Here is a 55,987-nt window from a genome sequence, read left to right on the forward strand (position 1 = left end):
CCCGGACCCCTCCCTGGGGGCTCCGCCCCCAGACCCCCGCGCCTCAGACGCCGGCGGGGCTGGATTTCGCGCAGCGAAATTCCAGCCCGCGCTGGGGGCCCCTCCCAGCGGTAGCTGGGGGAGTTTGAGCGCACCGGTCACGGAGCGTCCGGTATCGGGGTCAGGGGCGGAGCCCCTGGGAACGGTGGAAGTGGGGGTCCCCCCGGACGGAGTCTGGGGGAGGGTAGGGGACCCTCGCCCGCGCAGCGGCCCACCCACCCGCAGACGAGCCACCGGCACCAGCCACGCAAACCGGCTCCGCCCGCACCCGACGGACGGAGTCCGGCGCAGCGGCGCGAAGCCGGTAAGGCGCCCCAGGCGCCGCACCGCGCGAGCGGTGCGTTCAGAGAAGGTCAGTCCTCCGGGAGTTCGACCGGGGCGATCTCGTCGAAGACGTCGCCCGGGCCCGGGTTGGCGGTGTCCGTGGAGCCGCCGAGGTGGTGCATGACGCCCCAGACGGCGTTCAGCGCGGTCTGGACCGCGCCCTCGGCCCAGCCGGCCGTCCAGGAGATGTCGTCGCCCGCGAGGAAGATGCCGCGCTTGTCCTCGGGGAGGCGGTCCTGCATGAAGTGGGTGTACAGGCGCCGCTGGTAGCGGTAGTGGCCCGGCAGGTTGGCCTTGAACGCGCCCATGAAGTAGGGCTCGTTCTCCCAGGACACGGTCACCGGGTTGCCGATGATGTGGCGGCGGATGTCGACCTTGGGGTAGATCTCGCCGAGGGACTTCAGCATGACCTCCATCCGCTCGTTCGCGGACAGCGGCAGCCACTTCAGGCTGTCGTCGCACCAGGTGTACGACAGGCAGATCACGGCCGGCTGGTCCGGGCCGTTGTCCAGGAGGTACGTGCCGCGGGTCATGCGGTCCGTGAGGGTCATCGACATGACGTCGCGGCCCGTCTCCTCGTCCTTGTCGAGCCAGAAGGGGCGGTCGACGGGGATGAAGAGCTTGCTGGACTCCATGTAGTGGGTGCGCTCGATCGCCGTCCAGTGGTCGATCGGGAAGAGCGTGTCGTCGCACGCGATCTTCGACAGCAGCATCCACGACTGGGCCGTGAAGATCGCGGCGCGGTAGGTGCGGATGTCGCCCGACGCGTCGGTGACGGTGATGCGGTTGCCGGCCGTGCGGTGCAGGCGGGTGACCGCCGGGCGCGGGGTGCCGTCGTGCAGGGAGGACAGGGACGTGCCCTGGGCCCAGTGCAGGATCTTCTCGGGCTCGCGCTCCCACAGGCGCATCGGCAGCTGCTGCGAGCCGCCGACGATGCCGCGGTGGTGGTCGTCCGCCTCGGTGTAGACGACGCGCAGGATCTCCAGGATGGAGTTCGGGAAGTCGGTGTCCCAGCCGCCGGTGCCGAAGCCGACCTGGCCGAAGATCTCGCGCTTGCGGAAGGACTTGAAGGCCTCGGACTTGCAGAGGAAGCCGTAGAAGGTCTCGTCGTCGAGCTTCTCGACGAGCTTCGCCCAGATCTCGCGGATGCGCGGGACGTCCCGCTCGCGCATCGCGGTGTTCATGTCGGAGAAGTCGGCGCCCTCGTCGAGGCAGGCGTTCCACGCGGCGGCGACGTCGCGGTAGACCTGCGGGAGGTCGGCGATGGTCTCGGCGTAGTGGGTCTCGCCCTTGAGGTCCACGACCGTGGAGGGGGTGGCCTCGGACAGCGGGTTCGGGAAGGGCTGGGTCTGCAGGCCCACGAGGTCGATGTAGTGCTGCAGCGCGGTGGAGGACGGCGGGAAGCGCATCGCGCCCATCTCCGCGGTCAGGCCCTCGGTACCGGCGCCCTCGAAGCCGACGGTGCGCAGGCGGCCGCCGATCTGGTCGGCCTCGTACACGACGGGCTTGAGGCCCATCTTCATCAGCTCGTAGGCGGAGATGATGCCGGACAGGCCGCCGCCGATGACGGCGACCTCGGTGCCGTGCTCGGTCGCCGGTATCTGGCCCAGGCCCGCCGGGTGGGCGAGGAAGTCGTCGTAGGCGTACGGGAAGTCCGGCCCGAACATGGTGATCGGGGGCTGGCCGTCGCTGTGCGGAACGGCGGTGGTGGGCACCGTGGACGTCATGGGGGCACGTCTCCTTGCGGCAGAACAGGCGGGGCGGGGAGGCTGGGGGCGGAGCGGGTGGCTCAGACGAGCGAGGCGTAGAGCCCGGGGCGGCGGTCGCGCAGGTACGGGTTGGTCTCGCGGGAGGCTTCCAGGAGCTCCGGGTCGACCTGGCCGAAGACCATCTCCTCGCCGCGGCCGGCCCGGGTGCGGGTGACCCCGTCGGGGCTGGCGAGGCAGCTGAGGCCGACGAACTCGAACTCGCCCTCGGGGCCGGTCCGGTTGACGTACGCGATGTACATCTGGTTCTCGAAGGCCCGTACGGGGACCAGCTGTTCGGCGACGAACTGGAAGGGGTGCATCTGCGCGGTCGGGACCAGGAGGAGGTCGGTCCCGGCGAGCGCGTGGGCCCGTACGTTCTCGGGGAACTCCACGTCGTAGCAGATCATGATGCCGACGCGGAGGCCGTTCAGGTCCGCCTGGACGACGGGGGTGTCGCCGGGGGTGAAGGCGTCCTGTTCGAAGCAGCCGAAGAGGTGGGTCTTGCGGTAGTTCGCCAGCCGGGCGCCGTCGGGGCCGATCAGCTGCGCCGAGTTGTAGACGGTGTCGCCGTCCCGCTCCGGGTAGCCGTACAGGACGGCGATGCCGTGGCGGCGGGCGATGCCCGCGATGGCGTGGGCGGACTCGCCGTCGGCCGGTTCGGCGTACCCCGGCACCTCCTGGAGGTCCAGCGCGTAGCCGGTCAGGAACATCTCCGAGGTCACGAGGAGCCCGGCCCCGCCCTGTGCGGCGCGCGACGCGGCCTCGTCGAGCCGCTTCAGGTTCTCGGCGGTGTCGCCGAGCCGTCCGGAGCTCTGGAGGAGTGCGGTGCGCAGCGGGGGCATGGGCGTACCTCTGTGACAGGTGGGGTGGGGGTCGTAAAACGGTACGTTCGCGCGTTCGACCCGGACAAGCCGTGACCGTTGCGCTGGGCGCATCGATTCGTTGCGCGTTCCGGCGGATGTGCGGCGATTCGTTGCGCGACCCGTTTCCGGTGGTCCCGAGGGCCGGGGCGGGACCTGACGGTCGGGGGAAAAGCGGCTGCTCAGCCGGGCCCCGGGGGCTTACCCTGCGGCCGACCGAGAAGGCCCTCAGGAAGGATCCCGCCCCGACATGTCCGCCGAGAACGCCGCCGACGCCGAGAACGCCGTCTCCCCGCTCGACAACCCGGTGTGGGGCTCCCTGAACGGCGCGCACCGCGCCTTCGCCGAGTACTCGGGGAGCGGCGCCGCCCGCTACCGCCTGGACACCAACGTGTTCGCGGCCCTCGCCGACCCGCGGGACCCGGCTGCCTGGGCGGATCTGGCGGCGCTGACCGGCCCCGGCGAGGAGGTGTGGCTGACGGGCCTGCCGACCCCGCCGGAGGGCTGGGAGACGGTCCTGTCCATCCCCGGGGTCCAGCTGGACGGCCGGGCGGTACGGGTCGAGCACGCGCCGGACGCGGTCCGGCTCGGCCCGGCCGACGTGGAGGAGATGACGGCCCTGGTGAAGCTGACCGAGCCGGGCCCCTTCCTGCCCCGCACGGTCGAGCTGGGCACCTATCTGGGGATCCGGCACGAGGGCCGGCTCGTGGCGATGGCCGGGGAGCGGATGCGGCCGCCGGGCTGGACCGAGATCAGCGCGGTGTGCACCCACCCGGACTTCCGCGGCCGGGGGCTGGCGGCCCGGCTCGTCCGGGCGGTGGCGGCGGGGATCCGGGACCGCGGCGAGCTGCCCTTCCTGCACGCGGCGGCGGCCAATACGGGCGCGATCCGGCTGTACGAGTCGATGGGCTTCGTCCTGCGCAGGGAGCCGGTGTTCATCGGCGTGCGCTCCCCGAAGGAGTAGACGATCTTCCGTAACACGCTTTAACACGGGGTTCATTGAGTGCCGCCGGAGTTGCCCGTAGCGTCGGCGGTACGGGAGCGCGGGCGGCGGGAAGCCGGCCGTGGCGATGAACACGCGGGCAGATCAGCGGTCGTCCGGACCGCCGCCGCGCTCCCGGTTTCCCGGCGGGCGGTTTCAGTGGGCTCCCAGCGGTCAGACGCGGGGCGAGGCCACTGGAAGGAGCCGACATGACCGACCTCTCACGCCTGCCCGGCGCCGCCCTCCACCACTGGCAGTGGCAGTCCCGGGCCGCCTGCCGCGCGCTCGGACCCGGCCGGTTCTTCCACCCCGCGGGTGAGCGGGGGGAGGAACGCGAGGACCGGGACCGGGCCGCGAAGGAGGTCTGCGCCCGCTGCCCGGTCCGCGCGGCCTGTCTGGAGCACGCCCTGCGCACCCGTGAGCCCTTCGGCGTCTGGGGCGGGCTGACGGAGGAGGAGCGCCGCGCGCTCACCGGCCGTACGGCCCGCCCGCTGTCCGTGTGACCACCCCTGCCGTGACTACCCCTGCCGCCGGGCCCAGGCGCGGGCGAAGAGCTCGTGCGGGGGCAGCGGTGCGAGCAGGCGCAGCAGCGGCGGGTGGAGGGTGGTGCCCGAGGCCGCTGCCAGGTGCGGGGCCAGTTTGGCGTGTTCCACCGGGAGGTGCGGGGCCTTGAGCTCCGTCCACCGGCCCGGGACGAACAGGCTGCGTCCCGCGCGGGCCCGCTTGCCGCTCTCCACGGCCCCGGTGGCCGCCAGCTCGGCCTGGGCGGCCTTGTGCCGGGCGGCCGTCCAGCCGTTCCAGCGGCGGACGGCGCGGTCCGTCGGGCGGACCAGGGCCAGCAGCTGGAGGTACAGGGCGGCGGCGTCCGCGCCGACCCCCAGCGCGTCGGCGGCCTCCGCGACCAGCTCGGGGGCGCTCAGCGCCGGGTCGGCCTCGTAGCCGCCCTGGGGCACGGGGGTGTCGGCCGCGCGGGCGGCCAGCCGGGCGAGGCCGTCGACGAGGTCCCGGTGCCGGCGCAGGACGGTCAGCAGGTAGCCCTCCCGGACGCCGGCGGCGATCCGCTCGGCCCGCGCCAGCCGCTCCGGGTCTGCGAGGGCGGCCACCCGCAGGAAGGCGTCCCCGCTGGGCACGGCCACCACGAAGACCCCGTCGTCGAGGGCCGTGGAGGTGCCGGCGGCGCCCTCCCGGAGCGGCTCCGGGCAGGGCAGTACGGGCCCCTCGTACGGGGTGAACGCCGGGTCGCCCTCCGCGATGCCGACCAGCTCCCCGAAGAAGCCGCCCAGGGGGACGAGCGCGCCCGGGCCGTCGAGCTGGTCCCGCAGCCGCCCGTACAGGGCCAGGGCGCCCCGGGCTCCGGCGTCGCCGACGGGCCGTTCCGTCAGGGCCCAGGCGATCACGGAGGCGGCGGTGTGGTGGGCGGGTTCGCCGTGGATCCAGCTCCCGGCGGTGCCGTCGGGGCCGGCGTGGTGGAGGTGGATGCCGCCCGTGCGGTTCCCGACGAGTACGAGGCCCTCCGCGCCGGAGGGCGTCCCGTCGGGGGTCCGGCCGGCGGGCAGGGCCCTGGCCCACGGCAGGGGCAGGCCCAGGTCGGCCTCCAGGGCGGCGGCCAGCTCCTCGTCCACGCGCTCCTCGGCGCCCAGCAGGCCGGTCCACACGGCGGCCATCCGCTCGGCGGCCCGGACGGTCCCGCCCGGCTCCCACAGCTCGGCCACGTCCTGCGGCAGGCCGGCGGCGAGGACCGCACAGCGGCCCGCGTCGCCGAGCTCGCGGGAGAGCTCCCCGTACTCCCCGGCGAGGGACTTGCCGGCCTTGAAGGGCGCGGCGGCCAGCAGCTTGAGGTGCTCGCGGTGGTCCTCGCGGGCCGGGAAGCCGGCGAGGACCAGGGCCGCCACGGTGTCCCGGGCCCCGGTCAGCCGGGTGAAGGCCTCGCGGGCGGCGGGTTCGGCGGGCAGCGGGCCCCGCTCGGCGAGCAGCTCCAGCAGCCGGGGCAGGCGTACGGAGTCCGCGTCCTCGACGGTCGTGGTCCGGCAGTCCTCGGCGCCCTCGGGTGCGGGGTCGGCGGCCCGCTGGAGGAACCAGGCCCGGTCCCTGCGGACGGCCCCGGAGGCCAGGGTGTGCCCGGCGGCACGGAGCGCGGCGAGGGCCTCCTCCCCGGCCCGGCCGGTGCGCCAGGTGCCGCCCGCTTCGGCGAAGGGCTGCGCGCTCCAGGTGTCGAGCAGTGCGGCCAGGGCCGTCCGCTCCTCGTCGGGGGTGGTGGCTGCGGCGGCCCGCCAGGCGACGGCGCCGATCCGGCCGAGCAGCGGCTCCCAGGGCTCGGGGTCGGCGGGCCGGGCCAGCACGCGGGCCTCGTCGTCGATCTCGCCGCGCAGGTGGCTGCCGTCGGCGGCGACGGCGGTGAGCATGGCGGGCTGCCGGGCGGGCTCGGGGTCGTCGTGGTAGCGGTGGCGCAGCGACAGCAGCGGGTGGAGGGCGGGGGCGAGCACGGCGTCGGGCACCTCGGTGGGCAGGGTGACGACCGGTGCGGCCCGCATCAGGGCGACGCGGCGGGCGAGCTCGCGCAGCCGGCGCAGGACGTCGGCGGCGAGCCGGGCGGCCCGGTCGACGCCGGCGGCGATGCGCGGTTCGAGTCCCCCGGGCAGGGCGGGGGCCGGGTCTCCGGCGAGGGCGGCGTCGAGCAGGGCGCGTACGTCGGTGTCGCCGATGTCGCGCAGGGTCTGGGAGGAGGTCGCGCAGCGCGGGGTGAGGAAGTGCCAGAAGGCGGGCGGCGGGACCGGGCCGGCGCCTTCGCCGAAGCCGGGGGTGCGGCGCTCGCCGGCGCCGGGGAAGCCGTGCACCTGCCACAGGAGGGAGTTGTCCTCGGCGGCGTGGCAGCGGACGGCCTCCTCACCGACGAGCACCCCGTCCTCGCCGCCCTGGGGCATGCGCACGACGGCCCAGGGCCGGCGGCCCCAGCGGCGGCTGCGGTAGGAGGCGCGGCGGCCGTCGACGCCCTCCAGCAGGAACTCGCGGGGCGAGGGGCCCGCGTAGGGGGTGTGGTGGAAGACCCGGAAGCCGGTGAGCCGGCCGTCCTGGCCGAGGGGGGAGGCGGGGGCGCCTTCGGGGAGGGCGGCGAGGGTCTGGCAGGAGTCGGCGAAGCGCCGCGTGCCGGGCTGGGGCTCGCCGGGGGCGTGGAACTCCGGGGGCGTGGTGTCGGGGAGCACCGCGCCGGTCTCCGGGTGGACGCGGGTGAGGACCTGCCCGTAGCGCCGGCCGACGCCGCCGGAGCTCCAGTAGCGCCGGCCGTCGCTCATCAGGGAATCGTACGAGGCGATGCCCGCGCGGCCGCCGGGGCGCAGGACGGAGCCGCCCTCGTGGCGGCCGCCGCCGTCCGGGGTCTGGAAGTGGTAGCCGAGGCCCCCGCTGCCGCCGTAGGGGCGCAGGCCGAGCTGCTCCTCGGGCTCGAAGACGTCCTCGGGGCGGTCGGCCCAGAAGGCCCGGGTGCCGAAGGAGGCCTCGGGGGTGGTGCCGAAGCCGACCAGGAAGGAGCCGCCGACGTAGTGCACGCTGTGCGCGGTCGCCTCGTCGGGGAGCCGGAAGGTGCAGGAGGCGCGGGGGCCCGCGTGGTCGACGGTGACGGCCCGGTCGGGGCCGTAGACGGTCAGCAGGGGCCAGGTGCTGGTGACCCCGGTGACGGCGTCGGGGCCGCCGAGGCCGGCGACGGCCTCTTCGAGGGCGGGCCAGCCGTGCTCCTCGGGGAGTCCGGCGCGCAGGGCTCGGGCGAGCGGGCCGGTGAGGTCCGGTGCGGCGAGGGCCCCGTCGATGCCGTCGAGGGCGCGGGCGGTGGGCCGGTCGAGGAGGCCGGCGAGCTCGTCGACGGCCTCGTCGGCCGCGGCGAGGCCGCCGCCGCGCAGGGCGGCGAGCAGGGCCTCGACCCGGCCGTGCACCTCGGCGGTGATGCCCGCGTTGTGCGGGAGGCGGCTGACGGCGGTGCCGGCGCCGCGCAGGCCGGCGTGGACGGTGCCCTCCAGGCGGGGGCCGAAGACCGGGTCGGCGGCCAGGGCCTTGAGGTCGCGGCGGGAGCGGGCGTCCCAGAACACCAGCTCCACGGCGACGCCGGGGTCCTGGACGGCGATGCCCTCGGCGAGGCAGGCGTCGAGGAGGTCGGCGTCCAGCCCCCGGTGGGTGTAGCGGTCCTCGTGCAGCCGCAGCGGGTCGGCGGCGGCGCGCAGCCGGGGGGCGAAGAGGGCGAGGAGTCCGAAGAGTTCGGCGGGCATGGGCTGGCGCATGACTCCGCTGCCGCTGCGGCCGTGGGCGTAGCGGCCGGCGTAGCGGGAGAACCATTCGGTGAGGCCGCCCTCGGGGGCGATCCGTCCGGCCGCGGCGGCCTCGGCGGCGCCGCAGCCGAGGAGCAGGCGCAGCCAGGAGGAGGCGTCGCCGCGGCTCTCGGGGAAGAGGTCGAGGAGCAGGGCCGCGGTCTCCTCGGCCGGGGGGTGGGCGGTCAGCAGCCCGGTGGCGGCGTCGAGCAGCCGGTCGGGGATCTCCTTGCCCTTGGCGGCGCCGAGCACGAGGCCGAGGACGCGTGCCTCCTCGGCGGTGTCGAGGCCGGCGGCGCGCGCGGAGAGGCGGATGCGGCGGGCCAGGTCGGCGGGGAGGTCGCCGGGCGAGGCGGCCCAGGCGCGCAGGACGCGTACGTACTCCTCGTGGGCGGCGGCGGGCTCCAGCGCCTCGGCGAGCCAGGCCTGGTGGCCGCTGAGCTCGGTGGCGGGGAGGGCTCCGGCGCGGGCGAAGAGCAGGACGTTGGCCCGGTGCCAGTCGGGGTCGACGGGCAGGCGGTGGCCGCGTTCGGCCTTGCGGGCGAGGGTGTAGGCGCGGGCGGCGGAGCGCAGGTGCCAGGCGATGAGCTTGTGGCCGATGGTGTCCCAGAACCAGGGCAGGTGGGCGGGGTCCAGTTCCCGGACGCGCCGCTCCAGGCCGTCCACGTAGCGGCCGGGCTTCTCGTAGGCCCGGTGGATCGTGCCGAGGGCCTCGTCGAGCAGCGCGGCGGCGGCCGGCGCCGAGCCGGGGTCGTGGGCGCGGGCCCAGTCGGCGTAGGCGGTCGAGAGGTGCGGGTCGGCCGGCGGCTGGATCTGGATCTTCATGCGCCCGATGGTGGCACGCCCCTGCGACAGGCCGTCTCCCGTACGGGCGTACGCCGACGCCCCCGCCGGAGGATCCGGCGGGGGCGTCGGCGGAGCGTCGGCGGGCGTCCTACGCGGGGGCTCCCGAGGTGAAGCGGCGCAGGAGCGGGCTGAGGACGAGGACGGACTTGGTCCGTTCGACGAAGGGTTCGCCCGCGATGCGCTCCAGGACGCGCTCGAAGTGCCTCATGTCGGAGGCGAAGACCTGGACGAGGGCGTCCGCGTCGCCGGTGACGGTCGACGCGGACACCACCTCGGGGTACCGCTCCAGCCCTCGCCGGATGTCGTCCGGCGAGGTGTTGTGGCGGCAGTAGATCTCGATGAAGCCCTCGGTCTCCCAGCCCATGGCGGCGGGGTCCACGCGGACGGTGAAGCCGGTGATGGCGCCTTCGGCCCGCAGCCGGTCCACGCGCCGTTTGACGGCGGGGGCGGAGAGCCCCACCTCGGAGCCGATGTCCGCGTAGGAGCGGCGGGCATCCTCGGCGAGGGCGTGCACGATGCGTTCGTCGAGATCGTTCAGTCGCACTGCGGGTGGATCACTTCTCTGCTGTGGCCACCTCGGCCTCAGCCTCGGCTTCGGTGGCCAGTCGGGAGCGGCGGACGCCGTACAGGAAGTAGAACACGAGGCCCACGATCATCCAGCCACCGAAGACCATCCACGTGGCACTGTCGAGCTCGAACATCATGTAGCCGCAGGCGAGGGCACCCAGGATCGGGGTGACGGGGAAGAGCGCCACCTTGAAGGTGCGCGGCATGTCCGGGCGGCTCCGGCGCAGGATGATGACGGCGACGTTGACCAGGCCGAAGGCGAAGAGGGTGCCGATGCTGGTGGCGTCGGCGAGCTTGCCCAGCGGGATGAAGGCGGCGAGGACGCCGCAGAACAGGGAGACGATCACCACGTTGGCGCGGGGGGCGCCGGTCTTCTCGTCGACCTTGGCGAAGACCTTGGGGACGAGGCCGTCGCGGGACATCGCGAAGAGGATGCGGGTCTGGCCGTAGAGGACGGCGAAGACGACGGAGAAGATCGCGACGATGGCGCCGGCGGCGAGGACGACGCCCCAGACGCTGGTGCCGGTGACGTCGGTCATGATCTGGGCGAGCGCGGCCTCGGTGCCCTCGAAGTCCTGCCACGGCATGGCGCCGACGGCGACGAAGGCGACGAGGACGTAGAGGACGGTGACGATGGCCAGCGACAGCATGATCGCGCGCGGCAGGTCCTTCTTCGGGTCCTTGGCCTCCTCACCGGCGGTGGAGGCGGCGTCGAAGCCGATGTAGGAGAAGAAGAGGGTGGAGGCGCCGGCGGCGATGCCGCTCATGCCGAGGGGGGCGAGCGGGGTGTAGTTGCCGGCCTTGATGCCCATGACGCCGATGCCGATGAAGAGCAGCAGGGTGACGATCTTCACCGCGACCATGATCGAGTTGACGGTGGCGCTCTCCTTGGCGCCGCGCATCAGGAAGACCATCGAGAGCAGGACCACGATCAGGGCCGGGAGGTTGATGAACCCGCCCTCGCCCAGCGGCGCGGAGACCGCTTCGGGGACGGTGACCCCGATGGTCCCGTCGAGGAACTCGTTGAGGTACTGGCCCCAGCCGACGGCGACCGCCGCGACGGAGACGGCGTACTCCAGGACCAGGCACCAGCCGCAGATCCAGGCTATGAGCTCGCCCATGGTGGCGTACGCGTAGGAGTACGAGGAGCCGGAGACCGGGACGGAGCCTGCCAGCTCGGCGTAGGAGAGGGCCGAGAACAGGGCGGTCAGGCCCGCGAGGATGAAGGAGATCGTCACGGCGGGGCCGGCCTTGGGGGCGGCGGTGCCGAGGACGACGAAGATGCCGGTGCCCAGGGTGGCACCGATGCTGATCATGGTCAGCTGCCACATGGTGAGCGAGCGGCGCAGCGAGCCGCCCTCGCCCTGCCCGCCCTCGGAGACGAGCCGCTCGACCGGCTTGCGCCGCATGAGCGGGTTCACGGGCTTGCGCGTCTCCGGGGAGAGCGTGGGTGCCTGGCCCTGATCGAGCACGAGGGGACTCCTTTGACACTGCGGATGGGGACGGTTCAGGCGTCGACCGCAGCGGTCCGGAGCAGTTGGCAGACAGGGGTGAGCCCGTCTGGGCATGAGGGGACCGCCGAGCAGGCGGTCCGCGCCACTCCACGTACAGGGGGTGAGCCTACGAGCAGAGTGATACCGCCCGTAATGCACCATCCTTGCACATTGGCGGACGATCGTTGCGCGGATCCGCCCGCCATGGTCGTTTGTTGCGCACGGATGATCGATCGCTGCACAGGACCCCGGCGGGCGGTTTTATTGACACTTCGTCAGATCTGCCGCAGCGTGCCGCCATGGACCTGGACGTGCTCTACGGGATCGACGTGCCGCGGCCCTGGCACGGCGCCCACCCGTACGGCCGGCGGGCCGCCGAGCAGCGCACCTACCGGGAGGCCGTCTGGGGGGCCCTCCCGGACGGAGTCTGGTGGAAGGTACGGCTCGCCGACCGGATGGGCTTCCGCACGGCCTGGGCGGTCGAGCGCCACTTCCGCGAGGGCCGCTCCCACTGCCCCGCCCCCGAGGTGCTCCTCGGCCACCTCGCCGGGCTGACCGAGAGGATCCGGCTCGGCTTCGGGGTGACCCTGACCCCCTTCGGCTTCACCCCGCCCCAGCGGATCGCGGAGAAGGCGGCCACCGTGGACGTGCTGTCCGGGGGCCGGGTGGAGTGGGGCACCGGGCGCTCCGCGCCCATGGAGCAGACCGCCTTCGGGGTGGACCGGGAGCGGTCCCGCGAGGACTGGGCCGAGGCCCTGGGGATCGTTACCGGAACGTGGCGCGAGGAGTACTTCGAGTACGCCTCGGAGCGGTTCCGCTTCCCGCGCCGGATGGTCACCCCGAAACCGGTGCAGGACCCCCACCCCCCGGCCTGGATGGCGGCCACCTCCCCCGGCTCGGCGGAGGTCGCGGGGGCGGCGGGGCTGGGCCTGCTCTCGTTCTCGATCATGCAGCCGCTGGAGGCCGTGGCCCGGCAGGTGGCCGCGTACCGGGCCGCCGCCCGCGCGCCCCGGCCGCTCACCGACGTCACCACGTACCGGGTCGGTGCCTACACCCTCGTCCACGCCACCGCCCCGGGCCGGCCCGCGGACCCGCGGGTCTGGTCCTCCGTGGCCTGGTGGTACGAGAACCTCGCCCGCTTCACCCTGGAGTGGGAGCTGCCGCACCTGGCCCCCGGCGAGCGCGACCGGGCCTTCCCGCTGCTCGCCCCCATCCTCGGCGGGGACGTGCCCGTGCGGGAGTTCGACGAGGGCGACATGATCCTGATCGGGGACGCCGAGACGATCGTCACCAAGGCCAGGCGGTACGCGGACCTCGGCGTCGACCAGGCGGACGTCGACCCCGGCCGGGCCGCCGCCGCGGCCGGCGAGGTCGGCGGGGTCCCGCACACCGCCGACGTCACCCGCCGCGAAGCCGTACGGGACCTCTTCGCCCGCGCCCCGCGGCTGCTCGGCGGCCCCGTGGGCGGCGTGGTCGACATCGTCGGCGCGGCCCGGTACGCGGCGCTGGCCGAGCTGGACGACGCCGGCTGGGACCGGCACTTCGACCTCGTACTGCGGCACGCCTGGTTCGCCGTCCAGTACGGCGGCGCGGCCGTCGCGGCGGCCGGGGGCGGGACGCCGGTCTTCGTCGCCTCCGTCTCCGGGCTCACCGCCGCCCCGCTGCACGCCGCGTACGGGGCCGCGAAGGCCGCCCTGGTGTCCCTGGTGCGGTCCGCCGCGGTCGAAATGGGCCCGCGCGGGGTACGGGTGAACGCAGTGGCCCCGGGGGTGGTGTGGACCCCGCGGGTCGCCGCACTGCTCGGACCGGGGGGACGGGAGCGCAACGCCGCCAACGCACCGCTGGGCCGGGTCGCCGAGACCGCCGACATCGCGTCCGCCCTGTACTTCCTCGCCTCGCCGCCGGCCTCGTACGTGACGGGGCAGACGCTGGTCGTGGACGGCGGGGTCGGCGTGAAGTTCCCGTACCCGACGATCGGAGACGCGGATTGAGACCACCACTGGGCCCCGACGAGAGGTGGCAGGACCCCGGGCCCTTCCTGCGCGGGGTCGCCTGGCTGGACCGGGGCCGCCCGGTGCGCGCCGACCCGGACGACACCATGCGGCTGCCCTGGGACACCGGCGAGCGGGCCACCCTCCCCATAGGCGTGCGGCTGGAGTTCACCACGCGCACGGCGCACGCGGTGGAGATCCGCTACCGGGCCACCGTGCCCGGCCCCACCGACGCGCTGCGCGACCTCTCGCACGGCTTCGCCCTGTGGAACCGGCACGGGCTGCTCGCCGAGGTCTTCACCGAGCCCGCGGCGGAGTCCGTCGTACGCCTCGAACTGCCGCAGCAGCAGGGCCCGTTCACCCTGCACCCGCCCGAGGGCCAGTCCCCGCTGATCCTCGGGCTGCGCGGCGTCGGCGGCGAGCTCGCCCCCGCCCCCGGTGCCCCCCGCTGGGTGGTGCACGGCGACTCCATCACCGAGGGCTGGTGGTCCACCCGGCCCGCCCACGGCTGGCCCGCGGTCGCCGGCCGCGCGCTCGGCTTCGACACCGTCAACCTCGGCTACGCGGGCGCCGCCCGCGGCGAACTCGCCACCGCCGAGCAGCTCGCCGCGCTCCCCGCCGACGTCCTCACCCTCGCCTTCGGCACCAACTGCTGGTCCCGCGTGCCCTTCACGGCCCCGCTGCTGTACGAGACCACGCGCGTGTTCCTCGACCTGGTCCGCCAGGGCCACCCGCGCACCCCCTTGCTGCTCCTGTCCCCCGTGCTGCGCCCCGACGCCGAGCGCACCCCCAACCGCCTGGGCGCCACCCTGGGCGCGCTGCGGGACGCGATGGAGCGGGCCGTCCGGGACCGGCTCGCCGCCGGGGACGGCCGGCTGGCCCTGCTGCCGGGCCGGGACGTGCTCGGTCCCGAACACCTCGCGGACGGGCTGCACCCCAACGACGCCGGACACCAGGTCCTCGGCCTCGCTGTGGTCACGGCCCTGAAGCGGGCCGGGTTCGACGGAAGGTGAGTGAGACAGGCCATACCGCTCCCGCTGAACAGGGCGCCCCCGCGGCGCCGTGTCCCCCACAAGCAGCCGGGTCCCGGGGCCGCCGCACGGAGCGGCGGGCCGGCCCCGGACCCGGCGGACACACAGTGGGAGAGAACACCATGGGCATCAAGCGCGGAACCACCCTGGCCGCCGTAGCGGTCGTCGTCACCCTGGCGGCGACCGCCTGCGGGACGAACGTCAAGGGCGGCGCGGCCGCCCCCGCCGGGGCCGCGTCCGCCCAGGCTCCCGCCGCCGACCCCTACGCCGACGGGCAGCAGCCCGCACAGCAGGCCGCCGGCGCCAAGCCCGCCGGACAGCTGGCCGTCGCGGCCACGGACCAGCTCGGGCAGGTCCTCACCGACAGCGCCGGCTTCACCCTGTACCGCTTCGACAAGGACACCGCCAAGCCGCCCGCCTCCAACTGCGAGGGGGACTGCGCCAAGGCCTGGCCGGTCGTCGCGGCGGGCGAGGTCACGGCGGCCGCCGGCATGGACCCCGCGCTGCTGGGCGAGGTGGTCCGCAAGGACGGCGGCAAGCAGCTGACGGTGGCCGGCTGGCCCGTCTACCGCTTCGCCAAGGACGCCAAGGCGGGCGACCTGAACGGGCAGGGCGTCGGCGGCACCTGGTTCGCCTTCGCCCCCGACGGCAAGAAGGCCGCGAAGGGGGCGGCCGCCCCCGCCCCCGCCGGCGCCGGGCAGGCCGCGGGCGCGCTCACCGTGGCCAAGGACCCCAAGCTGGGCGACCACATCGTCGACGGCAACGGCATGACCGTCTACCGGTTCAAGCCGGACACCGCCTGGCCCATGGTCTCCAAGTGCACCGGCGACTGCCTGGCCAAGTGGCCGGTGGTGCCGCCGGTCGACAAGGCGAACGCCAAGGGCATCACCGAGAAGAACTACCTGGTCCTGGACCGCCCCGACGGCAAGAAGCAGCAGACCGTGAACTGCTGGCCCGTCTACACCTTCACCGGTGACAAGAAGGCCGGCGACACCAACGGCCAGGGCGTCGGCGGCACCTGGTACGCCGTCGCCCCCGACGGCGGGCTCATCACCGCCCAGTAGTCCCCCACCCCCAGTCGCGCGGCCTCCGCCTCCCCTCCCCCCGGGCGGGGGCCGCGCACCGTTTGCCCGCCGTCCGCCCTTCCCCAGGCCGTGTCTTTCGGGTCAGGCCGGGCCCGAAAGACACGGCCTAGAATCGGCCCCATGCTGCGCGTACTGGCCGTCGACGACGAGAAGCCGCTCCTGGAGGAACTGCTCTACCTGCTGCGCTCCGACCCGCGCGTGCGCAGCGCCGAGGGCGCCTCGGACGCCACGGAGGCGCTGCGCCGGATCACCCTCGCGGTGGAGAGCGGGCCGGACGGGCCCGACGCGATCGACGTGGTCTTCCTGGACATCCAGATGGCCGGGCTGACGGGGCTGGACATCGCCCGGCTGCTGGCCGGGTTCGCCCGGCCGCCGCTGATCGTGTTCGTCACCGCGCACGAGGGCTTCGCGGTACAGGCCTTCGACCTCAAGGCGGTGGACTACGTACTGAAGCCCGTACGGCCGGAACGCCTGGCCGAGGCGGTCCGGCGGGCCCGCGAGCTGCTGGCCCGGCCCGTGCGGGAACAGCGGCCGGAGCCGGAGCGGGCGGCCGTCCCGGCGCCGCGGCGCACGGCCGGCGAGGCGCCGGCCGTCGAGCGGGCTCCGGAGCAGATCGCCGTCAAACTGGGCGGGGTCACCCGGTTCGTGGCGATCGCGGACATCGCGTACGTGGAGGCCCAGGGGGACTACGCCCGGCTGCACACCGACGAGGGCAGCCACCTCGTGCGGATCCCGCTGTCCACGCTGGAGGAGCGCTGGGCGTCCCGCGGCTTCGTCCGCATCCACCGCCGGCACCTGGTGGCGCTGGGCCGGATCGACGAACTCCGGCTGGACGCGGGCAGCACCAGCGTCCGCGTGGGCGCGGCCGAGCTCCAGGTGAGCCGGCGCCACGCGCGCCAGCTCCGGGACCTGCTGATGCGGCAGGCCACCGGCTGACGGGCCGGCACCCCGCCGCGGGCGGACCGGCGCGGACCGCCCGGCGTACCAACGCGCCGTTCGTCGCGCGGGAAAGGGCGTACGGCGATCCGCCGGGCCCGTCGGCCGCAGGGCCGCCCCCCGTGGTCCGTCGCGGGGGCCGTGCGCGCATATCGTGGACCATCCGGCCCGGGAGGAGCGATATGTCCGATATCCAGGCGCTGTTGGACGCGCTGAGCGGACTGCCCCGCACCCGGCCGTCGGGGCCCGCCGAGGCCGAGGAGCTGCTGGCCCGGCTGCGCAGCGCGGCCGCCCGCTGGTCCGATGTGCTGTTCGAGGCGCAGGAGGACGCCCGCCGCGTCCTGCCCCCGCGCGCGGAGGCGGCCCTGACGCTCGCGTTCCGGCGCGCGGAGGAGTCGTACGTGGAGCTGGAGATCGCCCTGCGCGACTGCGCGGAACACCGCGATCCGGCGGTGTGATCCAGGGGCCGGAACAGGCCTGTCGTCCCACCGGAGGCGCTGCGTAGACTCCCAGGATCCCCTCCCCCGTCGAAGGACCCTCCGGTGAACCAGACGTACGCGCTGACCGCGGTCACCGTCGTCGTCCTGGTGACGGTGCTGGTCGGTGCGCTGGGGCTGCGGATATCCCGGACCACCTCCGACTTCTACGTGGCCTCGCGGACCGTCGGGCCCCGGCTGAACGCGGCGGCCATCAGCGGGGAGTACCTCTCCGCCGCCTCCTTCCTCGGCGTCGCCGGGCTGGTGTTGCTCCAGGGGCCGGAGATGCTCTGGTACCCCGTCGGCTACACGGCCGGGTACCTGGTGCTGCTGGTGCTGGTCGCGGCGCCGCTGCGGCGCTCGGGCGCGTACACCCTGCCGGACTTCGCGGAGGCCCGGCTGCAGTCGCAGGCCGTGCGGCGGATCGCGGTGGTGTTCGTGCTGGGGGTCGGCTGGCTGTACCTGCTGCCGCAGCTCCAGGGGGCGGGGCTGACCCTGACCGTGCTGACGGGGGCCCCGCACTGGGCGGGCGGGGTGGTCGTCGCCTTCGTGGTGACGGCGGCCGTCGCGGCGGGCGGGATGCGCAGCATCACCTTCGTGCAGGCCTTCCAGTACTGGCTCAAGCTGTGCGCCCTGCTGGTGCCCGCGTTCTTCCTGCTGGCCGCGTGGGCCGGGGACGGGGCGCCGCACGCCTCCTTCGACGCGCGGGCGGTCTTCCGCGAGCACACCGCCGTCACGCTCGGGCAGGACGTCCGGCTGTCGCTGGACGAGCCGCTCACCGTGACGGTGACGGGGCGGGTGGACGGGCTCGACCACGCGGGCGCCCCGCTGACCCTGGCGGCCGGCCGGCACACGGTACGGGCGCACACCCGGCTGGAGTTCGCGCCGGGGACCGCCGTCCCGGAGACCGCGTCCCGGGCGGGCGCGGCGCCGGACGCGCCCGGCTGGGCGAGGCCGCTGTCGGCGGGCGACCGCGAGCACCGGCTGTACGCCACGTACGGGCTGATCCTGGCCACGTTCCTCGGCACGATGGGCCTGCCGCACGTCGCGGTGCGCTTCTACACCAGCCCCGACGGCGGGGCGGCCCGGCGGACCACCCTGGTGGTGCTGGGGCTGCTCGGGGTGTTCTACCTGCTGCCGCAGGTGTACGGGGTGCTGGGCCGGATCTACGCGCCCGAGCTGGCGCTGACCGGGGACGCGGACGCGGCGGTGCTGGTGCTGCCGGAGCGGATGCTGGGCGGGCTGCTCGGGGAGCTGCTGGGGGCGCTGCTGGCGGGGGGCGCGTTCGCGGCGTTCCTGTCGACGGCGTCGGGGCTGACGATGGCCGTGGCGGGGGTGCTGCACCAGGACGTGCTGCCGCGGCGCGGGGTGGGGAGCTTCCGCCTGGCGGTGGTGGTGGCGATGGCGGTGCCGCTGGCGGGCGGGGCGGTGGGCACGCGGGTGCCGGTCGCGGACGCGGTCGGGCTGGCCTTCGCGGTGTCGGCGTCCTCGTTCTGCCCGCTGCTGGTGCTCGGGATCTGGTGGCGGGGTCTGACCCCGCCGGGTGCGGTGGCCGGGCTGCTCACGGGCGGCGGTGCGGCGCTGGGCGCGGTGCTGGCGACGCGGGGCGGGGTGGCGCCGCGGGGGTGGGCGCACGCGCTGCTGGCCTGGCCGGCGGTGTGGTCGGTGCCGCTGGGGTTCCTGACGATGGTGCTGGTGTCTCTGGCGACCCGGTCCCGGGTCCCGGCGGGGACGGCGGCGGCGCTGGCGCGGCTGCACCTGCCCGAGGGCGTGGCCGGGGAGCGGGCGGCGGGGGGCGCCTGGTGACCGGGGCGGCGTTCGGGGTGCTGGGGGCGGCGGGGGCGGTGCTGCTGCTGGGGCTGGGCTGGGCCGGTGGCCGGTGGCAGGCCCGGCGCGGGGAGCGGGCGGCGGGGCTGGAGCTGGGCACGCCGGTCGAGCGGGCCACCTTCCTCACCCTGCACACGGCTTCGCTGGCGGCTCCCCCGCTGCGGGCGGGCCTGACCGAGGACGCCGCGCGCAAGGCGGCGCGGCGGCTGCGGTCGCTGCTGGGCACGGAGGCGCTGTGCCTGACGGACCGGGAGGCGGTGCTGGCCTGGGACGGGCCGGGCGCCGACCACCACGAGCGGCGGGCGATGGCCCGGGTGGCGGTGATGCTGGAGTCGGGGCGCAGCCAGAGCCTGCGCACGGAGTGCCAGCGGCCGGAGTGTCCGCTGAAGTGGGCGGTGTTCGCGCCGCTGACCGGTGAGGACGGGGTGCTGGGGGCGCTGGTCGCGTACGGGTCGCGGGAGTCGGCGGTGCTGGTGCGGGCCGCGACGGAGGTGGCGCGGTGGGTCTCCGTGCAGCTGGAGCTGTCGGAGCTGGACCGGGCGCGGACGCGGCTGATGGAGGCGGAGATCAAGGCGCTGCGGGCGCAGATCTCCCCGCACTTCATCTTCAACTCCCTCGCGGCGATCGCCTCGTTCGTGCGGACGGATCCGGAGCGGGCGCGGGAGCTGCTGCTGGAGTTCGCGGACTTCACGCGCTACTCCTTCCGCCGGCACGGGGAGTTCACCACGCTGGCCGAGGAGCTGCGGTCGATCGAGCGGTACCTGGCGCTGGCCGGGGCCCGGTTCGGGGACCGGCTGAAGGTGACGTTGCAGGTGGCGCCGGAGGTGCTGCCGGTGGCGCTGCCGTTCCTGTGCCTGCAGCCGCTGGTGGAGAACGCGGTCAAGCACGGGGTGGAGGACTCCACGGAGGAGTGCCGGATCACGATCGCGGCGCGGGACGCCGGCTCGGAGGCGGTGCTGACCATCGAGGACAACGGCGTGGGGATGGATCCGGAGCGGCTGCGGCGGATCCTGGCCGGTGAGCGGGCGGGGTCCGCGTCGGGGATCGGGCTGCCGAACGTGGACGAGCGGATGCGGCAGGTGTACGGGGACGCGTACGGGATCGTCGTGGAGACGGGTCTCGGGGCGGGGACGAAGGTCACGGTGCGGATCCCGAAGTACCGTGCGGGCGTGCACACCTCGGGCCCGGGGACGGGCCGGCCGGGCACGCCGCAGGCGTAGGCCGGGAACGCCCGTGGCCCCGGGCCCGCCGCGAGGGCGGGGCCGGGGCCACGGGGACGGTGGGTGGCAGCGAGAGGTTTTGTTGCAGCACGGCAGCCAAGACGCCCGACGTAGAGCGGGTGGGGAAGTCGGCGCGGCTGATGTTGAGGTCGTGGCCGTGCTGGACGGTCACCTTGAGCCGCGGCGCTGCCCGCTTCGGGTCTTCGTGCCCAGGATTTCTGGCTGTAGGCCCCATTCAGCCGCGGCTGTCATGCTGAACTGGTCACATGGCGTGCCGCAGTTCAGCTCATTCGTGAAGGGAGGTGACGGTCTTGCAGGCTGCCCGGACGGAACGGAAGTTCCGGGGGAAGAACAAGGCCCCCAAGTGGAAGAAGCCCGACGACGGGATGGTGTCGGTGATGGTGCTGCCCCTGGCCGTCACCGATCCCGCCGACCTGACCCGGCTGGGCAAGCTGTTCGGCGCGATGTGGAGCATCAAACGGGCCGTCCAGCGCGACGCCCGGAACAAAGTGGATGCCTGCTGGGCAGCGAAGCACGAGCGCGACCGCGACGGGGCGAAGGCTGTGCGGCAGCGCCTCGGCCTGTCCCGCGAGGCGCTGGAGCGCTGCGCCTACCGGCACTTGGAGGACTCCGGGCACCTCAAGCACCACGCCTCCAAGGCCCTGGCCATGCACATGGCCGACGAAGTGTGGAACGGTGTGCAGCGCCACCTGTTCCCCGACGCCACCAGGAAGCGTTTCGGACGGCCGAAGGCGGGCCGCCGGCACGACTTCACCCGCATCCCCGGCCGCGCCCGCTCCCACACCACCGCCAGCAAGTGGGAGACCTTCCGACTGGTCGGCTCCCTCCACGGTCACGCCATGGCCTACACCGGCGGTGGCCGGCACGAGGTGCAGCAGCCGCGCCGGATGCCGAAGCCCGCCGTCCCGGCAGGCACTCTACCCACGGGAAAGACGACCGCCTCGGGCAAGCCAGGGATGCGGAAGGCCACGTGGTGGGATCACACCGGCCCCCTCGCAGTGGTGTTCGCGGGCGGCCCCGACTCCCCCGCGGGTGACCTCGTTCTCCCCGTGCGTATCCCGCAGGGGCCGGGGCAGTGGGCGCGGGTGGAACACTTCCTCGCCAACCCCGGCCGCTGGCACAAGGTGGACCTGGTCCGCTGCCGGAAGGCGTCCGTGCCGGGCGGCTGGGTGTACGAGGCGCACCTGATGGTCCTCGGTCCCGGCTACACCGCCCCGGCCGTACGGCAGATGCGAGAGGAGGCCGCCGCGCTGGACCGTGTCGGCGGGGTGGACGGCAACGTTTCCAACCTCTCGATCGTCTCCTTCCCCGCCACCCTGGACCCCGCCGAGGGCCTCCCGGCGTCCACGGAGATCACGCTCACCGACGCCGAGCGCACGCTGTTGGAGAAGCAGGCGAAGAAGCAGCGCGGACGGGCGCGGGCACTGGAACGCTCCCGCCGGTCCACGAACCCGGCGCAGTACGGGCTGTCGAAGAAACAGACGCTCCGCGCCGAGCGCCGCGCCTCCAAGGGCCTGCCCGTGAAGACTGTCGCCGTGCCCGGTGGTGCCCGCGCTGGCCGTACGGACGGGGTGCCCAAGCAGGCGTACCGGCGGGACCGGCTGTCGGAGGGCTACCGCTGGCAACGAGCCCGCCAGGCCGAGCACGCCGCCTCAGCAGCCGAGCACCGACGCCACCGTGCCCGCCAGATCGCCCGGCAGATCATCGCCGCCCACGGCGTGAACCTCACGGTCGAGGACTGCGACATCCGTACCTGGTACCGACTGTGGGGCAAGCGCCTATCCCAGACCACACCCGGCATGCTCATCTCCGCCCTCGACGTCGAATGCCGGGCGGCAGGCGGGCGACTCGTCCGGGCCTCTACCTGGTCAACGGCCCTGTCCCGGCACTGCATGTGCGGTGAACGCGTCTCCAAGACGCTGCGGGACCGGAAACACCAGTGCACCGCCTGCGGCCTGATCGGCAAGCGCGACCTCGTGTCCGCCGCCCTGGCCGCCTTCGTCCGCCTCACAGACCTGGACGATCCCGAGACCGCATGCCTGGACACCGCCATGTCCCGGCACGCACAGATCATGCACGGACAAGGGCTGGAAGAAGCCCTGCGTGAGTCAACCACACCGTGCCAGAACACCCCTCGGGGTGCTGGCTGCGTGGCAGTCCCCCGGCAACGGGAGACCTCTGCTCACCGAACCGCCGCAAGGCGGCCCCGAGCAACCCCGGATGAGACACGCACCATGCGTGACCACACCGGAAAGCCCGGACGCCGCCCCGGCTGCGACCCGCAGCTCACCCTCTGGTGAACTGCGGAACGAGTCTTAGCTCCAGCTGGCGTGCAGCGGCTTGCCCTCGGCGTAGCCGGCGGCGGACTGGATGCCGACGACGGCCTTCTCCTCGAACTCGGCCAGCGAGCCGGCACCGGCGTAGGTGCAGGAGGAGCGGACGCCCGCGATGATCGAGTCGATCAGGTCCTCGACGCCCGGGCGGGCCGGGTCGAGGAACATCCGCGAGGTGGAGATGCCCTCTTCGAACAGCGCCTTGCGGGCGCGGTCGTAGGCGGACTCCTCCGAGGTGCGGTTGCGCACGGCGCGGGCCGAGGCCATGCCGAAGGACTCCTTGTACAGGCGGCCGTCGGCCGCCTGCTGGAGGTCGCCCGGGGACTCGTACGTACCGGCGAACCAGGAGCCGATCATGACGTTGGAGGCACCGGCCGCGAGGGCCATGGCCACGTCGCGCGGGTGGCGGACGCCGCCGTCGGCCCAGACGTGCTTGCCGTACTTCTTGGCCTCGGCCGCGCACTCCAGGACCGCGGAGAACTGCGGGCGGCCCACGCCGGTCATCATGCGGGTGGTGCACATGGCGCCGGGGCCCACGCCGACCTTGATGATGTCGGCGCCGGCGTCGATGAGGTCCTTGACGCCCTCGGCGGCGACGATGTTGCCGGCGACGATCGGGACCTTCGGGTCCAGGGCGCGGACGGCCTTGATCGCGTTGATCATCGACTCCTGGTGGCCGTGGGCCGTGTCGATGACGATCGTGTCCACGCCGGCGTCGAGGAGCTGCTTGGCCTTGCCGACGAAGTCGCCGTTGATGCCGACGGCGGCCGCGATGCGGAGCTTGCCGTCGGCGTCGGTGGCGGGGGTGTACAGCGTCGCGCGCAGGGCGCCCTTGCGGGTCAGGATGCCGACCAGCCTGCCGTCCTTGTCGACGGCCGGGGCCAGCTTGCGGTGGCCCGCGTCGAGCTGGTTGAAGGCGTCGCGGGGGTCGATGTCGGCGTCGATGAGCAGGAGCTCCTTCGACATGACCTCGGAGAGCTGGGTGAAGCGGTCCACGCCGGTGAGGTCGTGGTCGGTGACCACGCCGACGGGGCGGTTGTCCGCGTCGACGACCACGCCGGCGCCGTGGGCGCGCTTGGGCAGCAGCGACAGCGCGTCGGCGACGGTCTGGGTGGGCGCCAGCGTGATCGGGGTGTCGAGCACGAGGTGGCGGGTCTTGACCCAGGAGATGACGTCGGTGACGACCTCGATCGGGATGTCCTGGGGGATGACGACGATTCCACCGCGGCGGGCGACGGTCTCGGCCATCCGGCGGCCCGCGATGGCGGTCATGTTCGCCACCACGAGCGGAATGGTGGTGCCGGTGCCGTCGGGCGAAGAGAGGTCCACGCCCTGGCGGGAGCCGACCGCGGAGCGGCTCGGCACCATGAACACATCGTCGTACGTCAGGTCGTACGGCGGCTTCAGGTCATTGAGGAAACGCACGTGCTGAACATCCCAGTCGATCGAAGGATCTTTCTACGGCCTCGACGGGGCAGCCAGCCGAGGAAACGCACGTACTTCATTCTCCCACGACCTGGCGTTCACGCCGCCCGGGCCGATCGTCCAGGACATTCCGGGCCGCATGGTCGTTTCCTACGGGACCTTGGTCCCGCGGGGCCGGTGCGGGGCGGTGGATCGGGGTGCGGCCGCCGGTGAGGGGGGTCGCGGGGGCGCCGTGGCGGGCGGCGGTGAACTCGGCGGCGATGGCCAGGGCCGTCTCCTCGGGGGTGCGGCCGCCCAGGTCCAGGCCGATCGGCGATCTGAGCCGGGCCAGCTCGGCCTCGGTCACCCCCTCGGCCCGCAGCCGGGCGGTCCGGTCCTCGTGGGTGCGGCGGGAGCCCATGGCGCCGACGTAGGCCAGGGGCAGCCGCAGCGCCCGGGTGAGGACGGGTACGTCGAACCTGGCGTCGTGGGTCAGTACGCATACGGCCGTACGGGTGTCCAGGCGCCCGGCGGCGGCCTCCGCGGCCAGGTGCCGGTGCGGCCAGTCCACGACCACCTCGTCGGCGCCGGGGAAGCGGTCCGGGGTCGCGAAGACGGCCCGGGCGTCGCAGACGGTGACCCGGTGGCCGAGGAAGGCCCCCATCCGGGCCAGGGCGGAGGCGAAGTCGACGGCCCCGTAGACGATCAGCCGGGGTCGGTCGGCGGCGGATTCCACCAGCAGGGTGAGCGGGTCGCCGCAGAGCCCGCCGGCGGTGCCCAGCTCGGCGGTGCCGGTCCGCCCGGCCAGCAGCAGGGCCCGGACCCGCTCGGCGGCGGCCCGGTCCAGGGCGGCGTCGCCGCCGAGGCCGCCCTGCCAGGAGCCGTCGGCGTGGACGGCCAGGGCCCGCCCGAGCCGGCCGGGCGGACCGGAGACCACCCGGGCCAGGGCGGCGCGGGCCCCGCCGGCGGCGGCGTCCAGCACCGCCCCGATGACGGGCCGCACCGGGTCCCGGCCGCGTACCGGGGTGACCAGCACGTCCAGGGTTCCGCCGCAGGTCAGCCCCACCGCGAAGGCGTCGTCGTCGCTGTGGCCGAAGCGGTGCACGCCGCCGGTCCCGGTGGCGATGGCCTCCAGGCACAGCTCGTGCACGGCGGACTCCACGCAGCCCCCGGAGAGGGAGCCGAGCGCGGTGCCCCCGGCGTCCACCGCCAGCGAGGCCCCCGGTCCTCGGGGCGCGCTGCCGCTGACGGCGACGACGGTGGCCAGGGCGAACTCCCGGTGCTCGGCGTACCAGGCCCGCAGCCCGGCGGTGATGTCGAGCATCAGCGGATGTAGGCGCGGCGCGCCGACTGTCCGGGGATCAGGGGCCGGGGCGGCGGTACGGCCGGCGGGCGCCCGCCGCCGGGGCCCTGGTAGCGGGCGGGGGCGCTGCGGGGCACCGGGTCGGGGGTCCGCCCGCCGGTGCCGAGGAGCCTGGCCGCGTGGGCCACGCTCGCGAGGGTGGCGTGGTGGTGCCAGCCGCGGAAGGAGCGGCCCTCGAAGTCGCGGATGCCGACGGGTTCGCAGGTCTCGGTGAAGTCCAGCGCGACCCGGTCGGTGAGTTTGGCCAGCAGGAAGAGCTGGGCGAGCGGCCGGTCGCCGATGTTGGTGATCCAGAACTCGGAGGGCATCAGGGACGTCTCGGTCCAGGCGCCCATGAGGAGCAGCGGGGTGGGCGGCGCGGGCGCGGGGCGTTCCTCGCCGGGGGTGGCGAGTATGGCGGCCGAGGTGAGCAGGGTCACCGCTCCCTCGGTGCGGCCGTGCCGGGTCCATTCGACGACCCGCCGCTGGGAGCGCAGCGAGTCGATCAGTTCGCGGGCGGGCGCGGTGTACGGCCCGGGCTTGTGGCGGCCGGTGCCGCCGAAGGAGACGGGCAGGGAGCCGTCGACCTTGAGGACGAAGGGGATGTCCTGGAGGGCGAAGGCCTCGATGGTCTGCGGGAGGTCGGTGTTGGAGACCTCCATGACGACCGGGCGGCGCTGGAGGCCCCAGGTGGCGGCCATGCGCTGGACGGCGTGCACGGCGTCCTGTGCGGGGGTGAGGGACCGTGCGGTGTCGGGGATCCCGGCCCGGCGGCGGCGCAGCAGTTCGCCGGTCCACGGGGCGGGGAGGGTGAGGGTCCATTCGACGGGGAAGCCGGCCTCGCTGGAGGCGAGCCAGATCCCGGAGGCCTGCTGGCAGTTGGCGGTGCGGCCGAGCTGGGGTACGAACTGCCTGCCGACGCCGACGGAGCGGTCGCCGGCCTTCTCGATGACCATGGGCTGCACCACCCAGGCCAGCGGGCGCTGCGCGGTGCGTTCGAGGTGCTGGGCGAGGGACCGGCGTACGGGGGTCCAGTCCCAGGGCGATTTGCTGATGAACTGCTGGAGGCTCTGCTCGACGGAACTCGCCCCTGTTCCGGCGATGTTTCGGATTGTTTTCTTCCCGGTGGTGCGGACGAGCCCGTTCAGATAAACGCGGGCCCAGTTCCGCTGGTCCCGCCGGGGTAAGGACTCGAAGAAAAGCGAGATCAAATCGTCGATCAATTCGGAGATTTCCCTGGTGGAATCCTCCGGCAGCACTGCGCGAACCATCTGGGCCTCCCCCGCGACCAGACTAGATCCTTGACCCTACTGGACCGCGGAGAACGGCCGTAGGCCCGGGCGGCTACTTCCTGAGGTCGCTGGCAGATTCGAGCCGCTCTTCCTCTACCACGAGCGGGATCGGGATTTGGTTCGCCGCGTAGTAGAGCGCGATCAGGAAGTGTGCGACGAGAGTGAGAGGTGCCGAGAAGAAGGACAGAACCACCGTCAAGGGGTAGGCGACCGCGCCGAGCCCGAATCGGACGCGGGTGGCCCGGGCCCCTTCCTTGTCCACGGTTTCGTGGAAGAGATGCCCGACCTTGGTGACGTACCACCAGAAGGCCAGGAATGCGAGAGCGTACACGACGGTCCACGCGCTGTAGAGGATTGCGGCCACATTGGCCGATTCCCCGTCGGTGAGGTGCTCGGCGAGCACGTTGGTGGTGTACGGAATCACCGATACCACCATCAGCACCAGGAGATTCAGGAACAACAGCGGCCGGTCGACCCGCTTGAGGTGACTGAAGATCGTGTGGTGGTTCACCCACATCACGCCGATGATGAGGAAACTCACGACATAGGCCGCGTAGTGCGGCCATTGCTCCAAGAGTCCGTGCCACAGCTCAGACCCCTGCCCTTCCGGAACCTTCAACTCCAGCACCAGAATGGTGATCACGATGGCGAATACGCCGTCGCTGAACGCCTCCACCCGGTTGGTTTCCTGCTCCATGGCCTCCCCTTCGTGAAATTCATTCACGCGTACGGGGAGGGCGGCCCCCGCCCTCCCCGCTCACGCTACCCAGGAAAGGGCCGTCAGCTGCCGAAGCCGGCCGTCTGGCGCCAGATCCGGCCATCGCGGACGACGAGCGTCCCGAACGCGTTCTCCGGCTCGCCGTTCAGGTTCATGATCGCCCTGTAGAAGATGGTGTCCTCGGTCTCGATGTACTCCTGCAGTTCGACCAGCGTGGGCTTCAGGGTGAGATAGCCGGTGAACGTCTCGCGAACGGCCTCGATGCCCACCGACGCCCCCTCGAAGCGCACCAGCACGGCGTCGTCGGTGTAGTTCTTCATCACCGCCTCGATGTCCAGGGCGGCCAGCGCGTCCATCTGGCGGACGAAGACCGGGTGCAGCCTGGCGATGTCGTACTTGGCCATGTTCGACTCCCTTTCAGGGTGTGGAGGCCGGTTCGCCTCCGACGGGCGGTTCGGCACAGGCGGCGGCCGCGTTCAGCGGCAGCCGGACGACCATCCGGGTCTCCCCCGGCTTGGAGCGGGCCGTGATCGACCCGCGGTGGCGCTGGGTCACGATGCGGTAGCTCAGGTGCAGGCCGAGGCCCGTCCCCTTGCCGACGTCCTTGGTCGTGTAGAAGGGCTCGAAGATCCGCGGCAGGGAGTCCGCGGGGATCCCGCGGCCGGTGTCCGTGATCTCCACGACCAGGCAGGCGCCCTCGGCACGCACCCGCAGGGTCAGGGTGCCGGAGCCCTCCATGGCCTCGGCCGCGTTGTCGACCAGGTTGGTCCACACCTGGTTCAGCTCGCTGGGGTAGCCGTCCAGCTCGGGCAGCCCGGCCTCGTACTCGCGCACGATGGTGACGCCCGGCAGCTTCGAACGCAGCACGATCAGGGTGTTCTCCAGCCCGTCGGGCACGGAGAACCGCTGCTCCGGCGCCCGGTCGAGGTTCGCGTAGTCCCGGGTGGCCGAGACCAGCTGGGAGATCCGGGGCCCGGCCGCGCGCAGCTCGGCGGCCAGCGAGCGGGCCTCCAGCAGCGCCGCCAGGTGGTCGAGGGCGGCCGGCAGGGCGGCCTCGCCGATCCCCTCCAGCCGCTCCAGCAGCCAGCCCAGCTCCAGCCCGAGGTCGGCGGCGCCGGAGCCGAGCAGCCCGGGGCGCTCCGCGCCGGCCTCCTCGGCCCAGTCGGCGATCTCCTCCTCGGCGTCCGCCTGGGCGAGCGGGTCGGTGGTGTCCGGCGGCGGGAGCTTGTCCAGCTCCTCGGCGAGCCGGTCCAGTACGGGGCGCTCCGCGCCGGCGGCGGCCGCGCCCCACGCACAGGCGGTGGCGGTGAGCCGGTCCAGGGCGGGCGCCAGCTCCTGCGCGGCGCGGGCGACCGCCGCGGCCGGGTTGTTCAGCTCGTGCGCGAGGCCGGCGGCCAGGGTGCCCAGGGCCTCGACGGTGGCCCGTTTGCGGGCCTGGACCTCGGAGGACTTGATCCGCCAGGCCAGTACGGGGATCAGTACGGCGGCGACTCCGTGGCAGCGGGTCAGCATCTCGAAGAACACGGGTTTGGGATAGGCGACGACGGTGGTGGCGGGCCCGCTCGCGGACGCGGTGGCCACGTAGGAGCCGTCGGTCAGCAGGGGCAGTTCCCCGGTGAAGCGGTGCGCGGCGGAGGGTTTGCCGTCGTGGTCCTCGGCGGCCGCGCTCTCCTCCTCGGTGGAGTGCCGGGTGAGGACCTCCTCGCGGCCGTCGACGACCTTGGTGACGACGAGCCCGCCGGAGAGCAGGACGTGGAAGCCGGTGGCCTCCTCGCCGTCGCGGAAGAGGACCTCCCCGTCGGCGAGGACGCGCGGATCGGAGACGGAGGCCAGCCAGTCCAGCTGGTCCTCCGTGAGCTGCGCGAAGATCTCCAGTCCGCGCAGCGCCGTGCGCAGTTCTGCGGTGTTCATGCGGTGCTCCCCTCGGCCCTGGTGCGCGCGGCCAGCCGCAGGGTCGTCAGCAGGGCCAGCGCGCACACCCCGGCGACGGCCGCCATGAAGCCGACCGAGGTGCGCTGCAGCCCGTGGATGTTGGTCAGGAGTCCGGCGAGGACCGCCGGGACGCTCATGGCGAGGTACGCGAAGACGTAGACGGCGGAGGTGAGTTCGCCGCGGTGCTCGGGGTCGGCGAGTGCGCTGAGGGCGCGGAAGGAGCCGAGGAAGGCGGCCCCCCAGCCGCTGCCGAGTACGGCGGTGGCGGCGAGGAACACGGCCGCGGAGCCGGTGCCCAGCGAGAGCAGCACCAGGGCGAGCCCGGCGAGCAGGCCGAGCAGGCCGAGCACGGCGGTGCGCAGCGCCTCGGTGCGGCCGAGCAGCAGCTGGGCGGCGGTGGCGGCGCCGGCGAGCAGCGCCACCGTGGCCCCGCCGAGCAGGTAGTTGGTGCTGCGGAACAGGGACAGGGCCAGGTGCGGCCCGAGCGAGAGGTAGAAGCCGCCGACGGTCCAGACGGCCACCACGGTCAGCACGAGCACCGCGAAGCGCCGCCGCACGGCGGCCGGTACCCGGATCCGGTGCGGGACCACCCTCAGGCGCCCGTCCGCCCCGGGTGCGCTCTCGGCCATCCGGCCCACCCCGACCAGCGCGAGGGCGAAGGCCCCGGCCAGCAGGAGGTAGCTCAGCACGGTGGGGGCGGGCGCGTACTGGACGAGCAGTCCCGCCCCGAGTCCGCCCAGGCCGATACCCACGGTCGGGCCGGCACTGTTGACCTGGGCGCCCAGCGCGGGCCGCGTGCTCGGGCTCAGCTCCAGCAGGGCGGCGCCCATCGCCCCGGTGGCCAGGCCCACGGCCAGCCCCTGCACGGCGCGGGCGGCGAGCAGCAGCCCGAGCCCGCCGGCCCCGGCGAACAGGCCCATGGAGACGATCGCCAGGACCAGGGCGGCGGCCAGGACGGGCCGCCGGCCCAGGGTGTCCGAGAGGGACCCGAACAGCAGCAGGCCGGCGAGCACGGTGACGGCGTACACGGCGAAGACCACCGTGACCACTCCGGAGGACAGCCCCCATTCCTGCTGGTAGAGCACGTACAGGGCGGAGGGTACGGAGGAGGAGAGCATCAGCAGGACGAGGACCGCGCCCACCACCCGGAAGCCGGAGGCCCGCGCCGTGCGGCCGGCGCCCCCGCTCACGGTGTCGCCCGTGTCTCTCGTGTCTCCCGTGTCCCTCGTCTCGGTCGGTTCGGCCACTGCGGTCAACTCCCCTCCTCCCGACGGCCCCTGGGGGCGGTCAGGCGGTGTTCAGGGCCGCCCGGGCCAGCGCGCGGGCGGTGAGCACGCCCGCGAGGTGGCCCAGGTATTCGGCCGAGGTGCCTCGCCCGGGGACGAACAGCTCCCGGGGCTCGGCTCGGAAGGCCGCCAGCACCGCCTCGGTCGTGTACGGGCCCCCGCGCAGCCGGTCCTCGACCCCGCGCAGGCGCAGGGCGCGCGGGGTGGCTCCGGTGACCGCGATCCGCGGCCCGTCGGGGGTGATGCGTACGGCGGCGGCGCACAGCGGGTAGCGGGTGGCCCGGTCGGCGGCCTTCTCGAAGGCGGCGGCGGGGCCTGCGGCGGGCACCAGCAGGGCGGTGACCACCGATCCGGCGGGCACGCCCGAGGCGGCGAGCCGCTCGGCGGCGACGGTGGTGCGCCCGCCGGGGCCGGCGAGTTCCACCCGGGCGTCGGCGGCCAGGGCCGCGACGGGCAGGTCGGTGGCGCGTCCGCCGGCGGCCAGGTTGCCGCCGGCGGTGCCGAGGTTGCGGACCTGCGGGTCGCCGTTGGCGCGGGCGGCGGCGGCCAGCTCCGGCGCCTCGGCGAGGACCAGCTGGTGGGCAGCGAGTTCGGCGAGGGTGGTCAGGGCCCCGATGCGCAGGGATCCGCCGGCCCGGCCGACGCCGCGCAGCTCCGGCAGGTGCCGTACGTCGACCAGCAGCCGGGCCCGCTCCGCGCCGGTGCGCAGCCCGGGCAGCAGGCTCTGTCCGCCGGCCAGCACCCGGGCGCCGGGGGTGGCGAGCAGGGCGAGGGCCTCGTCCAGGGCGGCGGGGCGGGCGTAGTCGAAGTCGGTGAGGATCACGGGGCTTCCCCTCTCAGGCGGCGCCAGACCTTCTCGGGGGTGAGCGGCATGTCGATGTGGCGTACGCCCAGGTCGGACAGGGCGTCGACGACGGCGTTGACGACGGCGGCGGCGGGCGGCACGGTGGCGATCTCCCCGGCGCCCTTGGCGCCGAGCGGGTTGTGCGGGGACGGCGTGACGGTCCTGCCGAGGGTGAAGAAGGGCGCGTCGGCGGCGCGGGGCAGGGCGTAGCTCTCCAGGTCGGAGCTGATCAGGACGCCGTTCTCGTCGTATTCGGCGGCCTCCATCAGGGCCTGGCCGAGGCCGTGCACGATGCTGCCCTCGATCTGGCCGGTGACCACCTTCGGGTTGCCGACGTGCCCGGCGTCGTCGACGGCGGTGTAGTCGACGACCTCGGTCTCGCCGGTGAGTTCGTCGACCTCGACGACGGCGATGTGCGTGCCGAAGGGGTAGTTGAAGTCCGGCGGGTCGAAGTGGGTGGTCTCGTCGAGGGCCGGCTCGATCTCGGGGGGCAGCCCCCAGCCGTACCACATGGCCATGGCCAGTTCGGCGAAGGTCTTGGCGTTCTCCGGTTTGCCGGCCTCGTGGACGCCGCCGTTCTCGTAGACGACCCGGTCCTCGGGGACGCCGAGGAAGACGGCTCCGGCCCGGACCAGTTTGGCCTTGATCTTGCGGGCGGTGAGCGCGATGGCGGGGGCGGCCATGCTGTAGGAGCGGGAGCCGTAGGTGCCCTGACCGTAGGGGGCCTTGAGGGTGTCGCCCTCGTACACCTGGACCTGTGCGGGGTCGATGCCCAGCTCGTCTGCGGCGACCTGCGCGAAGACGGTGCCGTGGCTCTGGCCGGTGGAGGCGGAGCCGACGGTGACGGTGACCTCGCCGGTGGGGTGGACGCGGATGTTGGCGCTCTCCCAGGTGCCGCCGAGCATTCCCTCCTTGGACATCCTGGTGGAGGGGCCGACGCCGCAGACGGCGACGTAGGTGGCGATGCCGACGCCGAGGCGCTTGCCGCGGGCGCGGGCGGCGGCCTTGCGGGCGGGCATCCCCTCGTAGCCGGAGAGTTCGACGGCCCGGTCGAAGTTCAGCCGGTAGTCGCCGGAGTCGTAGGTCCAGCCGAGGCCGTTGTCGTAGGGGAACTTCTCCTTGGGCACCAGGTTCCGGCGGCGGACCTCCGCCGGGTCCATGCCGATCTCGGCGGCGTAGCGGTCGACGAGCCGTTCCATCAGGAAGGCGGCCTCGGCGCGCCCGCTGCCGCGCTGGGCGCCGAGCGGGACGGTGTTGGTGAAGGCGGCGTACACCTCGCAGAAGGCGGCGGGGATGTCGTACATGCCGCTGATGGAGCGTCCCATCAGGGCGGTGGCGACGCCGGGGCCGATGGTGGAGGGGTAGGCGCCGAGGTTGGCGTAGCTGGTGCAGCGCACGGCGGTGATGCGGCCGTCGCGGGTGCCGGCGAGGGTGACGTGCTGGCGGTGGTCGCGGCCCTGGACGGTGGAGTTCATCAGGCCGGTGCGGGTGTCGACCCATTTGACGGGGCGGCCGCCGAGGGCCTTGGAGAGCAGCAGGACCAGCGCCATGTCCGGGTAGAGGTAGCCCTTGGTGCCGAAGCTGCCGCCGACGGTCGGGGCGATCACCCGGAGCTTGTTGAAGGGGATGCCGAGGACCAGCGCGGCGAGCAGGAAGCGGTGGTTGTGCGGGCCCTGGGTGGAGGCGTGGAGGGTGTACTCGCCGGTGGCCGGGTCGTACACGCCGACGGCTCCGCGCGGCTCGATGGGGCTGTTGATGGTGCGCTGGTTGACGAGGTCCAGCTCGACGGTGACTTCGGCGGCGGCGATGGCCGCGTCGGTGCGTTCCTCGTCGCCGCAGGTCCAGTACGCGTTCAGGTTGCCGGGGACGGCCTCGTGGAGCTGGGGCGCGCCTTCGGCGAGGGCGTGGTCGGCGCGGGTGACCACGGGCAGCGGCTCGTACTCGACGGAGATCGCGGCGAGCGCGGCGGCGGCCTGGCGCGCGGTCTCGGCGACGACGACGGCGATCGGGTCGCCGACGTGGCGGACGGTGTCGCCGGTGAGCACCGGGCGGGCGCCGGGCAGGCCGTAGGGGTGGGGCGGGAAGTGGCTCTCGACCCCGCCGGGTATCCAGATGCAGGGCAGCGGCATCACGTCGGGGAAGTCGGCGGCGGTGGCCGCCTTCAGGACGCCCGGGAGCTGCTCGGCGGCCTTGGTGTCGATGGACAGGATCCTGGCGTGGGCGACCGGGCTGCCCAGGATGGCCATGTGGACGGTGCCGGGCAGGTCGATGTCGGCGACGTACACGGCTTCGCCGCGCAGCAGCCCGGGGTCCTCGCGGCTGTCCAGGGGCCGGCCGAGGACGCCGCCGGGTTCCTGTGCTTCCTGTTCGGGCGCGGTGGTGGTCATCGTGGGTCACCGCCCCTCGGGTTCGGCGGGGGCGCAGGCGCGCTGCACGCCCCGGACGACGCTGTGGTAGCCGGTGCAGCGGCACAGGTTGCCGGTGAGCCATTCGCGGATCTCGGGCTCGGTGGGGGGCGGGCCGCCGGCGGCGCCCTCGGCGCGCGCGGTCTCGACGAGTTCGCCGAGGGCCATCACCATGCCGGGCGTGCAGAAGCCGCACTGGGTTCCGTGCTCCTGGCGCAGCGCCTCCTGGAGGCCGGTCAGTTCTCCGCCGGGGGTGGTGACGCCCTCGATGGTGGTGATCCCGGAGCCCGCGGCGGAGGCGGTGAGGATCAGGCAGCTCTTGACGGACCTGCCGTCGAGGCGGACCACGCAGGTCCCGCACTGGCCGGTGTCGCAGCCCACCTTGGTGCCGGTGAGGCCGAGTCCGTCGCGGAGCCGTTCCACGAGGAGTTCGTTCGGCGGGGCCGCGAACTCCTCGGGTCTTCCGTTCACGGTGAGGGTGAGTTCGATGCGCGTCATATCCATGCGAGCGCCTGCGCTTCCGTGAGCGACCGGTTGAAGAGGGGACCGCCGGGCTGCTGGAGGATTCCTCCGGAGTGCAGCGGGCCGGTGTCCACGGGGGCGTATCCGAGGTCGGTGATGATTCCGGCGACGATTTCCTTCGCCTTGGTGTCGTCGCCCGCCGTGTAGTGGGCGAGGCGATCGGACGCCGTGCGGCCGGAGGAGGTGCCGGCGACGGCGAGGGTTTCGAAGTGCATGGTGTTCAGGGATTTCACGACCCTCGCGCCGGGGTACCACTCGGCGACGAGTTCGCTGGATCCGCGGCTGCCGAGGTCGGCGGGGGTGCCGGGGCCGCTGAACGCGTTGGTGGCGTCCACCAGCACCTTGTCCTGCACGACGTGCGGGGGCAGCAGCCCGCGTACGCCGGCGAAGGGCACCATCAGCACCAGCAGGTCGGCTTCGCCCGCCGCCTCGACGGGGTGCGCCGCCGTGGCGGCGGGGCCGAGTTCGGCCAGGAGCGGGGCGAGCGAGCCCGGCCCGGTGGCGTTGGCGAGGACGACGGGGTGGCCGGCGGCCACCAGGATCCTCGCGAGGGTCGAGCCGATCCGGCCGGTGCCGATGACGCCTGTCCGCATGAGTGGCTCCTCGATGGTGTGGTGTCAGTCCATGCCGATCCAGACCGACTTGGTCTGGGTGTAGCTCTCAAGGGATTCCGGTCCGCACTCGCGCCCGTAGCCGGAGGCCTTGTAGCCGCCGTAGGGCACCGAGGGGTCGTACTGGTTGTAGCAGTTGACCCAGACCGTTCCGGCCTTGATCTGGGAGGCGACCCGGTGGGCCCGCCGCAGGTCCTTGGTGTGGACCCCGGCGGCGAGGCCGTACGCGCTGTCGTTGGCGATGCGTACGGCGTCCTCCTCGGTGTCGAAGGGGATGATCGACAGGACCGGGCCGAAGATCTCCTCCTGGGCGATCCGCATGCCGTTGTCGACGCCGGTGAAAACGGTGGGCAGGAAGTACAGGCCCTGGCTGGAGGCCCCTTCGGGGGTCCAGCCGGTGCCTCCGGTGCGCAGCAGGGCGCCTTCCTTCTCGCCGACCTCGATGTAGGAGCTGACCTTGTCGAACTGGGCGCGGTGGGCGAGGGGTCCGAAGAGGGTCTCGGGGTCGCGCGGGTCGCCGGGCCTGAGGGCGGCGGCGCGGCGGACCAGGCGTTCGACCATCTCGTCGTGGACGGGGCGGTGCAGCAGGAGGCGGGAGCCGGCGGTGCAGATCTCGCCCTTGTTGTAGTAGATGCCGAAGAAGGCGAGTTCCTCGGCGGCGTCGAGGTCGGCGTCGGCGAAGACGATGTTGGCGGACTTGCCGCCGAGTTCCATCGTCACCTTCTTCAGGGTGCCCGCGGACTTGCGGATGATCGACTGGCCGACCGCGGTGGAGCCGGTGAAGGCGATCTTGTCGATGTCGGGGTGGCCGGTGAGGGTCTCCCCCAGCTCGACTCCGGGGCCGGTGACGACGTTGAGGACGCCGTCGGGGATCTCCGCCTCCTGGAACAGCTCGGCGATCTTCAGGGCGGTGAGCGGGGTGGCCGGGGAGGGTTTGTGGACGACCGTGTTCCCGGCCGCGAGGGCCGGGGCGATCTTGGTCATCGACAGCAGGAGCGGGAAGTTGAAGGGGGTGATCGCGCAGACCACTCCCAGGGGTTCGCGCAGGGTGTAGGCGAGCTGTCCGCCGGCGGGGGCCCGGGAGGAGCCGTCGACCCGGGTGACCGCGCCGGCGTAGTAGTGCATCAGCTGGGCGGCCATGGGCGCGTCGACGGTGCTGGAGAAGGCGAACGGCTTGCCCATGTCCACCGTCTCCAGCAGGGCTATCTCCTCCAGGTCCCGTTCGATCAGCTCACCGACGCGGTTCAGGCGCAGCGCGCGCTCCTGGGCGGACAGCCGGCTCCACGGGCCTTCCTCGTAGGCCGCGCGGGCGGCCGCGACGGCGGCGTCCGCGTCGGTCGCGGCGGCCTGGGCGACCGGCACGATCTCCTGGCCGTCGATCGGGCTGATGTCCGGCTCCGTGCGGCCGTCCCGGGCGGGGACCCATTGGCCGCCGATGAACAGCTTCCCGGGGTTGGCCAGGGGCTGGTCGCTGAGCACGCGCTTGGTCATGGCTGCACCTTCCGGTGTGGCGGGGGCTAGCCCTCGGCGAGCTGCCGTAAGAAGGTCTCGGCGAGGGCCTTGGAGGAGTAGGGGTTCTGACCGGTCGTGAGCCTGCGGTCCACGACGACGTGCGAGTCCCAGATCGCGTCGGCCTTCTCGTACCGGGCGCCGAGTCTGGTCAGCTCGGCCTCCAGGATCAGCGGGAGCCGGCCGGCCATGTTGGTGACCAGTTCCTCGTCGTGCGAGAAGGCGGTCATCCGGTATCCCTCGAAGGGCCAGTGGCCCTCGCCGTCCCGCAGGGACAGCAGTGCGGTGTGCCCGTGGCAGACGGTGGCGATCGGCTTGTCCTGGCCGATGGCCCAGCGCAGCAGCTGCGCCAGTTCGTCGGACTTGGGCAGGTCGCCGATGGCTCCGTGGCCGCCGCTGATGTAGATGCCGTCGTACTCGGCTACGTCCTTCTCGCCGAGGGACTCCACCGCGAGGGGGTGCTCGAGCTGGGGGGCCTGTTCGATGATGCGGACGTACTCGGCGGCGTTGGCCGCGTCCTGGTCGGGGGAGCCCGCGGGGCGGACCCACCGCAGGAAGTCGGGGTCGATGCTGGTCCGGTCGACCGTGGGGGCCTCTCCCCCGATCGTCGCCACGTCGACGGTGTGGCCTGCCGATCGGAAGAGGGTGTAGGGAACGGCGAATTCCTCGGCCCAGAATCCCGAGGGGTGCTGTTCTCCGTCCAGCAGGTGGAGGGTGGCCTTCGCCGTCAAGACGACGAGAATCCTCATGATTCTCTCCTTGTTCTGGATCGCTGCCGATTCAACACGCCCCTTCGCGAGGGGCGTAAGGGGGCGGCGTCAGGCCCGCGATACTTCGTCACGTGCGCCCAACGCCGTGAGGATCGTGCGGAATTCACCGACCAGGGGGTGGTCGGGAAGGGCTTCCGCGAATATGCGCTCTCCGTAGAGAGCAGCCATTTCCGGAACGTACGGGAGAATTCCGGCCAGGGGGGCGCCGTATACCTCCTCGGCCCTGCGGGCCACTTCCCGCCGGTCCACGCCCTCGGGTGCCATGCTCAGCACCAGGGCCCGCCGGCAGGCCAGCCGCCCGGCCAGGGCGATGGTCTCCTCCACTCCGGAGAGGTCGACCCGGTCGGCCCTCGCCATGATCAGTACCACGTCGGCACTGCCCATGGCGGTCACCGACTCGTTGTTGAGCCCGGCGTGCGTGTCGAGCAGCAGGAAGTCGAGCGCGTGGCTCTCCGCCAGCCGGTCGAAGCCCTCCGGGAGCAGTCCCACGTCGTACCCGGTGGTCATCAGCTCCTGCAGGGCCGCCGTCCCGGTCCGGGCCGGTACGACGTACAGCCCGGGCACGGCGGTGGCCCGGGCCGCGGTCTCGATCTCGCAGCGGCCGAGCAGGTAGTCGGCGAGCGAGCCGCTGCCGGGGCCGAGCCGGAACAGCTGGTCCAGGGTGGGTGACTGGAGGTCGGTGTCGACCACCCCGACCCGGCGCCCCGCGGCCGCCAGCAGCAGCGCGAGGTTCGCCAGCACCGAGGACTTGCCGGTGCCGCCACGGTGCGAGTGCACCACGATGGTCCGGGTCATCACGCCACCACCTGGTATCCGGTGTCGTCCGCGTGCGGCCCCCGCGCCGCACGCGGCCGGTGCACGGCCAGCATGGTGACGTCGTCGTGCTGTTCGGCGGTGCCGGTGTGCTCGCGCACCGCCCGGTCCATCACGTCGACCACCTCCCTGCCGCTCGCCGGGGGGCCGGCGAGCAGCTCCAGCATCCTCTCGTCACCGAGGAAGCTGCCGTCGGGGCAGCGGGCCTCGGGCACTCCATCGGTGAACACGAAGAGGGTGTCGCCCGGGTTCAACTGGGCGTAGCCGAGGGTGTAGACGCAGTCGGGCAGCACCCCGACCGCCGGGCCCGTGACCTCCAGGGCCCGGGGTACCGAGCCGTCGCCGGAGAGCAGCAGGGGCGGGTTGTGGCCGCCGTTGATGTAGACGAGGCTGCCGGTCAGCGGGTCCAGGACGCCGAAGAACAGGGTGGCGAAGTAGCCCTGCCGCAGGTGGTTGCGGGTGAGGTAGCCGTTGGTGGCGGTGACCGCGTTGAGCAGCGGGGTGGCGCCGACGACCGGGGTGCGGCGGCTGCCGCCGGTGCGGCCGGCGGCCATCAGGTGCTGGAGTCCGCTGTTCTCGGCGGTGTGGCGCAGCAGGGAGCGGATGAGGGCCATGAACAGGGCCGCGCCGACCCCTTTGTCGCAGACGTCGGCGACGACCACCGCGAGGCGGCGGCCCCGGGAGATCTCGAAGACGTCGTAGAAGTCCCCGGCGACCTGCCGGGCGGGCCGGAAGCGGACGTCGATCTCCCAGCCGTCGGGGACGGGCAGTGCCTCGGGCAGGAAGCCGGCCTGGATCTCGCGGCCGATCTCCAGCTCCTTCTCGTACCCCATGAGTTCGGCGCGGGCGTCGGCTTCGCGCAGGGTGCGGCCGAGTCCGGCCCGTTCGGTGCAGCTGTGCACCCGGGCTCCGACGAGGGCGGGCAGGAAGGGCGGGACGAGGTAGTCGTGGCCGAGGCGGACGTGCCGCTCCAGGGCGGCGAAGTCCCGGACGGTCCAGACGACGACGATGGGCGCGCCGGCCCAGCGCCGCAGCCGGCGCACGGCGCTGCGCACGGTCTCCCCGTCGGCTTCGGCGGGGGCGAGCAGCACGTCCGCGGCGGGCAGCAGTTCGAGGCGGCCCCGCAGCAGTTCCCCCAGGGTGCGGGGGACGAGCTCGGCGTCCATCCGCCGCAGCGCGTCCAGCAGTTCGATGGGCGGCGGCGGGTACACGTCCAGGATGATCACGGTCGTGGAGGGCATGCGTCCGTCCCCTCATCGGCCTTCACGGTCAGCGTGCTGATGTTCCGGCCGTCCCTGCGGGCATAGGCGTACGAGTCCACGCTGGTCAGGGCCAGGTGGATGCCGAGGCCTCCGACCCGCCGCCGTTCCGGGGGGATCCCGGGGGCGGGGGGCAGGCGGCCGGCGACGGGGTCGAACGCGGGGGCGGTGTCCTCGATGACGATCCGCACCCCGTCGGGACCGGAGCGGCCGCGGACGGTGATCCGTCCGCCGCCGTCCCGGTACCCGTGCATCACGATGTTGGTGGCCAGCTCGTCCACGGCCAGCCGGATCCGGTACGTGGCCCCCTTGCCGAGGCCCGCCCGGCCGGCCAGCCGCAGGACGAACGCGGCGATGTCGCCCAGTGCCCCCACCGTCGCGGGCACGTCCAGCACGGCGGGCTTCCTCGCCAGTTCCACCATCTCAGTCACCGTTCCCGGCGCCCTGACCGGTCGTCGGCGACTCAGTCATCGGAGAGGACGATGCTGCGGTCGAGCCCCGCCGTACGGATGGTCCGGGCGACGGGCTCGATGGCGCCGGTCACCTTGATGGTGACCTCGCCCCCGACCTTCTGCTGGGCGAAGACCAGGGAGCGCAGGCCGGCGCTGGCCATGTAGCCGACCCCGGCCATCCGGATCTCGACGGTGCCGGTGCCGTGCCCGGCGGCCTTCTCGATCGTCTGGTGGAAGTCCGGGGCGGTCTTGGCGTCCAGCTCGCCCGTCAGTTCGATCACGGTGGTGTCGCCCTCGATGCTCAGGGACACGGAAAGCGGCATGTCAGGTCTCCTTCGGTCTGGGCGGGTCAGTCGTCCCCGGGTTCGGGTCCGGTCGCGCGGCCGACCAGGATCACGACCGAGCGCGGGCCGATCAGGTACTTGCCGGCGTTGTCGAGCTCCTGTTCCGCCCCCGGGGTGCGGATGTCGTGCGGCGCCTCGGCGCCGGTGTCGGCGAACAGGTGCCAGCTGCGGCCGCCGGGCAGGGCGGGCAGTTCCAGGTCGTGCGCCTCCCAGTGGGAGTTCATGGCCACGTACACCACGTCCTGGTCGCCGGTGCCGCAGCGGGCCACCGCCACCAGCCGGCCGTCGGCCGACCAGTCGGGCTGCCAGGCCCGCTCCCCGTGCCAGCTGATGTCGGGCAGGCCGAGGCCGTCCCGGAGCCGTCCGGTGGGGTGCGAGGTGGAGCGCAGTTCGCGGTGGTGTCCCCGGAAGGCGATCATCTGGCGGGTGAAGCGGAGGAGTTCGGCGTTCTCGTCGACCTGGTCCCAGTCGAACCAGGACAGCTCGTTGTCCTGGCAGTACGTGTTGTTGTTGCCCTGCTGGGTGCGGCCGACCTCGTCCCCGGACAGCAGCATCGGGATGCCCTGGCTGGTGAGGAGGATCGCGAGGGCGTTCTTCATCTGGCGCAGCCGCAGCGCGTTGACCTCGGGGTCGTCGGTCGGCCCCTCCGCCCCGCAGTTCCAGCTGTTGTTGTCGTTGGCACCGTCGCCGTTGCCCTCGCCGTTGGCCTCGTTGTGCTTGTCGTTGTACGAGACCAGGTCGGCCAGGGTGAAGCCGTCGTGGGCCGTCAGGAAGTTGACGGAGGCCGACGTCCCGCGGCCGGAGTAGAGGTCGGGCGAGCCGGCGACGCGGGTGGCGAGTTCGCCGGTGACCCCGGGGTCGCCCTTGAGGAAGCGTCGGACGGTGTCGCGGTACTTGCCGTTCCACTCGGCCCAGCGGCCGTAGGCCGGGAAGTTGCCGACCTCGTAGAGGCCGCCGGCGTCCCAGGCCTCGGCGATGAGCTTGGTGTGCCGCAGCACCGGGTCGAAGGCGAGCATCTCCAGCAGCGGCGGGTTGGGCAGCGGGGTGCCGTCCAGGTCCCGGCCGAGGATCGCGGCGAGGTCGAAGCGGAAGCCGTCGATGTGGTAGTCGGCGACCCAGTGGCGCAGGCAGTCCAGGACGTAGTTGCGGACCACGGGGTGGTTGCAGTTGACCGTGTTGCCGGTGCCGCTGAAGTTGAAGTAGTACCCCTCGGGCGTGAGCATGTAGTACGTGGCGTTGTCCAGGCCCTTGAAGGAGATGGTGGGGCCCTGCTCGTTGCCCTCGGCGGTGTGGTTGAAGACGACGTCGAGGATGACCTCGATGCCGGCCGCGTGCAGGTCCTTGATCAGGGTGCGGAACTCGTCGCCCTGCATCCCGTAGCGTCCGGTGGCCGCGTAGCCGGCCTTCGGCGCGAAGAAGGAGACGGTGTTGTAGCCCCAGTAGTCGTAGAGCTTCTCGCCGGTCTCGGGGTTGCTGCGCGGGTTGTCGCTCTCGTCGAACTCGAAGACGGGCAGCAACTCGATGCAGTTGATCCCGAGCTCCTTCAGGTACGGGATCTTCTCCCGCAGCCCCGCGAACGTGCCGGGGGCCGTGACCTGCGAGGAGGGGTGCCGGGTGAAGCCGCGTACGTGGGCCTCGTACACGACGAGGTCCTCGGCGGGGATCCGCAGCGGGGTGTCGTCGCCCCAGTCGAAGTCCTGGAGGCAGACCCGCGAGCGGTACTGGTAGCCGCGGCTGCGGTCCGGTTCCACGCCCCACACGTCGCGGCCGGCGATCAGCCGCGCGTAGGGGTCGGAGAGGACCTGCCGGGCGTCGAAGCGGTGGCCGGTGGCCGGGTCGTAGGGGCCGTCGGCCCGGTACCCGTACTCGATGTTCTCGTGGTCGAGGCCGAAGACCGTCATGGAGAAGACGCTGCCGGTGCGGAACTCCTCGGGGAATTCCAGCTCGGCCATCGGCTCGGGCTCTCCGCGCTTGTAGATGACCAGCGACATGGAGGTCGCCTGGTCGGAGAAGACGGAGAAACTGACCCCGCCGGGGACCACATTGGCCCCGAAGGGGAACGGCTTGCCCGCGCGGACGCGGTACCCGCCCACCTCGTGGGTCGGGTACGCGTCCACGCGCAGCACCTGCTCGGAGCGGGCCTCGCTCATCGCGCGGCCCCGGCCCTGGTGGCGGCGGCCTCGCCGGTCTCGAAGAAGTCGAGGAACCCGGTGGCCGACATGACGAACCGGACTTCCTCGCTCACCCCGTACAGGGTGACCGCGACACCGGCGTGCTGCGCCTCGCGGTAGACGACGAGCAGCGTGCGCAGCCCGGCGCTGGAGACGTAGGTGACGGCGGTCAGGTCGATGCGCAGCGGCCGGCCCTCGCGGACCAGCGGCAGCAGGGCCTCCAGCAGGGTGCCGGAGGTCTCGCTGTTGATCTCGCCGGTGGCGACCAGCACGGTGGCCGTCTTGTTCCGGCGTTCCTTCACGTTCAGACTCATTGCCTGCTTTCCCCTCTTGTTGGGGCGCCCCCCGTGGGCACTACTGCTTGGTCACCGGCCGGAGCCGGACCTTGACCTTGACCCGGCCCTGGACGTCGGGGAGGTGGACGGTCAGCGCCTCGGCGTCGAACTCCTCGTAGGGCTTCTCGTCGATCTCCACGGACGCGATCCGCACCGAGCCCGCGGGCAGCAGGTCGGGCGAGACGCGCAGGATCCGGTCGGGCAGGTCGGTCGGGTCGGGCTGGAAGTGGAAGTCCATCTCCCGGCCGTTGATGAGAAGGTTGTTGTAGACGGCGGCCAGGTAGCAGAGCTCCGCCGAGTGGTACATGGACATCGAGTGGCTGCCCTTGAGCCGCTCCGTGCCGAGCAGGTACGGCGTACCGCTGGCGAGCACGTTGAAGTACACCGCTCCCTCGTCGTGGTCGAGGAAGAAGGTGTTGTAGAAGGCCTGGGCCTGCCGCGCCTCGCGCAGGTTCGCGTCGCCGCCGACCGTGCCGTTCAGGATGAGGTAGGCGAGGATCGCCTGCTCCTGCTGCCACCAGGCCTTGCGGTCGTGCCAGGCGAACCGGTACGCCTCCTGGTCGCCCTCCTTGACGCGTTCCACGACGTCGTACCAGCCGCCGCGCTGGCGGTCGCTGCCGACGGCCGGCATGATCTCGCCGATCTTCCGGGCGAGCTGCTCGTAGGCGGGCTTGGCCTTCAGCGAGTTCATCCGCATCAGGTTCCAGGCGATCTTCAGGTTGTGGCCGACCACCGCGCGGTTCTGCTGCCAGCTGTGCGCGGTGTCGTGCGACCAGTCGCGGAAGAAGCGCTCCTGGACGAACGGGCTGTTCTTGTAGTCCGGGAACCGGTCCGCGATGGTGTCGAAGGTGTACTCCAGGAAGTCGGCGTACTTCTGCTCGCCGGTCGCCAGGTACAGGTTGATCAGGTACGCGGGCGCGTGGTCGCCGACCGAGTTCCAGTTCTTGCGCTCGGCGTTCTCGCCGAGGGACTCGTGGTCGGCGCTGAAGAGGATCGGGTCGATGTGCGAGTAGTAGCCGCCCTGCTCCTCGTCCTTGAAGAACTTGTCGAAGAGCCGGATGGTGGCGTCGGCGTCGTTCCTGATCCGGACGTCGCCGGTGACCCGGTAGGTCTGGATCGGGCCGGCCAGCGCGTAGATCTGCTCGTACATCGGGATCGCGTCGTAGTCGTCGGAGAACTCCGAGGTGAAGAGCTTGCGCTCGCTGTCACCGTCGACGCTGATGCCGTGGTACCAGAAAACCACGTCCTCCTCGCTGTCCACGACCCGCATGTGCTTGCGCAGGTACTCGGTGCCGCGCTCGGCGATCTCCAGGTACTCGTCCTTGCCGGTGAGCAGGTAGGCCGAGGCCATGCCGTAGACCAGGCGGGAGATGGTGTCGGTCTCCTGGACGTGGCTGGCGGTCTTGTCGCCGCCGAGGCGGATCTCGGTGCGGTACTCGGTGAAGTCCACCGGCCCGTCGCCGAACTGGGCGCGCTTGTAGAAGTCGGCCAGCGACTCGATCTGCCGGATCCACCAGCCGGCCTCCTCGAAGCGGTAGTCCTCGGCGCCGCGGCCCAGGAACACCAGCCGCTTGGCGTCGAAGCGCCCGCCCTGCTCGGGGTAGTGGACCCCGTAGGCGAAGAGGAACCGGCCCGGGGAGAGCATCTCGTCGACGTGCCCGGAGGCGTCGACGTACGGCTCGTCCAGGTTGCGGACCAGCTCGGCGCTGGGGCCGGAGGCGAGGGAGACCTCGAACTCGCGGTCGTCGGTGGTCTTCAGCCGCAGCAGCCGGGACGAGGAGTCGAAGCGGACGACATAGCCCGCGATCGTGTCGGAGAAGGAGAAGTTCAGCGAGCCCGCCATGTCATGCACCGTCCTTGTCGTGTGAGCGGTCGTCCTCGTACCCCTGGCTGACCTCGACGATCACCCCGTCCGGGTCGCGCACCCAGACGGTCCGCCAGCCGCAGATGAAGTCGTCGAAGTCCAGCGGTCCCAGCGTCACCTCGGCCGCGTCGCCCAGTTCCGCGAGGAAGGCGTCGACGCTGTCGGTCTGGAAGGCGAGGTGGCGTATCCGGCCGGGGGCCGGCGGGCCGTCTTCGTGCGCGGGCCGGGCCGGTTCGGCCGCCGCCGCGAAGAGCTCCAGGTACGCGTCCCCCTTGCGCAGGAACACGATCCGCGACTCCCCGAGGTCGACGACCCGGGCCCGGGCGAAGCCGAAGTACCGGGTGTAGAACTCCTCGGTGGTCTTCTGGTCGGCGCAGTTGAGGCCGACGTGGGACCAGGCCATCGCGCCCATCAGGTGCTCCCCCGGCCCCGGCCCGCGGCGAGCAGTTCGATGATGCGGCGGGCGAAGAGGTGGTGGTGGGCGCCGGTGCGGCCGGTGACCAGGTCCCCGTCGACCACCACGTCCTCGTCGACGTACTGGGCGCCCATGTTGCGGACGTCCCCGATGAGGTTGTTGTGGCAGACCACCTTGCGGCCACGCACCTTGGCCGGGATCGAGGAGGCCAGCCACATGCCGTGGCAGATGATCCCCTTGAGCACGGCCGGCTCCTCGAAGGCCCGGCGCAGGAACTCGGTCGCCGGGGCGAGGACGTCCACGTCCTCGGTGTAGCGCAGCCGGTCGGCGACCATCCCCGAGGGCACGATCAGCGCGGCGTAGCGGCGCAGTTCCTCGTCGTCCAGCCCCTCCAGGGACTTGGTCGCGGTGAAGGGCGCCCGGTACTCGTGCCCGGTGAAGGTGATGGAGTCGTTGCCCCACAGCCGGGTCAGGAAGTCGACCTCGGCGCCTTCCTCGGCGAACCGGTGCCGGTAGTAGAAGATCTCCGGTTCGTAGAAGTCGCTCTCGACCAGGACGGCGATCCTGGTCCCGGTCAGCGCCCCCTCGCGCAGGACCACGTCAGGCACGGGAGATCCCCCTCAGGAAGTCCGCCGCGCGTTCGGCGATCATCGCGATGGCGGTGTGGCAGTTGCCCGACGGGACGGCGGGCATCACGCTGGCGTCGACGACGCGCAGGTTCCGTACGCCGTGCACCCGCAGCTCGGGGTCGACGACGGCGAGGTCGTCGACGCCCATGCGGCAGGAGCCGGCCTGGTGGTGGTAGCTCTCCGACTTCTGCCGGACGAAGGTCCGCAGCTCCTCGTCGGAGACGAAGCCCGGGCCGGGCTGGAGCTCCTGCTTGTACCAGGGCGAGAAGGCGGAGGTCGCGAAGAGCTCCCGGGCGAGTTTGACGCCCTGCACCATCCGGTCCAGGTCCCACCGGTCGCCCAGGTAGTTCGGGTGGATCAGCGGGTGGGCCAGCGGATCGGCGCTCGCGAGCCTGATCCAGCCGCGCGAGACCGGGCGTACGACGCCGGGCAGGATGGAGACGGTGTTCGGGTGGTCCTTGCCGACGATCACGTCGAACGGGACGTGGACGAAGGCGATCTGGAGGTCCGGGGCGGGCAGTCCGGGCCGGGAGGACAGGAACAGGGCGCTCTCGGACAGGTTCTGCGCGGGAGCCGGGAGTTCCTGGGTGACCTCGGCCATCAGCCCGGTCAGGACGTGGTTGTGGAAGTTCTCCCCGACCCCGGGGACGGCGGCGGTGACGGCGATGCCGTGCTCGCGCAGCCGCTCGGGGTGCCCGATGCCGGAGAGCAGCAGCAGCTTCGGGGACTCGATGGCCCCGGCCGCGACGATCACCTCGCGGCGAGCCCGTACGGTGTGCGGCCCGGGGGCCGCGGCGGTGCTGTGGCCGTCGCGGACGGTCCGGCCCGGGACGTCGGCGGGCGGCTGGAGCTGGGCGTATTCGACGCCCGTGCAGGTGTCGCCGTCGAAGAGCAGCCGGGTGGACTGGGCGCTGGTGCGCAGGGTCAGGTTGGGGCGGACGAGCGCCGGCTCCAGGTAGGCGGCCAGGGTGCCCTGGCGGCGGCCGTCGGCGACGTCGATGTGGTGCCAGCCGGTGCCGAAGAGGCCGCGCCGGGGTCCGTCGGTGTTGAAGTCGGCGATCTCCTGGTGGCCCAGTTCGACGGCGGCGTCGATGAAGGCGCGGGAGACCGGGTTGGGTCCGTGCCGTCCGGCGTTGGTGATGCGCTGCGGCCCGGTCGTGCCGGTGGTGGCGGCGGTGGCGTCCTCCTGGCCCTCCAGCAGGGCGAAGTAGGGCAGGACGTCCTCGTACGCCCAGCCGGCCGCGCCCTGGTAGGCCCAGTTGTCGAAGTCCGAGGCGTGGCCCCGGATGTGCATCATGATGTAGAGGTTGCTGCTGCCGCCGGGGGCCTTGCCGCGCGGTTCGTACGTACGGCGGCCGCCGAGGCCCGGCTGCGGGACGCTGGTGTAGCCCCAGTCGACGGGCCCGCCGAGCAGCTTGTACCAGGAGGACGGGTCGTCCACCTCGGGCGGGATGCGGGGGCCGCCGGCCTCCAGGACCAGGACGGAGACGTCCGGGTCCTCGGAGAGGCGGTTCGCCAGGACGCTGCCGGCGGTGCCGGAGCCGACGATCACGTAGTCGTACTGCTGCGTGGCCACGAGTCCGGTCCCCTCAGTCCTGGCTCAGCACCTGGAAGGGGGCGGTGTCGTGGTAGTTCGCCATGTAGGCGATCCGTCCGTCCACGATCTCGAAGTAGTTCATCACCTCGGCCTCGATGGCCTCGCCGGAGGCGCTGACGGCGCTGAGGTGGGACACGGCCGCGGCCTTGGTCCCGTCGACCAGGAAGTGCACGGGCTCGTTGCGGAAGACCCGGTACATGGTCCCCATGCCCTTCATCATCGAGCGCAGGGTCTCCAGCCCCTCGATGTGTCCGGCGAGCTGCTCGTCCATGACCTGGTCGTCGGCGAACAGGTCGCACCAGCGGTCCCAGTCCCCGGCGTTGGCGTACTGGTAGTACTTGGTCAGGATCTCTCGGGCGTCCATCGCGTCTCTCATCCCCCTATCGGTCCCTGCGGGTCCCGTCCGGCGCGAACGGTGCCCAGAACTGGCTGAAGGCGGCCGCCGTGTCCCCGAAGAGCCCGTCGCGGCCCTCGGTGATCCGGCCGTCCCGCCACCGCATGAAGTGGAAGACCTGGTAGTCCATCCGCTCGTACGGGGAGCCGGCCGCCGGGTCGGCGCCGTCGCGCAGGGCGGTGTTGCGGCACACGTCGGCGCTGCAGTCCTCCCCGACGAGGACCGCCTCCAGGTCCATCCGGAAGCTGCCGCCGGTGAGCTTGTGGGTCTGGCCCATCAGCTCCAGGAAGGCGTCCAGGCCCTCGTACCAGCCGGCGAGCGGGTGGTTGCCCGGCACCAGCCAGCGCAGGTCCTCCGAGTAGTAGTCGAGGATCCGGGCGCGGTCTCCGGAGCCCAGCGCCCGGTAGGCGGCCTCGACCCGCTCGCGTGTCACCTCGGTCATCGCGCCGCCCCCCTCAGAGCGAGCCCGAACCGGGCATCGGCGCCAGTTCGTTGACGGTGTACTGCTTGATCAGCGGCCCGTCGTCGCCGGCCACGACCGTCCAGGTCTGGTCGGCGTCGAAGCCCAGCCACTGGCTGCGGGCGCCCGGCGGGTCCCAGATCTTGGCCTGCCAGTTGACGAGGACCCGGACGACGGCGCGGTCGCCCTCGATGACCGGCTCCACCTTGGTGACCGTGTGCACCTCGTCGAAGAACCGGTGGGTGACGGCGTCGTACCAGCGGCCGAAGCCCTGGTGCCCGAGGAAGGTGTCCTCGGGGACCTTGAACTCCAGGTCCTCGGTGATGAGGGCGAGGACCTGCTCCAGCGGGAGGTGCCGGTCCAGGGCCACGTACCAGTTCTCGGCGAAGGCGCGGATCGCGTCCTCGGTCAGCCGCTCGGCGGGCATGCGGTCTCCTCCTGTCCGTCGGTGTGTCGCGTGGTGTGCCCCGGCCGGGCCGGGTGCGGGCACTGTTCAGACCTGGACGTCGACCAGGTACGGGCCGGGGTGGGCCAGCATCCGGGTGACGGCGGCCGCGGCCTCGTCGGGCTTCTCCACCCGGGTCCCCTCGGCGCCCAGTGCCCGGGCGAGCCCGGCGAAGTCGATCTCGGGGCGGGAGAGGTCGAAGGAGCCCGGGAAGGCGTGCTCCGCGATGTCCCGCTCCCGCCAGTACTGGGCGATGTTGTCGTCGAGCAGCCGGTACTTGCGGTTGTTGCAGACCACGAACTTGGCGGCGATGCCGTGCCGGACCGCCGTCCACAGCGCCTGGTAGGTGTACATCGACCCGCCGTCGCCCGCGAAGCCGACGACGAGCCGGTCCGGGTGGGCGAGCTTGGCGCCGACCGCCCCCGGGAAGCCGACGCCGAGGGAGCCGCCGCGGGTGAGGTGGTAGTCGCCCGGCCGCTCGGGCGGCAGGTGGCGGGTGACCAGCGGGGAGGTGGTGAGCGCCTCGTCGAAGACGATCAGGTCCCCTCCGGTGCGTTCGGCGAGCGTCCGCAGGAAGACGGCCATCGGCGTGTCGTCGTCCGTCCGCTCCAGGGCGTCCCGGGCCCGCTCTCGGGTCCGCACGTCCAGCCGCGCGGCCGCGGCCGCCCGCCGGGCCGGGGCCAGCCGCTGTTCCAGTGCGCCGGCCAGCGCGCGCAGCGCGTGCCGCGGGTCGGCGGCCAGGCCCAGGTCCACGGGGTGGTTCTTGGCGATCTCGTAGGCGTTGAGGTCGATGTGCACGACCTTGGCGCCGGGCCGGAAGGGGTTCTCCAGTTCGGGGAACACCTCGGGGAAGACGTAGGTGCCGACGATCAGCACCCCGTCCGCCCGCCCGACCAGGTCCTTGCTGTGCGGGCCGAACATGTGGCCGGTCTGGCCGCGGCGCAGCGGGTGCGAGGCGGCGATGTTCACCTCGGACGAGTCGACCTCGTACACGTCGGCGCCCAGCAGCTCGGCGACGGCGGCGAGTTCGGCCTGCGCCCCGGAGAGCGCGACCCCGTCGCCGACGAGGACCACCGGGTGCTCGGCGCCGGCGAGCAGCTCGGCCGCCCGGCCGATCGAGGCCGGGGAGGGCGCCACGTCGGTGAGCGGCACCGTGGCGGGCAGGACGGGCTCGGAGTTGGGCTCGTCCAGCACGTCCATCGGCAGGGCGACGAACACCGGCCCGCGCGGCGGGGTCAGGGCGATCTTGACGGCCCGCCGGATCGTGCGGAGCACGGACCGGGGGTCGGTGACCCGGGTCGCGTACTTGGTGACGGGCTTGGCCATGGCGACCAGGTCGCAGGCCATCTGCGCGTCCATGGCGTCGTAGCGCACCCCGGCGTCGCCGGCGACCACCACGAGCGGGGTGTGGCCGCGCAGCGACTGGTAGAGCATGCCGATGCCGTTGCCCAGCCCCACCCCGGAGTGCAGCTGGAGCAGGGCCGCGCCGCCGGTGGCGCGGGCATAGCCGTCGGCGATGCCCGCGGCCACGGTCTCCTGGAGGGCGAGGACGTACTGGAAGTCCGCCGCCGCGTCCACCGCGTCGAGGAATCCCTGTTCCACCGTTCCCGGATTTCCGAACATGACGTTCAGACCGTCGGCCTTGAACTGTTCGATGAGCCTTTCCCGTCCGGGAGTGGCTTCGGTATTCATCGGACTCCCCCTATTTCCGCTACCACCCGTAACGGGTGAGACCTTCCTCCAGGACTTCCACGATCTTCTGCCCCGTGAGGTACGAGTCGGGGGTGGAGCGGCCGGTCACGAAGGGATAGTCGACTATCACCGAGAGCGGGTGGCCGAAATTCCCGTGATAGGCGCCGCGCGGGCCGGTCGCATCGCGCAGGATGTACTCCAGCGGATACGGGGGCGGGCCCATGTTGAAGTCGGTGCCGAGGAATCCGGTGCCGTCCTTGTAGTCGTACTCCTTGCAGTGGCCGGTGACGTGCTTGCCCCAGATGATGCTCTTGCGGTCGCCCCAGTCGCGGGCGAAGGCGAGGCAGGCGACGCCGTAGCACTCGGCGGCGACGACCTTGCCGGCCTTCTCGAAGGCCAGGATCAGGGCGTGCACCCGCTCGTTGTTGGCGAGGTCGGCGATCGGACCGCTGCCGCCGACGATGAGGATCGCGTCGTAATCCGCGATGTCGGCGTCGATCTTGTCCAGATCCCGGTGGTACTGCTCCAGCTTGCGCAGGTATCCCTCGTCGCTCGTGTACGGGCGTTCGGGGACCCACGCCTCGATGTCGAGCGGTGAGTCGAGCCGGTTCGACTGCTCGAACTCGCGGCCCAGCCGGGCGTTCTCCTCGGTGGTCACCGAGCGGCCCAGCGGGGGGTCGACGTAGTTCGCGTCGAGGCTCGGCGGAAGTGCGTGCGCGCGCTTTCCGGTCGGCGTGGCGAATACGATCTCGTAGCCCCGCTCGTCGAACTTGGAAACGGGACCGATCAGTTCCTCGGACCAGTAGCCGTGTTCGGAGACAATGACCAGAATCTTTCTGCTCACAGATTCCTCCAGGCGCCGCCTGTTGTCGTTTGCGTCCCCCACACTGCGTGCGCCCGGGGCCCTCGTCAAAGGGCGTGAATGCGACTTCGTGAGGTAGCGGGCAAGGTCGTGGCACCACCTCACGTAGTCGCCCGGCGAGGTCAGGAAGTACCCGCCGGACTTCCTGACCTCGGCCGGATCGGTGAACCGTTCGGGGGTCGTCGACTTATGGTCTGGACGCGCCGTGATGGACGGGCGCGACGGGGCGTACGAGTGCGCGAGGAGAGGGACGGGGACGATGACGACGGATTTGCTGTGCACACACGTCGACCAGATACGTCCGGTGAAGCCATCCGCGGAGGGCTGCGAGGACTGCCTGCGGCTGGGTGACGGCTGGGTGCACCTGCGGATGTGCCTGAGCTGCGGCCACGTCGGATGCTGCGACTCGTCGAAGAACCGCCACGCCACCCGGCACTACAAGTCGACCGCTCACCCGATCGCGGCCTCGCACGAGCCCGGCGAGGACTGGGCCTGGTGCTACGCCGACCAGCTGATGCTGGACCCGGCGTGAGCGCGGCCCCGGAGGACGCCGCCCCCGCCACGACCACACCCGCCGCCACGACCGCGGGCACCGCCGAGCGCGCCGAGAGCCGCAAGCCCGTCATCCTGGCCGTGGACGACGACCCGCAGGTGCTGCGGGCGGTCCGCCGCGACCTGCGCAGCGCCTACGGCGACCGCTACCGGGTACTCGGCGCCTCCTCGGCCGCCGACGCGCTGAAGATCCTGGACTCGCTCGACGAGCGCGGCCACGACCCCGCGCTGTTCCTCGTCGACCAGCGGATGCCCGACGTCACCGGGGTGGAGTTCCTGCTGGAGGCGGTCAGCCGCTTCCCGGACGCCCGCCGGGTCCTGCTGACGGCGTACGCGGAGACGGACGCGGCCATCACCGCCATCAACCGGGTACGGCTGGACTACTACCTGCTCAAGCCGTGGGACCCGCCGCACGAGCGGCTCTTCCCGGTGCTGGACGACCTGCTCTCCGACTGGCTGGCCACCTACCGGCCGGCCTACGACGGGATCATCGTCGCGGGCCACCTGGTCTCCCCCGGCACCCACGCCGTCCGGGACTTCTTCACCCGCAACGGGCAGCCGTTCCGCTTCCTGAACGTCGAGCGGGACCCCGAGGCCCTGACGGTGATCGCCGCCGCACAGGCCGACGCGGCGCTCCCGCTGGTCCGCTTCCCGGACGGGTCGGTGCTGGCCGCCCCGACGGACACGGAGCTCGCCCAGCGGCTGGGCCTGGCCACCACCGCCTCCCGCCCGCACTACGAGTGCGTCATCGTCGGCGCCGGCCCGGCGGGGCTGGCCGCCGGGGTGTACTCGGCCTCCGAGGGGCTGTCCACGCTGATGCTGGACTCCCGCGCGCCCGGCGGCCAGGCCGGCACCTCCAGCCTGATCGAGAACTACCTGGGCTTCCCCTCCGGCCTCTCCGGCGGGGACCTGACCCGCCGGGCCACCATCCAGGCCTCCCGGTTCGGCGCCGAGATCCTGCACCCCGTCGAGGTGGTCTCCCTGACCCGCGACGACCCGGCGAAGATCCTGACCCTGGCCGACGGTACGGAGATCAGCGCGGAGACGGTGCTGCTGGCCACCGGGGTCTCGTACAACCGCCTGGAGGCCCCCGGCGCGGACCGCTTCGAGGGCGCCGGCCTGTACTACGGCGCGGCGACCACCGAGAGCTCGGCCTGCATCTCCCAGCACGTGTTCATCGTGGGCGGCGCCAACTCTGCCGGGCAGGCGGCGGTCCACTTCGCCAAGTACGCGGCCCGGGTGACGATCCTGGTGCGCGCGGCCTCCCTGGACGCGAGCATGTCCCGCTACCTGATCGACGAGATCGACCGCACGCCCAACATCGAGGTGAAGGTCCGCACCACCGTCACCGCCCTGCACGGCGGGGAGCACCTGGAGCGGATCACCCTGCACGACGCCGACACGGGCGAGGACCGGGAGGTCCCGGCGCGGTTCATGTTCACCTTCATCGGCGCCCGCCCGCACACGGACTGGCTGGCCGGGGTGGTGGAGCGGGACGAGTACGGCTTCGTCCTCACCGGCTCCGACCTGATCGCCAACGGCGGTGAGCTGCCGGCGGAGTGGAGCCTGGAGCGGGCCCCCTACCCGCTGGAGACCAGCGTCCCCGGGGTCTTCGCGGCGGGCGACGTGCGCGCCCACTCGGTCAAGCGGGTCGCCTCGGGCGTGGGCGAGGGCGCGATGGCGGTCTCCCTGATCCACCGCTACCGCTCGATGGGCTGAGAGCGAACGCTCCGGCCCTTGCGATCACGAGGAGAGCGGATGCAACGTTGATTACATGATTACAGCCGAACAGAGCGAAAAGCTCCGCGCGTGGTTCGCCGAGCGCCTGCCGGTGGACGTCTACGAGTCACTCGTCTCGGTCACCGTCGACCGGGAGGAGATCACGGTCGTCGGCAGGGTGCCGGCGTCCGAGTCGGTCAAGGAGTTCCGCGAGCGCACCCGCGAGCAGCGGATGGAGGTGGCCCGCGAGGCGGAGGAGCTCTACCGCCGCAAGGTCGCCTGGGGCGTGCGGTCGGGTGAGGAGACGGTCCTCTTCACCCACCTCGCCGTCCCCGTCATGACCCGGCTGCGCCAGTCCGAGCGCCAGGTGCTCGACACCCTGGTCGCCGGCGGCGTGGCGCGCAGCCGGGCGGACGCCCTGGCGTGGTGCGTACGCCTCGTCGGTGAGAACGCCGACTCCTGGCTCACCGAGCTGCGGGACTCCCTCGACAAGGTGCGGCAGGTGCGCGCCCAGGGTCCGGACCTCCAGAAGTCTGGGTCCGAGTGACGGAAAACCTGTCCGGGTACGCATGATCCCGGAAAGGTAGCCGGGACGACCTGACTCCAGGGAGAGGCACGCAACCCATGACCACCACCGTCGAGTACATCCGCTACCGGATCGCCTCGCAGGACCAGCAGGCGTTCGAGGACGCGTACGCGAAGGCCGCCGAGGCCCTGGCCGCGTCGCCCGAGTGCATCGACTACGAGCTGGCCCACAACACGGACGACACCGAGAAGTACATCCTCCGCATCCGCTGGACCTCGGTCGACGCCCACCTGAACGGCTTCCGCAAGGGTGAGCACTTCCCGGCGTTCTTCAGCGCGATCCGCCCGTACGTGACGAACATCGAGGAGATGCAGCACTACTCCGTCACCGGCGTGGTGGGTCCGGGAAAGGCCGCCGGACAGTCATGAGCACGACTCCCACGATCTACGAGTGGATGGGCGGGGCCGAAGCCCTGGAGAGGCTCACCGACGCCTTCTACGCCCATGCGCTGCGCGACGAGATCCTGGCCCCCGTCTTCGAGGGCATGGACTCGGAACACCCCCGGCACGTCGCGGTCTGGCTGGCCGAGGTCTTCGGCGGCCCGTCCGACTACTCGGCGCACCACGGCGGCCACCAGCACATGGCCACCAAGCACCTGGGGCGCGGGATCACCGAGCGGCAGCGCCGCCGCTGGGTGGACCTGCTGCTGGACACGGCCGACGAGGTCGGCCTGCCGACGGACCCGGAGTTCCGGGCGGTGTTCGTCTACTACATCGAGTGGGGCACCCGGATGGCCCTGATCTACTCGGGCCCCAACCCGCCGCCCGTGGACGCGGCGAAGATCCCGGTCTGGTCCTGGGGCCAGACCCCGCCCTGGCAGCCGCAGGCGGCGAAGGCGGAGTGACACCCCGTCGGGGGCCGGTCCGCACCGGCCCCCGACCGGACGCGCCACGGCCATTTGGGCGGAATGGTGACGTCCCGTCATGGGTCGGCAACAGTGTGCGAGGAGAGGGGCTCCGGGGACTCCGTGCGGGCATGACCGGGAGGTCGCACCACCTCCCGACCCATGCGAAGCACACGGGGGCCCACCATGAGCACCGCCCGCAACAGATGGCAGACCTACGCCCTGGGAGCGGCGGCCGTCGCCGCGCTCCTCACCTCCACGGCCTGCGACTCCGGCAAGGCCGACGGCGAGAACCCCACCGCCTCCCCGTCGGCCTCCGCGTCCGCGCCCGCCTCCCCCGGCACGAGCGCCGCCCCGGGCACGGGCCCGTCGGCCTCCGCGCCCGCCTCCCCCGGCGGCAAGGCGAGCCCCTCGCCGAGCGGCCCGGCCGCCCCCACCACGGGCGCGAAGCCGGCCGCCAGGGCCTGCAGCCACGACGACCTGTCGATCACGCCGTCGCTGTGGAAGTCGGACTCCGGCCAGAACCTCCTGATCACCGCCACCAACAACAGCGGCACGGCCTGCACCCTCTACCACCACCCGTACGTCGGCTTCGGCACGGTGGTCGCGGGCCCGCTCCCCCCGATGGGCTCCGCGCCGCGCGCGGTCGCCACCCTGCAGCCGAAGGAGAAGGCGTACGCGGGCGTGTACATGTTCCGCGGGGGCGAGCGGACGGTCGCCGTCACGGCGCTGTCCATGGGCTACCAGGACCGCGCGCCCGGCAGCAACAAGGACTCGGGGTGGCTCGAACAGGGCCTGGCCGCCTGGACCGGGGACCTGAACGTCGGCCGCGACGCCAAGGTGACCTACTGGAACAAGGACCTCCGCGCGGTCGAGGACCAGCTGTTCCGGCCGGGCAAGGGCTAGGGCCGGCTCCAGGGCCCGGCTAGGCGGACAGCAGTACCGTCAGCGGGGGCGCCCCGTCGCGCTCCCGCTGCTCGCGCCAGAAGTCCGCGGCGCCCTCCAGGACCTCCGTCAGGGTGTCCCAGTCCTCCGGCCGCTCGGCCGCGTAGCCGCGCCAGGAGGTCACCGCCAGCAGCCGCCCGGGGGCCTCGGGCAGCCAGGACAGGTCCGCCAGCACATCGGCCAGCGCGTCCCAGTTCCCGCCGAACCACTCCGGCGCCGCGAGGGCCCGCGCGCACCGCCGCAGCAGCGCCGCCTTGCTCCGTACGCCGTCCAGGTCCAGGCGTACGACGCCCCAGCCGGCCTCCTCGGCGGCGGCCAGTGCGGGGGCGAGGGGCTGCGGGTCGAGGGTCATCGGAGAACCGCCTTGAAGGTCTCGTAGTGGTCGTCCGTGTAGTAGAACTCCCCGCCCCCGCCCGTCACGATCCGCCGGGCCCCGCGGTCGCGCTCGCCCGGCGTCCGCACCGTGTACTCGTGGTAGTAGCCGCGCTTCTGCTTCGGCAGGACCTTCTCGAAGTTCCCGAAGACGGTGCCGTCCTGCCGGTACGGGTACGGGCCGCCCTTGTCGATCAGGGCGAGCACCTCGCGCGCCTGCGGGGGCAACGCGTCGGCCCGTACGGTGGGCATCCCCTTCGCCCACCCGGGAGCGGGCGCGGCGGTGCTCGCGGCGGACGAAGGCCGCGCCGGAGCGCTCCCGCCGCCGCAGCCCGCCAGGGCGGCGGTCAGCGCGGCGCACAGGAACAGGGCCCCGAGCACGCGTGACAACGACCGGGGCACGTTCCTGAGGATCATGACCCGATCGTGCCAAATATCCGATTCGGTGGCGAATCGCCCGGCGGTGTCGGAGGGCGTGTCGGAGAGGGTGTCGGAGGCGGTGTCGGAGGGGGTGTCAGAGGACGGACATCT

Annotated in this window: 52 protein-coding genes (1 of these 52 cut by a window edge); 16 read left to right on the forward strand and 36 right to left on the reverse strand. The window is 72.8% G+C overall.

Translation table 11 applies throughout. The features are described from left to right. Window positions 1–392: 392 nt before the first annotated feature. Both ACQKM2_RS28735 and ACQKM2_RS28740 read right to left on the reverse strand, forming a co-directional pair. Window positions 393–2,090, reverse strand: a complete 1,698-nt coding sequence (locus tag ACQKM2_RS28735) for a flavin monoamine oxidase family protein (RefSeq protein WP_427714775.1) — start codon at window positions 2,088–2,090, stop codon at window positions 393–395. Window positions 2,091–2,152: 62 nt separating this feature from the next. Continuing rightward, the gene (locus ACQKM2_RS28740) at window positions 2,153–2,953 is read right to left on the reverse strand and encodes a carbon-nitrogen hydrolase family protein (RefSeq protein ID WP_007262964.1); all 801 of its coding nucleotides are present in this window, start codon (window positions 2,951–2,953) and stop codon (window positions 2,153–2,155) included. 268 nt (window positions 2,954–3,221) lie between these two features. On the opposite strand from ACQKM2_RS28740, the gene ACQKM2_RS28745 reads away from it, so the two are divergent. Then, window positions 3,222–3,935, forward strand: coding sequence for a GNAT family N-acetyltransferase (locus ACQKM2_RS28745; protein ID WP_427714777.1), 714 nt, complete (start codon window positions 3,222–3,224; stop codon window positions 3,933–3,935). 227 nt (window positions 3,936–4,162) lie between these two features. Then, on the forward strand, window positions 4,163–4,456 hold the full coding sequence (locus tag ACQKM2_RS28750) for a WhiB family transcriptional regulator (protein ID WP_125818229.1): 294 nt from the start codon (window positions 4,163–4,165) through the stop codon (window positions 4,454–4,456). A 15-nt stretch (window positions 4,457–4,471) separates the two neighbouring features. Here ACQKM2_RS28750 and ACQKM2_RS28755 read toward each other — a convergent pair whose 3' ends face one another. From ACQKM2_RS28755 to ACQKM2_RS28765, 3 genes are all read right to left on the reverse strand, one after another. Next, window positions 4,472–9,070 carry a hypothetical protein gene (locus tag ACQKM2_RS28755; RefSeq protein WP_427714778.1) on the reverse strand — a complete coding sequence of 1,533 codons (4,599 nt, stop codon included), beginning with the start codon at window positions 9,068–9,070 and terminating at the stop codon, window positions 4,472–4,474. A gap of 109 nt (window positions 9,071–9,179) precedes the next feature. After that, entirely contained in the window at window positions 9,180–9,635 is a 456-nt protein-coding gene (locus ACQKM2_RS28760; protein WP_007262967.1) for an Lrp/AsnC family transcriptional regulator, read from the reverse strand. Window positions 9,636–9,645: 10 nt separating this feature from the next. Then, window positions 9,646–11,130, reverse strand: a complete 1,485-nt coding sequence (locus ACQKM2_RS28765; protein ID WP_427714780.1) for an amino acid permease — start codon at window positions 11,128–11,130, stop codon at window positions 9,646–9,648. Between the two features lie 320 nt (window positions 11,131–11,450). On the opposite strand from ACQKM2_RS28765, the gene ACQKM2_RS28770 reads away from it, so the two are divergent. From ACQKM2_RS28770 to ACQKM2_RS28805, 8 genes are all read left to right on the forward strand, one after another. Next, window positions 11,451–13,142 carry an LLM class flavin-dependent oxidoreductase gene (locus tag ACQKM2_RS28770; protein ID WP_427714781.1) on the forward strand — a complete coding sequence of 564 codons (1,692 nt, stop codon included), beginning with the start codon at window positions 11,451–11,453 and terminating at the stop codon, window positions 13,140–13,142. Then, on the forward strand, window positions 13,139–14,155 hold the full coding sequence (locus ACQKM2_RS28775) for a GDSL-type esterase/lipase family protein (protein ID WP_427714783.1): 1,017 nt from the start codon (window positions 13,139–13,141) through the stop codon (window positions 14,153–14,155). Before ACQKM2_RS28770 ends, ACQKM2_RS28775 begins: the two co-directional genes overlap by 4 nt. A gap of 140 nt (window positions 14,156–14,295) precedes the next feature. After that, window positions 14,296–15,237 carry an SCO0930 family lipoprotein gene (locus ACQKM2_RS28780; RefSeq protein WP_427714784.1) on the forward strand — a complete coding sequence of 314 codons (942 nt, stop codon included), beginning with the start codon at window positions 14,296–14,298 and terminating at the stop codon, window positions 15,235–15,237. 141 nt (window positions 15,238–15,378) lie between these two features. Beyond that, entirely contained in the window at window positions 15,379–16,194 is an 816-nt protein-coding gene (locus tag ACQKM2_RS28785) for a LytR/AlgR family response regulator transcription factor (protein ID WP_427714786.1), read from the forward strand. Between the two features lie 182 nt (window positions 16,195–16,376). After that, complete coding sequence (locus ACQKM2_RS28790) at window positions 16,377–16,652, forward strand: hypothetical protein (protein ID WP_427714788.1); 276 nt, start codon at window positions 16,377–16,379, stop codon at window positions 16,650–16,652. An 84-nt stretch (window positions 16,653–16,736) separates the two neighbouring features. Continuing rightward, the gene (locus ACQKM2_RS28795; RefSeq protein WP_427714790.1) at window positions 16,737–18,476 is read left to right on the forward strand and encodes a cation acetate symporter; all 1,740 of its coding nucleotides are present in this window, start codon (window positions 16,737–16,739) and stop codon (window positions 18,474–18,476) included. After that, window positions 18,473–19,717 carry a sensor histidine kinase gene (locus tag ACQKM2_RS28800; RefSeq protein ID WP_427714791.1) on the forward strand — a complete coding sequence of 415 codons (1,245 nt, stop codon included), beginning with the start codon at window positions 18,473–18,475 and terminating at the stop codon, window positions 19,715–19,717. Before ACQKM2_RS28795 ends, ACQKM2_RS28800 begins: the two co-directional genes overlap by 4 nt. Window positions 19,718–20,019: 302 nt before the next feature. Further along, window positions 20,020–22,038, forward strand: a complete 2,019-nt coding sequence (locus tag ACQKM2_RS28805; protein ID WP_427714792.1) for a transposase — start codon at window positions 20,020–20,022, stop codon at window positions 22,036–22,038. Between the two features lie 15 nt (window positions 22,039–22,053). Here the strand turns inward: ACQKM2_RS28805 and ACQKM2_RS28810 are convergent, their stop codons facing one another. The 28 genes from ACQKM2_RS28810 to ACQKM2_RS28945 form a co-directional block, all read right to left on the reverse strand. Continuing rightward, window positions 22,054–23,496 (reverse strand): GuaB1 family IMP dehydrogenase-related protein, encoded by a 1,443-nt coding sequence (locus ACQKM2_RS28810; protein WP_427714794.1) that lies wholly within the window; start codon window positions 23,494–23,496, stop codon window positions 22,054–22,056. Window positions 23,497–23,572: 76 nt separating this feature from the next. Continuing rightward, window positions 23,573–24,799, reverse strand: coding sequence for an XdhC family protein (locus ACQKM2_RS28815; RefSeq protein WP_427714796.1), 1,227 nt, complete (start codon window positions 24,797–24,799; stop codon window positions 23,573–23,575). Further along, a complete protein-coding gene (locus ACQKM2_RS28820) occupies window positions 24,799–26,088 on the reverse strand; it encodes an IS701 family transposase (RefSeq protein WP_427714798.1) in 1,290 nt (429 codons plus the stop codon). The genes ACQKM2_RS28815 and ACQKM2_RS28820 overlap by 1 nt, the downstream gene beginning before the upstream one ends. Before the next feature lie 73 nt (window positions 26,089–26,161). Continuing rightward, window positions 26,162–26,806: a TMEM175 family protein gene (locus ACQKM2_RS28825; protein ID WP_427714799.1), complete on the reverse strand. Its 645-nt coding sequence runs from the start codon at window positions 26,804–26,806 to the stop codon at window positions 26,162–26,164. 83 nt (window positions 26,807–26,889) lie between these two features. Then, the gene (locus ACQKM2_RS28830) at window positions 26,890–27,231 is read right to left on the reverse strand and encodes a nuclear transport factor 2 family protein (protein WP_427714801.1); all 342 of its coding nucleotides are present in this window, start codon (window positions 27,229–27,231) and stop codon (window positions 26,890–26,892) included. Window positions 27,232–27,244: 13 nt separating this feature from the next. Beyond that, the gene (locus tag ACQKM2_RS28835; protein ID WP_427714802.1) at window positions 27,245–28,738 is read right to left on the reverse strand and encodes an ATP-binding protein; all 1,494 of its coding nucleotides are present in this window, start codon (window positions 28,736–28,738) and stop codon (window positions 27,245–27,247) included. Then, complete coding sequence (locus tag ACQKM2_RS28840) at window positions 28,735–29,949, reverse strand: MFS transporter (RefSeq protein WP_427714803.1); 1,215 nt, start codon at window positions 29,947–29,949, stop codon at window positions 28,735–28,737. The genes ACQKM2_RS28835 and ACQKM2_RS28840 overlap by 4 nt, the downstream gene beginning before the upstream one ends. Window positions 29,950–30,046: 97 nt before the next feature. Beyond that, on the reverse strand, window positions 30,047–30,868 hold the full coding sequence (locus ACQKM2_RS28845) for an FAD binding domain-containing protein (protein WP_427714804.1): 822 nt from the start codon (window positions 30,866–30,868) through the stop codon (window positions 30,047–30,049). Next, window positions 30,865–33,276 (reverse strand): xanthine dehydrogenase family protein molybdopterin-binding subunit, encoded by a 2,412-nt coding sequence (locus ACQKM2_RS28850; RefSeq protein ID WP_427714805.1) that lies wholly within the window; start codon window positions 33,274–33,276, stop codon window positions 30,865–30,867. Before ACQKM2_RS28850 ends, ACQKM2_RS28845 begins: the two co-directional genes overlap by 4 nt. 6 nt (window positions 33,277–33,282) lie before the next feature. After that, window positions 33,283–33,798 (reverse strand): (2Fe-2S)-binding protein, encoded by a 516-nt coding sequence (locus tag ACQKM2_RS28855; RefSeq protein WP_427714806.1) that lies wholly within the window; start codon window positions 33,796–33,798, stop codon window positions 33,283–33,285. Then, window positions 33,789–34,409, reverse strand: a complete 621-nt coding sequence (locus tag ACQKM2_RS28860) for an NADPH-dependent F420 reductase (RefSeq protein ID WP_427714807.1) — start codon at window positions 34,407–34,409, stop codon at window positions 33,789–33,791. The genes ACQKM2_RS28855 and ACQKM2_RS28860 overlap by 10 nt, the downstream gene beginning before the upstream one ends. A gap of 24 nt (window positions 34,410–34,433) precedes the next feature. Continuing rightward, entirely contained in the window at window positions 34,434–35,918 is a 1,485-nt protein-coding gene (locus ACQKM2_RS28865) for an aldehyde dehydrogenase family protein (RefSeq protein WP_427714808.1), read from the reverse strand. Between the two features lie 26 nt (window positions 35,919–35,944). Then, on the reverse strand, window positions 35,945–36,685 hold the full coding sequence (locus ACQKM2_RS28870; RefSeq protein ID WP_427714810.1) for a type 1 glutamine amidotransferase domain-containing protein: 741 nt from the start codon (window positions 36,683–36,685) through the stop codon (window positions 35,945–35,947). A gap of 69 nt (window positions 36,686–36,754) precedes the next feature. Further along, entirely contained in the window at window positions 36,755–37,501 is a 747-nt protein-coding gene (locus tag ACQKM2_RS28875; protein ID WP_427714811.1) for an AAA family ATPase, read from the reverse strand. Beyond that, a complete protein-coding gene (locus tag ACQKM2_RS28880) occupies window positions 37,501–38,760 on the reverse strand; it encodes a PP2C family protein-serine/threonine phosphatase (RefSeq protein WP_427714812.1) in 1,260 nt (419 codons plus the stop codon). The genes ACQKM2_RS28875 and ACQKM2_RS28880 overlap by 1 nt, the downstream gene beginning before the upstream one ends. Then, window positions 38,742–39,200: an ATP-binding protein gene (locus ACQKM2_RS28885; protein WP_427714857.1), complete on the reverse strand. Its 459-nt coding sequence runs from the start codon at window positions 39,198–39,200 to the stop codon at window positions 38,742–38,744. Before ACQKM2_RS28885 ends, ACQKM2_RS28880 begins: the two co-directional genes overlap by 19 nt. Before the next feature lie 41 nt (window positions 39,201–39,241). Continuing rightward, window positions 39,242–39,553, reverse strand: a complete 312-nt coding sequence (locus tag ACQKM2_RS28890; RefSeq protein ID WP_362468245.1) for an STAS domain-containing protein — start codon at window positions 39,551–39,553, stop codon at window positions 39,242–39,244. 26 nt (window positions 39,554–39,579) lie between these two features. Further along, window positions 39,580–41,724, reverse strand: coding sequence for a glycogen debranching protein GlgX (gene glgX, locus ACQKM2_RS28895; protein ID WP_427714813.1), 2,145 nt, complete (start codon window positions 41,722–41,724; stop codon window positions 39,580–39,582). After that, window positions 41,721–42,059, reverse strand: coding sequence for an STAS domain-containing protein (locus ACQKM2_RS28900; protein ID WP_007262992.1), 339 nt, complete (start codon window positions 42,057–42,059; stop codon window positions 41,721–41,723). Before ACQKM2_RS28900 ends, glgX begins: the two co-directional genes overlap by 4 nt. Before the next feature lie 40 nt (window positions 42,060–42,099). Continuing rightward, on the reverse strand, window positions 42,100–43,923 hold the full coding sequence (locus ACQKM2_RS28905; protein ID WP_427714814.1) for an AGE family epimerase/isomerase: 1,824 nt from the start codon (window positions 43,921–43,923) through the stop codon (window positions 42,100–42,102). Window position 43,924: 1 nt separating this feature from the next. After that, window positions 43,925–44,356, reverse strand: coding sequence for a VOC family protein (locus tag ACQKM2_RS28910; RefSeq protein WP_427714815.1), 432 nt, complete (start codon window positions 44,354–44,356; stop codon window positions 43,925–43,927). After that, window positions 44,356–44,967, reverse strand: a complete 612-nt coding sequence (locus ACQKM2_RS28915; RefSeq protein WP_427714817.1) for a DJ-1/PfpI family protein — start codon at window positions 44,965–44,967, stop codon at window positions 44,356–44,358. Before ACQKM2_RS28915 ends, ACQKM2_RS28910 begins: the two co-directional genes overlap by 1 nt. Next, window positions 44,960–46,564 carry a GMC family oxidoreductase gene (locus tag ACQKM2_RS28920; RefSeq protein WP_427714818.1) on the reverse strand — a complete coding sequence of 535 codons (1,605 nt, stop codon included), beginning with the start codon at window positions 46,562–46,564 and terminating at the stop codon, window positions 44,960–44,962. The genes ACQKM2_RS28915 and ACQKM2_RS28920 overlap by 8 nt, the downstream gene beginning before the upstream one ends. 13 nt (window positions 46,565–46,577) lie before the next feature. Continuing rightward, window positions 46,578–46,949 carry a nuclear transport factor 2 family protein gene (locus ACQKM2_RS28925; RefSeq protein WP_007262997.1) on the reverse strand — a complete coding sequence of 124 codons (372 nt, stop codon included), beginning with the start codon at window positions 46,947–46,949 and terminating at the stop codon, window positions 46,578–46,580. A 16-nt stretch (window positions 46,950–46,965) separates the two neighbouring features. Beyond that, complete coding sequence (locus ACQKM2_RS28930; protein WP_427714820.1) at window positions 46,966–47,421, reverse strand: nuclear transport factor 2 family protein; 456 nt, start codon at window positions 47,419–47,421, stop codon at window positions 46,966–46,968. A gap of 13 nt (window positions 47,422–47,434) precedes the next feature. Further along, entirely contained in the window at window positions 47,435–47,866 is a 432-nt protein-coding gene (locus ACQKM2_RS28935) for a nuclear transport factor 2 family protein (protein WP_427714821.1), read from the reverse strand. 66 nt (window positions 47,867–47,932) lie between these two features. Then, on the reverse strand, window positions 47,933–49,576 hold the full coding sequence (locus ACQKM2_RS28940; RefSeq protein ID WP_427714822.1) for a thiamine pyrophosphate-binding protein: 1,644 nt from the start codon (window positions 49,574–49,576) through the stop codon (window positions 47,933–47,935). A gap of 19 nt (window positions 49,577–49,595) precedes the next feature. Beyond that, entirely contained in the window at window positions 49,596–50,420 is an 825-nt protein-coding gene (locus ACQKM2_RS28945) for a type 1 glutamine amidotransferase domain-containing protein (RefSeq protein WP_427714824.1), read from the reverse strand. 277 nt (window positions 50,421–50,697) lie between these two features. Between ACQKM2_RS28945 and ACQKM2_RS28950 the strand changes: the two genes are divergently transcribed. The 6 genes from ACQKM2_RS28950 to ACQKM2_RS28975 all read left to right on the forward strand — a co-directional run bounded on the left by ACQKM2_RS28950 (window position 50,698) and on the right by ACQKM2_RS28975 (window position 55,045). Continuing rightward, the gene (locus ACQKM2_RS28950) at window positions 50,698–50,970 is read left to right on the forward strand and encodes a UBP-type zinc finger domain-containing protein (RefSeq protein ID WP_427714825.1); all 273 of its coding nucleotides are present in this window, start codon (window positions 50,698–50,700) and stop codon (window positions 50,968–50,970) included. 101 nt (window positions 50,971–51,071) lie between these two features. Continuing rightward, window positions 51,072–52,709 (forward strand): FAD-dependent oxidoreductase, encoded by a 1,638-nt coding sequence (locus tag ACQKM2_RS28955; RefSeq protein ID WP_427714859.1) that lies wholly within the window; start codon window positions 51,072–51,074, stop codon window positions 52,707–52,709. Between the two features lie 55 nt (window positions 52,710–52,764). After that, complete coding sequence (locus tag ACQKM2_RS28960; protein ID WP_427714826.1) at window positions 52,765–53,256, forward strand: hypothetical protein; 492 nt, start codon at window positions 52,765–52,767, stop codon at window positions 53,254–53,256. Window positions 53,257–53,333: 77 nt separating this feature from the next. After that, on the forward strand, window positions 53,334–53,663 hold the full coding sequence (locus ACQKM2_RS28965) for a putative quinol monooxygenase (protein ID WP_427714828.1): 330 nt from the start codon (window positions 53,334–53,336) through the stop codon (window positions 53,661–53,663). After that, a complete protein-coding gene (locus ACQKM2_RS28970) occupies window positions 53,660–54,139 on the forward strand; it encodes a group II truncated hemoglobin (RefSeq protein WP_427714829.1) in 480 nt (159 codons plus the stop codon). The genes ACQKM2_RS28965 and ACQKM2_RS28970 overlap by 4 nt, the downstream gene beginning before the upstream one ends. 186 nt (window positions 54,140–54,325) lie before the next feature. After that, window positions 54,326–55,045: a DUF4232 domain-containing protein gene (locus ACQKM2_RS28975; protein WP_427714831.1), complete on the forward strand. Its 720-nt coding sequence runs from the start codon at window positions 54,326–54,328 to the stop codon at window positions 55,043–55,045. A 19-nt stretch (window positions 55,046–55,064) separates the two neighbouring features. On the opposite strand, the gene ACQKM2_RS28980 is transcribed toward ACQKM2_RS28975, so the two are convergent. From ACQKM2_RS28980 to ACQKM2_RS28990, 3 genes are all read right to left on the reverse strand, one after another. Next, window positions 55,065–55,436 carry a barstar family protein gene (locus ACQKM2_RS28980; RefSeq protein ID WP_427714833.1) on the reverse strand — a complete coding sequence of 124 codons (372 nt, stop codon included), beginning with the start codon at window positions 55,434–55,436 and terminating at the stop codon, window positions 55,065–55,067. Then, the gene (locus tag ACQKM2_RS28985; RefSeq protein ID WP_427714835.1) at window positions 55,433–55,873 is read right to left on the reverse strand and encodes a ribonuclease domain-containing protein; all 441 of its coding nucleotides are present in this window, start codon (window positions 55,871–55,873) and stop codon (window positions 55,433–55,435) included. The genes ACQKM2_RS28980 and ACQKM2_RS28985 overlap by 4 nt, the downstream gene beginning before the upstream one ends. A gap of 97 nt (window positions 55,874–55,970) precedes the next feature. Continuing rightward, on the reverse strand, window positions 55,971–55,987 hold the end of the coding sequence (locus ACQKM2_RS28990) for a hypothetical protein (protein WP_427714837.1). The gene runs 202 nt beyond the window's last position; 17 of the gene's 219 nt are visible here — the last part of the coding sequence; its start codon lies off the right edge, out of view; the stop codon is at window positions 55,971–55,973.

Origin of the sequence: Streptomyces sp. NPDC004126 (genome assembly GCF_050275515.1) — a bacterium.
Classification (GTDB): domain Bacteria; phylum Actinomycetota; class Actinomycetes; order Streptomycetales; family Streptomycetaceae; genus Streptomyces.

Coding starts and splice junctions, on each gene's coding strand:
- ACQKM2_RS28735 (WP_427714775.1), bottom strand. CDS start 2,090: ATGACGTCCACGGTGCCCACCACCGCCGTTCCGCACAGCGACGGCCAG.
- ACQKM2_RS28740 (WP_007262964.1), bottom strand. CDS start 2,953: ATGCCCCCGCTGCGCACCGCACTCCTCCAGAGCTCCGGACGGCTCGGC.
- ACQKM2_RS28745 (WP_427714777.1), top strand. CDS start 3,222: ATGTCCGCCGAGAACGCCGCCGACGCCGAGAACGCCGTCTCCCCGCTC.
- ACQKM2_RS28750 (WP_125818229.1), top strand. CDS start 4,163: ATGACCGACCTCTCACGCCTGCCCGGCGCCGCCCTCCACCACTGGCAG.
- ACQKM2_RS28755 (WP_427714778.1), bottom strand. CDS start 9,070: ATGAAGATCCAGATCCAGCCGCCGGCCGACCCGCACCTCTCGACCGCC.
- ACQKM2_RS28770 (WP_427714781.1), top strand. CDS start 11,451: ATGGACCTGGACGTGCTCTACGGGATCGACGTGCCGCGGCCCTGGCAC.
- ACQKM2_RS28780 (WP_427714784.1), top strand. CDS start 14,296: ATGGGCATCAAGCGCGGAACCACCCTGGCCGCCGTAGCGGTCGTCGTC.
- ACQKM2_RS28785 (WP_427714786.1), top strand. CDS start 15,379: ATGCTGCGCGTACTGGCCGTCGACGACGAGAAGCCGCTCCTGGAGGAA.
- ACQKM2_RS28790 (WP_427714788.1), top strand. CDS start 16,377: ATGTCCGATATCCAGGCGCTGTTGGACGCGCTGAGCGGACTGCCCCGC.
- ACQKM2_RS28815 (WP_427714796.1), bottom strand. CDS start 24,799: ATGCTCGACATCACCGCCGGGCTGCGGGCCTGGTACGCCGAGCACCGG.
- ACQKM2_RS28820 (WP_427714798.1), bottom strand. CDS start 26,088: ATGGTTCGCGCAGTGCTGCCGGAGGATTCCACCAGGGAAATCTCCGAA.
- ACQKM2_RS28825 (WP_427714799.1), bottom strand. CDS start 26,806: ATGGAGCAGGAAACCAACCGGGTGGAGGCGTTCAGCGACGGCGTATTC.
- ACQKM2_RS28830 (WP_427714801.1), bottom strand. CDS start 27,231: ATGGCCAAGTACGACATCGCCAGGCTGCACCCGGTCTTCGTCCGCCAG.
- ACQKM2_RS28835 (WP_427714802.1), bottom strand. CDS start 28,738: ATGAACACCGCAGAACTGCGCACGGCGCTGCGCGGACTGGAGATCTTC.
- ACQKM2_RS28850 (WP_427714805.1), bottom strand. CDS start 33,276: ATGACCACCACCGCGCCCGAACAGGAAGCACAGGAACCCGGCGGCGTC.
- ACQKM2_RS28855 (WP_427714806.1), bottom strand. CDS start 33,798: ATGGATATGACGCGCATCGAACTCACCCTCACCGTGAACGGAAGACCC.
- ACQKM2_RS28860 (WP_427714807.1), bottom strand. CDS start 34,409: ATGCGGACAGGCGTCATCGGCACCGGCCGGATCGGCTCGACCCTCGCG.
- ACQKM2_RS28865 (WP_427714808.1), bottom strand. CDS start 35,918: ATGACCAAGCGCGTGCTCAGCGACCAGCCCCTGGCCAACCCCGGGAAG.
- ACQKM2_RS28870 (WP_427714810.1), bottom strand. CDS start 36,685: ATGAGGATTCTCGTCGTCTTGACGGCGAAGGCCACCCTCCACCTGCTG.
- ACQKM2_RS28875 (WP_427714811.1), bottom strand. CDS start 37,501: ATGACCCGGACCATCGTGGTGCACTCGCACCGTGGCGGCACCGGCAAG.
- ACQKM2_RS28880 (WP_427714812.1), bottom strand. CDS start 38,760: ATGCCCTCCACGACCGTGATCATCCTGGACGTGTACCCGCCGCCGCCC.
- ACQKM2_RS28885 (WP_427714857.1), bottom strand. CDS start 39,200: ATGGTGGAACTGGCGAGGAAGCCCGCCGTGCTGGACGTGCCCGCGACG.
- ACQKM2_RS28890 (WP_362468245.1), bottom strand. CDS start 39,553: ATGCCGCTTTCCGTGTCCCTGAGCATCGAGGGCGACACCACCGTGATC.
- glgX (WP_427714813.1), bottom strand. CDS start 41,724: ATGAGCGAGGCCCGCTCCGAGCAGGTGCTGCGCGTGGACGCGTACCCG.
- ACQKM2_RS28900 (WP_007262992.1), bottom strand. CDS start 42,059: ATGAGTCTGAACGTGAAGGAACGCCGGAACAAGACGGCCACCGTGCTG.
- ACQKM2_RS28905 (WP_427714814.1), bottom strand. CDS start 43,923: ATGGCGGGCTCGCTGAACTTCTCCTTCTCCGACACGATCGCGGGCTAT.
- ACQKM2_RS28910 (WP_427714815.1), bottom strand. CDS start 44,356: ATGGGCGCGATGGCCTGGTCCCACGTCGGCCTCAACTGCGCCGACCAG.
- ACQKM2_RS28925 (WP_007262997.1), bottom strand. CDS start 46,949: ATGGACGCCCGAGAGATCCTGACCAAGTACTACCAGTACGCCAACGCC.
- ACQKM2_RS28930 (WP_427714820.1), bottom strand. CDS start 47,421: ATGACCGAGGTGACACGCGAGCGGGTCGAGGCCGCCTACCGGGCGCTG.
- ACQKM2_RS28935 (WP_427714821.1), bottom strand. CDS start 47,866: ATGCCCGCCGAGCGGCTGACCGAGGACGCGATCCGCGCCTTCGCCGAG.
- ACQKM2_RS28940 (WP_427714822.1), bottom strand. CDS start 49,576: ATGAATACCGAAGCCACTCCCGGACGGGAAAGGCTCATCGAACAGTTC.
- ACQKM2_RS28950 (WP_427714825.1), top strand. CDS start 50,698: ATGACGACGGATTTGCTGTGCACACACGTCGACCAGATACGTCCGGTG.
- ACQKM2_RS28960 (WP_427714826.1), top strand. CDS start 52,765: ATGATTACAGCCGAACAGAGCGAAAAGCTCCGCGCGTGGTTCGCCGAG.
- ACQKM2_RS28965 (WP_427714828.1), top strand. CDS start 53,334: ATGACCACCACCGTCGAGTACATCCGCTACCGGATCGCCTCGCAGGAC.
- ACQKM2_RS28970 (WP_427714829.1), top strand. CDS start 53,660: ATGAGCACGACTCCCACGATCTACGAGTGGATGGGCGGGGCCGAAGCC.
- ACQKM2_RS28975 (WP_427714831.1), top strand. CDS start 54,326: ATGAGCACCGCCCGCAACAGATGGCAGACCTACGCCCTGGGAGCGGCG.
- ACQKM2_RS28980 (WP_427714833.1), bottom strand. CDS start 55,436: ATGACCCTCGACCCGCAGCCCCTCGCCCCCGCACTGGCCGCCGCCGAG.
- ACQKM2_RS28985 (WP_427714835.1), bottom strand. CDS start 55,873: ATGATCCTCAGGAACGTGCCCCGGTCGTTGTCACGCGTGCTCGGGGCC.